This is a genomic window from Vibrio sp. SCSIO 43132, assembly GCF_019904195.1.
In the GTDB taxonomy this organism is placed as follows: Bacteria; Pseudomonadota; Gammaproteobacteria; order Enterobacterales; family Vibrionaceae; genus Vibrio; species Vibrio nigripulchritudo.
Window position 1 is genome coordinate 980,416 of the sequence record NZ_CP063200.1, and the last position, 57,671, is coordinate 1,038,086.

A 57,671-nucleotide genomic window follows, 5' to 3' on the forward strand; every position below is an offset into this window, starting at 1 on the left:
CAATCACGGTTCCCTTAGAAGCCCCACTGCGACACTCCAATGGTGCCCACTGGGGGCGATTTGTCCGAACTGTGGTTCAGGTCGAAACCGACGTAGGCATCACCGGGTTGGGAGAAATGGGTGGTGGTGGTGAATCGGCAGAAGCCATGATTGAAGGTTTGAAACAGTACCTCGTCGGGCACGATCCATTTGAACTGGAAGCGTTGCGAATGAAGATCTGTAACCCGACAGCCAGCCTTTACAACAACCGGACTCAATACCACGCGGCTATTGAATTTGCCTGCCTGGATATTTGTGGCAAGTTTCTAGGCGTACCAGTGTGCGACCTTTTAGGGGGCAAAGTCCGGGACGAAGTGGAGTTCGCCAGTTATCTGTTTTTCCGATTCAACAATGACAACGGAGAAGGCGAAGTTCGCACCAAAGAACAGCTTATAGCCCATGCAAAAGCCCTTAAGGAGCAACACGGCTTTCGCGTTCATAAGCTAAAAAGTGGGGTATTCCCCCCTGAATATGAATTGGAGCTTTTTAGGGCGATGGCGCAATCTCTGCCGGGTGACAAAGTTCGCTACGATCCGAATGCCGCGTTCTCGGTAGAAGAAGCCATTTGGTTTGGTCGCAATATCGAAGACTTAAATAACGATTACTACGAAGACCCGACATGGGGATTGAACGGCATGCGCACGGTGCGCAACCGCGTCCAGATCCCTAATGCTACGAATACCGTCATTATCAACTTTGAGCAGTTAGCGACCAACGTTCGCGATCCTGCCGTAGATGTCATCCTGCTGGATACCACGTTCTGGGGCGGGATTCGAAACTGCATTAAAGCGGCGAACGTGTGCGAAACCTTCCAGACCAGTGTATCTGTTCACTCTTCTGGAGAGCTGGGTATTCAGCTGGCAACCATGCTCCATTTGGGAGCCGTTCTTCCGACGTTAACCTACGCGGCTGATGCCCACTACCACCACCTGATGGATGATGTGATTCAGGGCGGTAAATTCAAATACAAAGACGGAAAAATCCGCGTTCCGACCACACCGGGGCTAGGCGTGGAGCTCGACAAAGACAAGTTAGAACAGTATTCAGAGCTCTACAAAAAACTGGGTGGCTACCCGTACGACAGAGACCCATCGAGACCTGGCTGGTTTGCGTACACACCTAACACAAACTGGGCAGACCCAGATTTAACCGACCCCAACTAGGAGGTAGGCATGGACAAGTTTAACGCGGTGTCGTCGGAACGGTTTAGCGTAGGAGAAAGCCCGCTGTGGGACGCGAAAAACCAGCGCGTGGTGTTTGTCGATATCATCGGCAAACTCCTTGTCAGCGTGTCACTGGACGGAACATGCGAAACCATTAAAACCGAAGATTTTCCAACGGCTTGTGCTCGGGTTGCTCAGTCAGACAAACACTGGATTGTCGCATTTGCCAACGGGGTTGCACTGCTGGATAAAACCGGCGGAAAGACCATTCCCGTTTGCCAGCCAGACTCCATGGTGGGCAATCGCCTGAACGAAGGGAAATGCGATCCTCAGGGGCGTTTCTGGGTGTCATCAATGCAGACCAACCTGCATGCTGATGGAAGCGGAAAGGCGATGACTCGTGAATCTGGGGCGCTTTTTAGCGTGGATGATTTGGGAAACTCCAGTCAGTGGACGGATTACAACATTGGTTTGACCAACACCATGGCATGGTCGCCAGATCGAGCCACTTTCTATTTTGGTGATTCGATGAACAACGTGATCTGGGCGTTTGATTACGATGAGCAGTCTGGAGAAGTGAGTAACCAAAGCGTGTTTTTTGAAGGATACCCACACGGTGACCCAGATGGTTCCTGTATCGACAATGAAGGCTATTTGTGGAACTGCCGATTTGGTGGTTCTGAAATCATTCGTATTGCGCCGGATGGCTCTCTAGACAAGGTAGTGAAGTTACCCGTGACCAATCCCACAAGCTGCACCTTTGGCGGGGCAGAAGGGAAAACCTTGTTTATTACTTCTGCGCAGTTTTCGTTGTCGGATGAGCAACTGGCTAACAATCCGTTGGAGGGGGCTTTGCTGAGTGCCGAGATGGAGGTGGGCGGAAAAGCCGAAAATGCCTATCAGATGAGTGATCAACTACGTAAACGAATCGGAATATAAGAAAAGGAGCAAAGGAATGACGATGATCCCCAAGGATGATTCTGCGCTGTGGATAGGCAGGGTCTGGTCGAACAACGAAGGCGGTCCGCGAGTAGTATTGGTTAGACAACATCAGGTGTATGACCTGACTCCCCAATACCCGACCGTAAGCGATTTATTCGATTCAGACTCATTAGAAACCGTGTTGCGAGATTGGGATGCCAACCCCATTGGTAGCTGGGAACATCTGATTGCAGAGGACAATCAGGATTACAGCTTGCTTTCTCCTTTGGATCTGCAAGCCATCAAAGCGGCTGGCGTTACCTTTGCAGTGAGTATGCTGGAAAGAGTCATCGAGGAAAACGCAGGTGGTGACCCTCAAAAAGCAGAAAGTTTACGTCAGGAACTGAATCAGGCTATCGGCAATGATCTTCGTCAGGTGGAACCGGGGAGTGAGTCGGCTCAGAAGCTAAAAGCGTTTCTTCAGGAAAAAGGGCTATGGAGTCAGTATCTGGAAGTTGGGATAGGTCCGGATGCTGAAATCTTTACCAAAGGGCAGCCAATGTCGAGTGTCGGAGCTGGGGCGTCTGTGGGTGTTTTGTCCACCTCTCACTGGAACAACCCAGAGCCAGAGGTAGTTCTGGCGATCAATCACCAGGGGAAAATCGTCGGGGCAACCTTAGGAAACGACGTTAATTTGCGGGACTATGAAGGTCGTAGCGCTTTATTGCTAGGCAAAGCAAAAGACAACAACGCTTCATGCGCGATAGGACCTTTGATTCGAATTTTTACCGCGCAATTTACGCTCAGTGATATTGAATTTGAGGTAGTGAATCTGGACATCAAAGGGAGAGATGGCTTCTCACTCAGTGAGTCTTCAGATATGAAAAACATCAGCCGCACGCCTCAGAAACTGGTCAATCAGCTTATTGGTGATCACCACCAATATCCGGACGGTGTTGCCCTGTTTCTGGGAACCATGTTTGCCCCAATTCAGGACAGGGACGAACCGGGCAGTGGTTTTACCCACCATGTCGGGGATGTGGTAACCATTCATTCTAAGCATTTGGGCGTTCTTACAAACACCGTTGAACACAGTGAGAAACTGCCTCCGTGGGAATATGGGGTACGTGAACTGTACAAATATCTTTTCGCCAAGAACTTGTTAGGGAGCTGATGCGCTATGGAGAATCTGGGAAAGCTGGTGATAGCCGGACAATGGGTAAAAGGTGAGGGAAATCAAACCCACGCAGTTAACCCTTCAACCAACCAAACATTACCGAATACATTTGATACCGCATCGTCCGAACAGGTGGTAACGGCATGCGAGCAAGCAGAACGGGCGTGGCGCACCTATTCGGAATTTCCTCGCGCAAAAAGAGGTGAGTTTTTGCAAGCCATAGGGAACGAGCTGTTAGCACGCGAAGCCGACATTGTGCATTTTGGCGCTCTGGAAACGGGGCTGCCAGAGCTCAGGTTGAAAGGGGAGTTGCAGCGCACTGTCGGCCAGCTTAACCTCTTCGCCAATGCGCTTATTGATCAAGATGAACCAGTCTTATATGACGAAGCTCTGCCAGAAAGAGCGCCGCTGCCCAGACCATCTCTGACGTTAGTAAAACGTTCTATCGGACCGGTCGCTGTGTTTGGTGCCAGTAACTTTCCATTGGCGTTTTCTGTAGCTGGTGGCGATACCGCATCTGCCTTGGCGGCGGGGTGCTCGGTTATTGTGAAAGCGCACTCTTCACACCCACATTTGTCATACCTTGCAGCGAGTGCGATTGTTGCCGCGATTGAAAAATCGGGGGTGCCAAAAGGTGTGTTCAGTTTGTTGTCTGGGAGTGGCAGTACTATCGGAGGGCAGCTGGTTTCTCATCCTGCAATCAAGGGAGTGGGGTTCACAGGTTCTAAAAAAGGGGGATTAGCACTTACCCGACTTGCCCAGCAACGAAATGTCCCGATTCCTGTGTTTGCAGAAATGAGCTCCATTAATCCGGTTTTCGTTACCGAAACGGCGTTAAAAGAATCAGCGGATGATATTGCTGCAGGTCTGACTGGTTCTATCTGCTTAGGTGCAGGGCAGTTTTGTACCAATCCCGGTCTGATTCTGCTTGAGAATAACAGCGAGTCTGAAGGATTTCTCAGGACACTGAGCGAGAATGTGGCGGCACAAAGTGCGCAAACCATGCTTAACCGTCATATACGGCTGTCCTATCAGCAAGGTGTCGAACGGTTGGAAAACCTGGGAGCGAAAAAGCTCGCCGAAGCTAATGCCGCAAAGGGAGAAGGTGAAAACCTTTGTTATCCGGCTTTGTTCAAAATATCAGATGCCGAATTTCTCGCCGATCCAGCAGCCTGGCAGGAAGAGGTTTTTGGCTCGGCGTCGCTGGTCGTGGCGGCTGAAGACATTTCCTCAATCAGACAGATCATCGAAACCTTGGAAGGGCAACTGACTTTCACATTCTGGCTGAGTGAACAGGGAGAAAGTGAAGAAGTCACTTCGCTGGTTTTGTTGGCTCAGCATAAAGCGGGGCGAATTATTTTTAATGGCTTCCCAACCGGAGTCGAAGTTTGCCAGTCTATGGTGCATGGCGGTCCTTTCCCTGCAACGTCCAATACTCAGTACACCTCAGTAGGAAGTACATCGATTGATCGCTGGCTTCGCCCTGTGTGTTTTCAAAACGTACCTGACTGGCTAAGTGGCACATAACGGTAACAGCTTGAACGTCAACCTTGTGGGCTTAACTTATTAAATCGACTAGAAATCTGGCTATTTAGTCATTCAAAAGTTTATTTTGAGTGTCACCTCTAAACATCAACAGACAGTTGTTTAATGGAGTAGTAAACCCCTGCTATACAATATGTCAGAATACTGACGTCAAATTTTGGAGGTTTTATGTTTAATTTTCTGGTTTGCCTAGCGACTGGCGTGGTGTTTGGTATGTCATGGAGCGCAGCATATTACGGAAATGACATGGTCTTCCAGTCGGTGAGAGTGGAAAACGCCATTCTTGCCAGTCTGACACTCATGATTGTTTGTATTGTTCTGGAAATAAGAAAAGCACTAAATGGCAAAGCGAAGCAAACTGCCAGACCCTATTAAAAACCTGACGTTAGAAGACTTGATTAAGCATAACGGTGGCGATTTATTGGTCGCGTCCCTAAGAGACAGAAAAAAGGATCTGTCTGACGAAGAATTTAAGGAATACATTAAAAAGTTTCGCGGTAGTCGAAAACGAAATTAACCAAGCCCGCTCAATGCGGGCTTTGTTTTGTCTGTCGGAAATTTCTTAATATAGCTAAAACGGGTACCAGAACAGGGTTGATTCGTTGTATCGCTTCACAATCGCGAGTATGGCGATGATCAGGACTGCAAAAATAACCAACCTGTCCGTTTTGGTTAGTGGTCTGGCGCTGTACCAGGTTCGGGTTTTGTGCCTGCCAAAGCCGCGCAAGGTCATGGCATTGGAGATAGTGTCTGCCCGTTCAAGGCTTGCGAAAATCAGTGGTCCCAAAATATGGGCAACGCTGCGAAGCCTCTGAAAAAACGAGACGTTTTTCGACATATCCAGCCCTCTGGCTTGCTGGGCATGCAATATGTTCACAAAATCCCTTTTTACTTCAGGCAGGTAACGCAAGGTTAAACTCACGGCATAAGCGATCTTGTAGGGCACTCCGATGCGGTTGAGGCTTGCAGCAAACTCTGTCGCATGAGTTGTAAAAACAAAAACAAGCGCAATGGGGAACATGCTGAAGTATTTGATGGTCACTGTCACAAGGTAGAATAGAGTTTCCTGAGACAGAGAATAACTTCCCCATAAAGGCAAAAGAATGTGCTCGCTGCCTATCAGCTCTGGTCCCTGTTTTGGGGCGAGCAGAAACATAAACAGCGCATTCAAAGAAAGCACAGCAATTGCTCCGAAAAGCAGTGGGCGATAAATTCGAAGGGGTACTTTACTCCAGCGCAGTAAGCCCATTCCCAAGAGTACAACAGGGAGCAAGATGCGAAGATCAAACGTCGTCAGAACCACAGTGACCCACGCTGCAAACAGCACTAATTTGGTGAGTCCGTTCAGTCGGTGCAAAGGCGACTGAGTATCCACATAGTTGATTCCGAAGTTTATTTTTGACGCGGGGTTCATAATGCAATCTCGCCTTTCACTTCTTCAGAAATGAACTTTTGCATAAAACCGCTGGCGTCTTCGATACCCACTTTATTTGCCAGAACATACAGACTGGTTGGTGCTAGATTGGTTGACTGGAGCAGGTCTGATTGGCTGAAAACTTCTGTTACCGGCGCATCAGCAATGACTTTTCCATCGGATATCAGAATGGCTCGGGTTGTGTATTCCAAAACCAAATGCATGTCGTGAGAAACGATGGCGACAGTGATTCCTAGCTTCCTGTTAAGCTCCCTGATGAACTCAAGCATTGAGGTGTAGTTGCGATAATCCTGACCCGCTGTAGGTTCATCAAGAATCAAAAGTTCTGGCTCAGAGACCAGAATAGAGGCGATGGTGACCCGCTTGCGCTGACCGTAACTCAAGGCTTCAATGGGCCAGTGTCTGAAAGGTTTCAAACCGCACAGCTCTAAAACGTCCAGAACCTTAGACTCGATTTGCGATTCTGATATCCCTTGATTTCTCAGGCTGAACGCCACTTCGTCAAAAATCATATGCTGTGAGATCATATGATTTGGGTTCTGCTGCACCACGCCCACCTTCTTGCTTCGTTCGAATATCGACAGTTCAGCAAGATCCTGATTCTCCCAAATCAGTTGCCCTGAATCGGGTTTTAAGACACCCATAATGAGTTTTATCAGTGTGGATTTTCCAGAACCATTTTTACCAAGAATGGAAACGAACTCTCCTCGTTTAAACTCGAAAGAAACGTTATCGAGAACCTTGTTCTGTCCGTCATAGGAGTACGAGAGATTACTTACAGACAGTAAAGTGTCTGCACAAGATATTGGGTTGGGAAGAGGGCTCTCTTTCATCCACTGGTTTAACTGAGGCGCTATATCATCTAGCGGGAGTTCACTCAGCTGCGACAAATGGTCAATGTGTTCAATGGAGCATTGCGCCTTTTTCAATGCAGACAGGTACAAAGGTTCGCGAATGCCATATTGAGTGAGTAACCCTGATTTGAGTAACTCGTCGGGAGTGGATTGGTGAACAATCTGACCTTTATTCATCAATACTACGCGATCCACATGTTGGTGCAGAACATCTTCAAGACGGTGCTCTATGATGACAACGGTTTTCTGTGTTTCCTTATGAATTTTGTCGATGATGTCGATGGTCTTTTTACTGGTTACGGGGTCAAGACTGGCAAGAGGTTCATCAAAAAGCAGAATGTCCACTTCATCCACTAAAACACCCGCCAGAGAGACACGTTGCTTTTGCCCACCAGACAAATCGTGAGGGGAGTCAGCCAACATGCTTTCAAGATCGACCATTTTTGCCGTCTGTTCGACGGTAGTCAGCATCTGCTTGTTTGTGACTCTTTGGTTTTCCAGTGCGAAAGCAATATCCTCGGCAACACTCAATCCGACAAACTGGCTGTCGGTGTCTTGCAATACGGTTCCTACCTGTTCGGTAAACTGATGCAGTTTCATCGTATCGGAGGGAACGCCTTTGAAATTCAATGAGCCCTGTGTTTCGCCTTTAAACGAAGCGGGTATAAGTCCGTTCAGACAGTGCCCGAGCGTCGATTTGCCGCTGCCACTAGGACCAATGATAAGAATTTTTTCGCCCGGATTGATTTGAAGATTGAGGTTTTTCAGAGTCGCGTTTGACTGCGACTCATATCGAAAAGAAAAGTTTGAAAACTCAATGGTCATGAGTGAATTACGCCTCAGACAGATTGCGGCTTTGCTTTTTTCTCTTGGCAACGGCTTTCAGGATAAAGAAGCCGACAACGGCAATCAGAACCGTATTTGCAGATGCAATGATGGTTAGCTGAGTAAATACCTTAGTGAAAGGTTCTGCGTACAGAATGGTGTCCAGGAATGCTGAGCAGCCGTAACCGAGAACGTTACCAATCAGAGCTAATAAGACAAACAGGGAAAAGTCTTTCGCAGGTAGCTCACCGTTATTCAAACGCTCACGAGTCAATACTGGGAACAGCCCCATGATCAGCCCAACAATTCCAGACCCGAGAACCCAGGTAATCCACACGCCCCAGCCCGCGAATAAGTCAGTGATCCAGTGACCAATAAAACCAACTAAGAAACCAACAACAGGACCAAACATAACAGAAAACAGAGCCAGAACAGCCATTGCAGGTTTTAAAGTGGTATTGGCAAATACAGGAATACCGAACATTGGTAGTCCACCTATTCCATACAATGCGGCCCCAATAGCAATAACAACTACCATCTTCGCTGAGAAGTTCATAACGTTTCCTTGTGATGAATAATATCTTAAGTAGAAAAATATCCGCGCTGTTACATACGGGACACAACACAAGAACCCAGAATGAGATTGCTTAGCAGACAGACAGTAACATATTGATTATATAAAATTTAGTCAACAAATTGATTTGCAATAAAGCTCATATTCGTTAAATAAATCGCATTGATTTTTTGTAAGAGGGATTTAGGACGACATTTGAAATAAACAGTATGAGTGGCTATTCAGAATATTATTAAAACTCACCCAAAAGGGTTAATTGTCTAATTAAATGCAGAATTTTTGACAATTAAGCTTGCGCTTAAGTAAGGATGTTCTAAATTTTAACTAAGCTCACTAAGAAAGCTTATTTCCAATTGAAAAGAAGTAGAATTTATCCTCGGGGTGGAGGAGAAGCGCCTTTGGCAGAGCTTGACTGTCAAAGGCGTTTTTTTATTTGGTCACTGCTCTAAATCTTATTCAACAGGGGAAAGAGTAATGATCTTAATTTCTTCGGCAAGCAGGTCACCCACGTTTTCAATTAGGTTCAAAAAGTGTGGAGTGGCTTGATGCTCTTCAAATGCTTTTTGGTCAATAAAGCTTTCATTAAAAATAAAATGACCTTCCTGACCATTATCTTCAAACAATTCGTAACGAACGCAGCCAAGCTCAGCACGAGTTGGTTCAATCATTTCGCGAAGCATAGACTTCAGTTGTTCTTCCTGACCAGATTTAGCCGTAAAGCAAGCAAGTAAGTGAATCATAAGATTTCCTTTGGTAGAAAATAGAGAAAAAAGTGGCGGTTTAATTTTCCTCAGTGTCTGAGGGTTGTTGGAGGACGCCGAGGGGGTCTGAAAATTAAACTGCCAATGACAAGGATGAGAGATGAGCCCAACTTGAGGGAGTCAGGCACTCTATTCGCACTTTAGATTAAACATAAGTGTCATTATTATAATTATTCGAATCGACCGTCTCGCTCGATAAACTCAATCTTGTAGCCGTCTGGGTCTTGCAAGAAAAAGAACTTAGCGAGGCGTTCGTTATTATGGAAGAACTCTTTTACCGGGGTAGGTTCAAGACCTGCTTCAGATGCCATTTTATGGCTTTCATCGGCGTTGTCTACAGATACAGCCAGATGACCGTAACCAGTTCCATGAGTATAAGGTTCTTTTTGATCGTGGTTGTACGTTAATTCAAGCTCGAAAGCGGTTTCTTTGTTTCTTAGATAAATCAGAGAAAAACCGTCAAAGTCGTAGCGGTCTGCGACAGATAAGCCTAGTGCTTTATCGTAGAATTCCAAAGACTTATCCAAATCAAACACACGAACCATGGAATGAATTGCTTTGGTCATGTATTACTCCTGATTGTTGTTAGGCGCATATTATTCATGGGTTTTTAGGTAAGTAGGTGGTATTGGAATACTACATTTCAAAAATATTGAATATTTCTGCCTAAATGACGCGGGTAAAGTGACATAATAACGACCATACCCGAGGGTTTTAATCTAAACCGTATGTTGTGGGTATATTTTGAAGGAGAACTCTATGAAGTACAGTTGGATATTATTTGATGCGGATGAAACCTTATTCAGTTTCGACGCTTTTAAAGGTCTGCAAACGATGTTTTCTCGTTTAGATGTGAATTTTACTCAGGCAGACTTTGAAGAATACCAACTTGTAAATAAGCCTCTTTGGGTGAAATACCAAGACGGTGAAATAAATGCGAAACAGCTACAAGAAGATCGTTTCGTAATCTGGGGACAGAAGCTTAGCTTGCATCCGTCTGAATTAAATGAAAAATTCCTTGATGCGATGGCAGATATTTGCCAACCACTGCCTCATGTTCCTGAAGTTTTAGAGTTGATAAGCAAGAAAGCCAAATTGGGAATCATCACAAATGGCTTTACTCAACTTCAAAGTATCCGTCTGGAAAAAACAGGTTTGAGCCAATATTTTGAACATGTGATTATCTCGGAAGAAGTCGGGATTGCTAAGCCAGACGTGGCTATTTTTGATGCCGCTTTTGAAAAGATGGGGCATCCAAATAAAGACAAAATTCTAATGGTAGGGGATAACCCTCACTCAGATGTGTTGGGTGGTTTGAATGCAGGCATCGAAACATGCTGGCTCAATACTGAAGGAGCAAACAGACCTGAAGGTATTGACCCACATCACGAAGTAAAATGCTGGAAAGAACTGCAGCAATTGCTGCTTCCATAAGCAATCGAAAATGCTGCAACTGGAAATAAAATACAGGACAGCATTTTATTGTTTTATATCAGGATTATCGAAAAAGCGCTGACTTACTATTACCTTGTCTATTTCAAAGAGGGTTACCGTTATGAAGCGCTTTTTTCCTTCCTCTGTTATGCTCACTCCCTTCGTCGTCCGATACTACAATCAAGACAACGCACTGTACGAATCAGAGCACATTCACTCTGATAACGATGAAATCAATGAAGCAAAACCTGAACGAGAAGAATCGGCAGAGCCGAGTTTAAGCTAGCCCGCTCTTGAGCTATCTCTGCCCTGTTCGAATTTGGGTAAGTCATCTTGATCTGAATACCAGTCGGCTTTCGATGACATAAAAATGTGAGCGTCTGGCGTCACGGGAACGTGGTCATCTAAGGCGCTCAATGCGATCTCAATGCTGCCTCTTTCTGATTTTGGAGATTTAAAAGCCAGGCTAGAGCCACATTCCTCACAAAAGGTTCTTTCTGTTCCATTTTGAGCGGTATATTTTCTTAAAAGCAAATCACCCGTTAACCAACGAATACGACCTCTCGGTACGTTAATAAAAGTGCTGAACGCAGCACCGTGAAACTTACGACACATCGAGCAGTGGCAATGTCCTACCTGAGAATCAAATTGGGTGATTTCAAATGTTACCCCGCCACACAAACAGCTTCCTCGATATTTTCTCATATCGCTTTCCTTTTATAATTGTTGTGCAGGACTTTGACATAAACGCACATCGCCTTCCTATCGCTGATTTTCTAGTATGTGATCGAGATCTACGACAGAATTGGGACAATTGTCCTATTTTAAAATTAGTGAGTTAGGTCAATTGTCCTAAAGTTGGATCTGGAGACGGAAATGGCGGGTACCAAAAGACAGGAAATTGTAGAAGCGGCAGACATGCTCTTCTATCAGAATGGCTATGAATATACCTCATTTGCCGATATTGCATCGGCAGTGAACATATCGCGCGGTAATTTCTATTATCACTTTAAATCGAAAGACGACATTCTGACGGCTGTGATTACCAGGCGTTTTGAAAATACAGAGAGCATTCTGGAGCAATGGGAATCAGCCAGCGACGCCCCTGAAGAACGGATCCGCAGTTTCATCCATATTCTGATCGCCAACAAAACCAAAATTAAACAGTTTGGCTGTCCGGTTGGCACACTCACCACGGAATTGAGCAAGCTGGAACACCCGGCTTTACCAGATGCAAACCGACTGTTTGGTCTGTTTAAGAGCTGGCTTATCGTTCAGTTTGAGGCATTGGGCTTTCAGCAGGAATCGCCAACACTTGCCATGCATTTGCTTGCCAGAAGCCAAGGGGTTGCCACTTTAATCAATGCCTTTAAGGATGATGAATTTATCGAATTTGAAGTGGCACAAATGTGCGACTGGCTGGATGAAAAAATAAAGAGTAGGGAGATACACTGATGTTTGTTGTTTCATTAAAACTGACTGGCGCGATGGAGCTGGCAAAACAACATATGCAAAGCCATAAGGCTTGGTTAGACGAAGGAATAAAAAACGGAACGTTTATTTTAGTAGGTAACCTAAAACCTGGACCGGGCGGTGCGTTATTTGTTCAGGGGGTAAATCGGGAAGAACTGGAGGCAAAGCTTTCGGAAGACCCATTTGTTCGGGAAAAGATTGTCGAAGTTTGTATCATTGAAATTGATGCTCACACCGCCAGTGATTCTCTGAGCTGTCTGATAGGAAAATAACTATGACAAATACTGTAGAAGGACCTGACGGTTTGCCGCGGTGCAGTTGGTGCGCAGCTGCTCCGGACTTTTTTGAGTATCACGATAAGGAATGGGGCTTTCCAGTTGGTGATGACCAGAGATTGTACGAGAAGATCTGTCTAGAGAGCTTTCAATCAGGTTTAAGCTGGCGAACCATTCTTTCGAAAAGAGACAATTTACGTGCGGCATTTGAACAGTTCGATTTTTACAAAGTGGCCAAATTCGATGAAAGCGATGTTGAGCGTCTTCTTCAGGACGCAGGAATCATCAGGCACCGAGGCAAAATTGAAGCCGTTATTAACAACGCAAAGCGAGCGGTGGAAATGGTTGAGCAGGAAGGTTCACTGGCGGCGTTCATGTGGCGCTATGAAGCTAAGTGTGACGAAAATTTTGTACCTCAGTCTCAGTCGACTTCCCCAGAATCGAAAGCGCTGTCAAAAGAACTCAAGAAACGAGGCTGGAAGTTTGTCGGGCCGACCACCGCTTATGCGTTTATGCAGGCAATGGGGTTGATCAACGACCATGCTAGCGAATGCTCTATGCGTCCGGCTGTGGACGCCGCCAGAGCCGCTTTCAAAGTGCCATCATGATCTTTATCTTTCGGTTTGTGCCGCGACCTGTTTCTCAATTATGAGCCTATAACAGAGGACGAATGTCGGTATAGTGAGTCCCTCAAATGTTAGAGGGACTTAACAGAATGAAAGTGTTGGTAGTACTGGTGTTGGCAGTGGTTCTTGGCTGGTTTGGAAAGGATGTGCATTCTCAACTGGCTGTGCGAAATGCACCAGAATCAGATGCGCTGTTATCACAGGTACTCAAACACGCAAACGTACCACTGAGACAAGAGCAACGCGCCTGCTATTACAACAGTGAAACCGTGGGAGATGTTGTTGCGAGCCTGGTGAGCAACAACATGCAAAATCACATAAACCGCTTAGACGCAGGCTGTTTTGAGCAAACCTGTACTATTTCCTTATCCAGTTGCCTTCCATGGGAAACCAGTGAGTGCGATCAAACATTTTTGAAGTACGAAACGGCGCAAAATGGGTCAATTAAACCTGAAACATTTCAGTGTATATCGATACCTTAATTTCACCTTAAAATCACCTTAATATGAATGTGTTACCTTTGACTCCCTCGAAGTTTAGAGACAAGGAGTCACATGAAAGTTGTACCGCTTTATTCCTATTCCCCCGGCGTTCCTGAAATCATCCAAGACATCGATCATCTCATGAATTCTCTGTATCCAGCAGAATCAAACGATTTACTTCCTCTGGATAAGTTAGACGACGATAACGTGTATTTCGCTGGTATATACGATGGTGACGTTTTGTCTGCTTGCGGCGCCGTTGTTTTTAAAAAGGACAACGACGAGTATGGTGAGTTTAAACGCATTTATGTGAAGCCAGAATTTCGTGGTAAAGATCAGGCAAAACGCGTTTTAAGGCATTTGATCGATGCTACATCCAATCGTTCTGTCTCAGTACTCAGGCTGGAAACGGGAAACAAGCAACACGCTGCCATCAAGTTATATGAGTCATTGGGCTTTCGCGAAAGGAATGAATTTGGCGACTACCAGTCTGATCCCCATTCGGTTTACATGGAACTGCTTCTGAACCGTTGATTGCTCTTATCCCGTTCTCCCTCAGGTCAATATCAAGGAAATACAAATGGCAAAACAGCAATATGGTGAAATTAACGATGGAGTTCGCTCTGTCTGGGATATAGAAAGAATATGGACACTTGCAGAGGCGTTACCAACCGAAGAAATCGCCATTGATGATATTTGTGGTCCTGACGAAGTCACCTGGTTTAGCTTAGATGGACCTCTGCCAACTTGTCGAAACATCGCCAAACATTGCGAGAGGATCATTAACGCGGATCTGTCTTATCCCGTCATTTTAACGGAAGATTTTCGGGTTTTTGATGGTATGCTCCGTATTGCGAAATGCATAATGGAAGGAAGAACCACCATTCAGGCAAAGCGATTTCCGACAAACCCAGAACCTGATCAAGTGCAAGAAATCGACTCTAAGTAAGGACACGTTATGTACACACTTTACTACTACCCAAACAATGCCAGCTTAGCCCCTCACTTTCTTCTGCATCATATGCAGTTACCTTATGAGCTGGTGTTAGTCGACAAAAAGTCGAATTCACAAAAATCTGCCGAGTATTTAAAGCTGAACCCGGCTGGTCGCATTCCGACATTGATCGACGACGGTCAACCCATTTTCGAGAGCCCGGCTATTTGCATGCATCTTGCGGAAAGCCACCCAGAACACGGGCTGATGCCACCTGTAGGTGACAAAGCCAGACCGCTGTTTCTCCAGTGGCTGGCTTACCTGAATAACACGCTACAGGCTGAGCTGATGGTGTACTACTACGCTCATCGTCATACCAATGATGAAAGTACAGTAGAGAACGTGAAAGCGGCGCAGGAAGTCCAGATCGCCAATGCGCTATCCGTTATTGATGAACAACTCGCAAAGCACAAATACCTGATAGGTGAGCAGCTTACGGCGGTTGATTACTTCCTGTTTATGCTAGCTGAGTGGTCCTTGCCAGTGGAGAAGAACCCGTTAACGTTCCCCAATCTGGCGGCGTATCTAAAATCACTCAGCCAGCACCCGACGATTCAGGCGGTGTGTAAAATCGAAGAAATGGATATTACGATTTTCGACTGAGGCTAGAAATTCAGAGTCATGTCAAACCAGGATGCACCACCATGGCATGACTCCGATTTTCCTCGAAGAACGAAGCCGTGGTGCTGATAAAACGGGATAAGGTGCTCTTTACAGGTAAGAACCATTCCTTCAAGTTCACGCTGACGGCAAATCTGAATCAAATGTTTGGTGAGTTCAGAAGCGTATCCTTTACGTTGGTGCTGTGGGTCAACCGCTAATCCGAAAACCGTTTGAAATGCACCTTCAGGGTTATGAAGATTCGCATCTTCAAATAATTCGTCTGGCAGTTCAGGAAGGTGATAGCGACATCCGTTAATATGCCCAACGACCTGATTATCGACTTCTAAGACAAAAAAGCACTCCGGAAAAACATCAAATCTTTTAGTGAATGATTCTAATGATGCCGCTTCACTTTCGGGAAAGCAGAGAGATTCAATGTCAGAGATTCTTTTGATGTCAGAATGTAGAGCAGGTCTGATTGTTAGCATGAGTACTCCTTTTGCAGTTCAACCTTCGTTCAGAATATAAGATTGGGTTACGTTTCAGAAAAACAATGATTACTTGCTGAGTGAGTGATACTTTAAAGCGAAATCGAAAAAGGAATCAGATTGGAAACTGCGAAGATATGGAAGAGCGAACACTTTTCTGGGATTGAACTGTTGTCCGCCAATTACAACAAGTTCGAGTTTGCCAAGCATTGGCATGATGAACTGGCTATCGGGTTAATTGAGGATGGCGCCGAAGGGCTTCTCTACCGAGGTCAGAATATTGTTGTTCCCAAAAATCATATCGTTACCATTAACCCTTCTGAAATCCACACGGGTTATGCGAGCTGCAACGATGGCTGGCGGTATCGCATGTTTTACTTCGATCTCGATACCATTCATCAACTCTTCGAGCATGCTGGGCGGTCGGTCGATCCAATACTAGACAAACCTGTCATTGATGATCTTGAGTTGTTTTCTGAATTACAACAGCTTCACCTCTCCTTAGAACATTCCAGTTTCAACCTAACCAAAGATTCTTTACTGGCAGTTGTGCTTGAAAAGCTCTTTACCCGTTATGGGTCGATGTCTGTCAATGCCTCGGCGAAGCTGAAAAGTGACAAGAGTGCGTTAAAGGTACGTGAATACCTGCTGGATAACTGGCAGCTGAATGTGTCGCTAGACGAGCTGGAAGATGAAACACAGAAGTCCAGGTTTCAACTGATCCGCGCTTTCAAAGCGTGTTATGGCATTACCCCTCATCAGTTTCTGCTTTTGGTGAAAGCCCATAAAGCCAAACAGCTTTTAGCGCAGGGTAATAGTTGTGTTGAAACCTCCTTAGCTTGCGGCTTTTACGATCAAAGCCATTTCAACCGAAACTTCAAACGCGCTTTTGGTGTTACGCCCAAAAACTATGTCATTCGTTAGGGCAACAGACCCTAGTTACAGCTAAGTGCAATTTTGTACAAGAGGCAGAATACTCGTTGAATTATCCTTCTTTCAAGATGCAAAAGGAGGTAAAGCATGAGCTTATTTGTCATTTGGTTAGGTGTGATGTTTCCATTGGTGTTTAGTCCGGGACCTGCGAACATCATCTTTGCGGCTTCAGGTGCAAGAGTTGGTTTAAGAAAGTCGTTGCCACTCGTCGCCGGTGTAGATCTTGTTTTTCTGGTGAAGTCTTTAATCATTGGGTTTGGTCTCGGACAGGCGGTTCAGAGCTACCCGACCGTGATGAATATTGTGCAGCTACTGGGAGCTGGCTATTTGATCTATCTGGCAGTGATGTTTGTAAAAAGCGCCAAGCAGACTTCTGATGGAGAGCAGAAAGTATTTGGATTTGTGGATGGCTTGGTGGTTCAGTTACTGAACAGTAAAGGCTGGCTGATGGTGTTTCTGATGTTTTCACTGTTTAGTGAGCAGGCACAAAGCGCTTTTGGCGAACAGGGAGTTTTGGTGCTGGTGGTGTGGCTTGCGATATTGAATGTATCAATGCATCTAGTATGGGTAAAAATGGGCTATTGGTTATCCAAGGTCAGCAGTAGTGAGCGATATGCCAAAGGGCTAAACCTGTTTTATGCTGCCTGCTTGCAGGGGGTATCTCTTGGTCTGATTATTCAAAACCCACTCTGGTCATAGTTAGGGTGAACAAAGCTAATTGCTAAGAGCTAATAAAGGCGCAGATTCTATCTGCGCCTTTATATTTAAGCCAATTTCTTGGCCAGTGATTCGTCCAGTGCCAGTTTTCCTGAGCCGGAAATAGCCAGAGACACAGAAGCCGCAAGCAAAGCCAGCCCGAACTCGTAACCATTGTTCGAAAGGAATAAGCCGTTTTCAAAGTGCACGGAAAAAATGGCAACAATCATGGTAAATGCCGTCACTATTGCCGCAGGGCGAGTCAATAGACCGAGAATTAGGAACAGACCACCAAAGAACTCTGCGCTACCCGCTAGAAACGCCATCAGTACGCCCGGTGCCAGACCGATAGATGCCATCCACTGCCCGGTTCCTTCAAGACCGTATCCGCCAAACCAGCCGAATAATTTTTGTGCACCATGCGCCATTAGTATGATGCCAACAGGAATTCGCAATGCCAAAGTGCTGAAACCTGCGGTGCTTAGAGTGATCTGTTTTAGGAAACTTTTCATATTAACCTCAATAAATTCGAATAAGACTATTTTTGCTAAACCCTTTGATTAGCTGTTGAAAGTCATCTTATAGAGTTCTTTTCTAGCGGTTAATGGGAGTTTGTTGACGGGTTTGTTCGAAAATTTAGAATGAAATATATTGCTCGTTGAGTTACTTGACATTAACAAAGTGTCGTTGCTTCATTGAGCTTGTTATCATTTTCAAAAGGATTTGAGTTGATATGGAAATCAGATACATAGAATCGCAAGACATTGAGGCGATCACGAACATTTATAATTACTTTATTGCCAACAGCACTGCGACTTTTGAGGAGCGGTCCATTTCCCCTGATGAAATGAACAGCAGAGTCGGAAAAGTTCAGGGGCAGGGTCTTCCATGGATTGTCATCCTCGATAGCGAAAGAGTGGTTGGCTATGCCTACGCAGGACTATGGCACGCACGAAGTGCCTATCGGTTTACGACTGAATCGACGATTTATGTATCTCCTAATGCTTCAGGTCGAGGTGTGGGAAAAAAGCTGTACTCTCACTTGATTTCCATCTTAAAAGCCCGAGGAATGCAAAGTGTTATTGGCGTGGTGAGTTTGCCTAATGCTTCCAGTGTCGCCCTGCACAAGTCTCTGGGTTTTACTCAAGTCGGCGAGTTCAAAAAAGTAGGCACTAAGTTTGGAGACTGGATTGATGTCAGTTACTGGCAGCTTGATTTGAAAAAATAATGAATATTAATAAAACATTGATTGAGAATAGAAAAGCCAAAGCATGCCCTTTGGTATTAAGACAAGGTTCGAAAGGGTTTGAGATACTTGTATTTCGGCATCCACTCGCAGGGGTTCAGCTCGTTAAAGGGACAATTGAACCAACGGATGCTTCCATAGAGCAAGCCGCATTAAGAGAACTGGCTGAGGAATCAGGAATTGAAGATGTTTCTCGTGTCTCTTATCTGAATGAGTGGAGCTCTGGTTACGAGGGACAAGTCTGGTATTTCGTTCTATGCGACTGTAATGCGTTACCTGAGCAATGGACGTTTTATACGCAGGATGATGGTGGGCATGAGTTTGAATTTTATTGGCACAGTTTAAGTGACTCACTTTCCAGTCAGAGTCATCCGGTGTTTGAGCGCGCTATTTGTCATGTGAGAGAGGCGTTAGCAGTCAACAAATAAGGTTTTTGTTCTGCTAGTCAATGTTGTTAATCAGAACCAGAGGATGAGATGGAAAGGTTGTTTGTTTACGGGACACTGGCACCTGGTCGACCCAATGCGCATATTCTTGAGGATGTGCAAGGTGTCTGGCAAGAAGGGTTTGTGCTGGGCACATTAAAACAGGAAGGGTGGGGCGCAGATTTAGGCTACCCAGGTATTGATTTGTCTCCCCATGGAGAGAAAGTGCAGGGCTTCGTTTTTGAATCCGATGATCTTACCCAACACTGGCAGCAACTAGACGAATTTGAAGGACCCGGTTACGAGCGAGTTCTAACGTCTGTAGAGCTTAAAACGGGCGAAAGAGTCAGTGCCTACATCTACCAGCTTAAGAAACCCTAAACATCGTAACTTTATCGCCTATTTGAGACTGGCAGACCTCTTAAATTCGCATAGTCTTAACAGGAATGTGTCGATAAGGAAATTACGATGAGTTATGTAGATGGATTTGCGGCAGCGGTGCCGCAAGAAAACAAGCAAAAGTACATTGACCACGCCTTAATGGCGGCAGGGTTATTCAAAGAGCTTGGTGCGTTGTCTGTGGTTGAGTGTTGGGGAGACGACATACCAGAAGGGGAGCACACCGATTTTTTCAAAGCCGTAGATTGTCATGAAGGAGAGGTAGTCTGTATTTCATGGGTAATCTGGCCATCTAAACAGGTGAGAGACGCTGCCTACCCGAAAATGATGGAAGACCCAAGGTTTGACCAAGAGAAACACCCCATGCCTTTTGATGGTAAACGGATGATTTATGGCGGCTTTGATATGATTGTGAGCGAGTAAGATTAGTTGCCACAACACCTTGCGTTGTAGGTTGTTAATCCTAGCAACCTATGGCGTTTGTTTTTTCTAAGGGAATTTTATGATAACCGGGATCTATCTATCGATACTGACATTTGTCTATATCACATTGTCTGCCAGGACAATCACAGCCAGAAAACAAACCAAAATCGCCGTTGGTGCAGGAGAAAGTAAAAAACTGTTAAGAGCCTCGCGAGCTCATGCTAACTTTGCCGAATACGTGCCCTTAACGATTATATTGCTGTTCGCAATTGAATATCTGGGTGGTAATGGGTATTTCCTTCACATTGCGGGTGCCCTTCTGGTGCTAGGACGGGTAGTTCACGCTTATGGAATTTCTCAGTTGAAAGAACAGCTCAACTTTCGAGTATTTGGCATGTTATGTACTTTTATTTGTATGGCGCTAAGTTCTTGTTATTTATTGTATCTTTCACTGGTAAATTAATGTGAATTTAATATCCAATTCATAGAATTCCATCCTCTAAATATAAAAAGTATCAGAGCTAGGTAAACAACAATGGATTGGCTAATTGATCCGAGTCTGCAGGAATACTGTGAAATGGCTCAGGAATTTGAACCCTGCGTAAGGCAAGCGTTGAGTAAGGTTCTTGCGTGGGTGTTTTTCGTATACAGCATGGTGGGCACTTTAGTCTCGATATATGTCATTGGCTTTTTTATGGTCACGGGCATTACCGTATTCGATGGTGGGAAGAGGCGATACATGCCAATGAGGCTGAAAGTCAGCTATGTCTTGGTGATGTTTTATGTGTTCCCGATTTTTTATGCTGCATTTATCAAAGATATTTTAACGATGAGCAACAGGCGAAAGAAAAGGGAACCCGAGTACACGGTTGTTATTGAATCGTAGTGGTATATACGAATGTAATAGTAAACAGGCTGCCAATGGCAGCCTGTTTTGATTCGATTGTCAGGAATGATGAACTTAGAATCTCAGCTGGAACTCTGCGTACATTGAGGACACCTGACTTTTCGCATTGAAGATCTTGTATCCGGTATTTACCTGAATATGTTGAGTTAAACGTAGCCCCAACTCCGCACCATAGGAAATACCAAATTTGTTGTCTTTGTCTTTCTCACTTTCCTGAAAGAAATAGTTAGTACCAAACACGCCTGCGACATGCATAGTATCGCTCAGTGGAAGCGTTGGTTTCAGGTTCCAGGCGATGCTGGAAATATCGTAACCACCGTGCTTGCCTAAATCGGTATAAAGCCATTCTGATGATGCAGCAAAAGTACTGCCCAAAGGAAAGGTATGCCCGAAACTCGCACTTAATCCCGTTTTATCGCCGCTGTTTTCCGAAGCGGAAATATTGTAGCCCGCACCAAAGTAGTAACCTTCTTCAGCTTGAGCAAAAAACGAAAGGGATAGCAGAGCCAGAGGCAATAAGGATTTTTTCATGGATATTGATAACGTGGATGAACAGGAGGGGCGTATTTTGGCGGCGAATAATAAAAAATGCGAGAGATTTTGTTAAACCTCTCACATTTTTTTATTAGATCGAAGTGTGATTATTTGCCTAGCTTGACTAAAAGATCCGAAGAAATGTCAGAAATGCTCTTCGCACCTGTCAGAGTCATCGCCACTCGCATCTCTTTTTCATAGAGATCCAGAAGGTTCTCAACCCCTTTTCCACCCTGAGCTGCCAGTGCATAAACAAACGAACGTCCTAACAGAGTGAAGTCTGCTCCTAGAGCTAACATGCGAACCACATCCAAACCAGTGCGGATACCTGAATCCACCATGATCTTCAAGTCACCTTTCACCGCATCGGCGATGTTTGGTAAAGCGCGAACCGTCGACAATACGCCGTCTAGCTGACGTCCACCATGGTTCGATACTACGATGCCGTCTGCACCAAATCGAACTGCGTCTTTGGCGTCTTCTTCATCCAGAATACCTTTGATGACCATAGGACCATCCCAGAAATCACGGATCCACTCCAAATCTTTCCAGCTAATCGACGGATCGAAGTTCGCACCAAGCCAGCCAATGTAATCTTCTAACTTAGTTGGTTCTCCGCGATAGGCGGAGATGTTCCCTAAATCGTGTGGTTTGCCCAATACGCCCACATCCAGCGCCCAGCTTGGATGAAGCATGGATTGGAAAACGCGTCGAGCCGCGGCGTTCGGCCCACTCATGCCAGAGTGCATGTCACGGTAACGAGCGCCCGGAACTGGCATATCTACGGTGAACACCAGTGTAGTGACACCAGCTGCTTTCGCACGTTCCAGCACGTTTTTCATGAATCCACGGTCTTTCAAGACATAAAGCTGAAACCACATAGGGCGCTCAATAGCCGGTGCGACTTCTTCAATCGGGCAGACAGACACGGTAGACATAGTGAATGGAATGCCTTTCTTGTCAGCCGCTTTTGCTGCCTGCACTTCACCTCGTCTTGCGTACATTCCTGTCAGACCGACAGGAGCAAGACCGATTGGCAGTGACATTTTCTCGCCAAAAAGTTCGGTATCCAAACTCAGTTCAGACATGTCACGTAACACGCGTTGACGCAGGGCGACATCAGACAGATCGTCTGTATTGTGCTTTAACGTGTGTTCGTTGTATGAGCCACCGTCGATGTAATGAAACAAGAACGGAGGCAGTTTAGCTTTTGCTGCAGCGCGATAATCAGTAGATGCGGAAATGATCATATTTTCAGTCCTGAATAGTAAAAGTTAACTCTTGTTTTTCTGGGCGTTGAGCAAGATAAGAGCTAAAAAAAGCAGTAATACTTGTTTTTATGGCGGGCTTTAAAGCCCGCTCTGTTTATTTACATTAATGCGTCGGTCATATTGAACCCATAGATAACGACCATGCCAATCACACCCGTTACTACAAGGTAATAGAAAGTTGGAATGACCGTTTTGCGCAATGTCGCACCTTCACGACCAAGCAGACCAACCGTTGCAGATGCTGCAACCACATTGTGAATGGCAATCATGTTACCGGCAGCCGCGCCAACAGCCTGAAGGGCAACGACAACCGCACTCGAAATGGACAGCGTTTGTGCCACTTCAAACTGGAACTGGCTAAACATCATGTTAGAAACGGTATTCGAACCCGCGATAAACGCACCCAAAGCGCCGACAGTTGCACTCAGAGCAGGGAAAGCTTCGCCTACCAGACCCGCCGCAAAGTTTGCTGTGGTGACTGGCATACTCGCCAGATCGGCTCCGTTAATGCCTGAGTTAATGAAGATTCGAACCATAGGAATGGTGAATACCAATACAAACCCGGCACCGATCAGTGTTTTACTTGATTCGCCAAACGCTTTTACTAACGGTGTGGCGCTACGCGACTGGATAAGCACAGCAAGGAAAGCCACGAATACCAGAATGCCACCAGGCAAATAAAGAGGCTGAATTGCAGTGCTAATGCCTGTTTCGCCAAGGATGTTACCAAAGGAAAGGCTGACACTCTGAAGCAGCGATTTGAGCTCAGCGCTTACGCGGCTGGCTACAAGAATAACGGCAAGCAATACGTACGGAAGCCACGCAACAACAAGGCTCATCGGTTTGCCTTTGTTGTCGTCCAGTTCAATTTTTAGCGTACCAAGCCATTCTGCCTGCCATTTGTCCTCGCTTTCGAAATCCCATTTGGATTTAGGTACAAGGAAGCCATTCTTTGCCGCTGTTACCACGATTGCCAGACCAACCAGTCCACCAATCAGAGACGGGAATTCAGCGCCAAGGAAAATACCTGTCAGGGCATAAGGAACGGTGAAAGCAATACCTGCAAACAGCGCAAATGGAAGAATATCCAACCCTTCAGTCCAGCTACGGTTTTTACCAAAGAAACGAGTCAGCATCATCGCCATCAGAACGGGCATCAAAGTACCTACAGTGGCATGAGTCAGAGCGACACTAGAAGTAATCTGCTGTAAGTAAGCTTCCCAGGTAGATCCATTGGCAATCAGCGCTTCACTGATGTTGTGGGTATCCAGACCTTTATTTACACCAACGATGATGGGCGTACCAACTGCGCCGAAAGATACGGGAGTAGACTGAATCATCATGCCCATTAGAACGGCAGCTAGTGCAGGGAAGCCGATAGCCACCATTAATGGTGCTGCAATCGCAGCTGGCGTACCAAACCCTGAAGCACCCTCAATAAAGGAGCCGAAACACCAGGCAATGATAATGGCCTGAACTCGGCGGTCTGGAGAGATATTGGTGAAGCCATTACGTATGGTCGCAATCGCACCGGTGTGTTTTAAAGTGTTAAGTAAGAAGATGGCACCGAATACGATCCAAAGGACAGACACCGTAATGCCTAAACCCTGGAATACAGAGGCGATGACACGGTTTGCCGACATGTCCCAAAAGACAAGCGCAATCGCAACGGTTAAAGCAAAAGCCACTGGCATGGCTTTTTTGGCTGGCCAGTTAAGACCAACTAAGAGGATTGCCGCCACCACAATAGGTGAAAAGGCAATTAGGGCTAAAAGTGTTTCACTCATGGATACAACCTCTTAAAGGCATCAGACAGTCATTTCTACTGAAATGTACAGATCTGAGTAATTTTTATACTTGTGTTATTTATGTTAATTCGGCGTGAATGTAGCGCTTTCGTTTTTATTGATATAGGGAATAAATGAAAATGATTAGTTCCAAAAGTGACATAATACTAATGAGTATTGGCAGCGGTATCCCGACTTGTTGAAAGGTTTTTTGGGCTGTCGAAACTGATGGAATTAAAGTAAATCTATTTTAAATCATTTAGATAGGTATGTATCGCTGCCTTGTGTTGGACTGCTTTATAAAGTTCTTATTGTTTCGAGAACGGCGCAAATCCAAGTTGTAGCCTGAGCGTTACAAAGGTTATCTCAATATTGATAATGTGAAGTTGGTCGTCGGGGAAGTTCCATTAAAACATAGGTACCACCGAATTTTTTCCTGAGCTATCAGCTTTTTGTCTTCTTTTTATTTGTTAAATCGTTTCCTCTGGTATTGAGTTAGTCATTTGTTTACATTGGATTTTTCACTAACAACGGAATGAAACCTATGAAGTACCCTTTACCTCTAGTGGCAGGAAGCACGATTGCCATCACTGCTCCGTCTTCTGGTATTCAGCCAGAGCATGAACCGCGGATCCAGTATGTTAAGTGCTATCTCGAAAATCTTGGTTTTCAAGTAGTAGAGGGGAAATGTCTCAGAGGTAACCACAAAAGTGCCAGTGCGCCAGCCGATGAGCGAGCTGACGAATTGATGGCATTTCTTCTGGACGACGATATTGATGCCATTGCTCCTCCTTGGGGAGGGGAGTTAGCAATGGAGCTATTGCCACTGCTGGATTTTGAAAAACTAAAAGATGTTAAGCCGAAATGGGTAATGGGCTTCTCAGACATCAGCACTTTAACCGCAGTATTGACAAGCCAATTGGGCTGGGCAACCGCCCACAGCCCGAACCTGATGGATTTAACAGAAAACGCCACGGAGCGTTTAACGGCGCAAACTTTTCAACATTTCAGCACTGAGCGCGGCGGCGATTTTGAACAGGTTTCTTCCCTCGCACATACAAGAAGCTGGCCGCCAATTTCGGAAAACCCACAAGCCGTCTTAAACCCTGATACCCCAACTCAGTGGAAATGGCTTACTGAACCGACACACTCCACCACTATGGAGGGGAGGTTGATCGGTGGCTGTTGGGATACGCTGATTCATCTTTTTGGTACCAAGTATCTGGATTTGCAAAGTATGAAAAGTCAGTCGGATGAAGGCGTACTGCTTTATCTGGAAAATGCCGAAATGTCGCCATTGGATCTGACGCGAGCCATACTCAGCATGAAGTTCAAAGGGGTATTTGAATGTATCGATGGGCTACTGCTAGGCAGAAACGCCGTGGTCGATTCTGATGCCGATTCAGCACTGATCTATGAAGACGTTTTAAACAGACACTTAAGCCTGCTTGGTATTCCGGTTATGTATGACCTCGATATTGGTCATGTTCCACCGAATCTGACTTTGATTAATGGTGCTGTCGCTTCTGTTTCGCTGGAGGATGGTGTCGGAAAAATCATTCAGAAACTGATCTGAGTAACTTATTGAATCTAAAACATCCCGTCAGAAGCCGCGAACTTTTTCAGTAATGAAATCTACTGCGGCTTTTATTTTGGGAATGGAGTATTCCAGTTTCTGGTAGAGAAGAAATATAGCCAGATCCCGACCCACGCTCACCTGAACGGGATCATCAAACGCCAGTTCTACCAAATCCCCACTATCAAATACTGGCTGTAAAACCCATCGAGGCAGCATCAATATGCCTTGCCCCTGAATCGCCTTTTGTAGTAACCACTCTCCGTTATTTGTAACCAATTTCGGATTGCCAGAGACATCCAGCCATTCTCCGTTTATTTCAGTCAGCCAAGGCGTTGCTCCCACTGGCGTTTTGAAAAACAAACCCTGGTGATGTTTCAATTCCTGTGATGAACATGGAGAGCCGTGAGTCGCCAAATAAGCTGGTGAGGCAGCCACAACAAAATCATTATCCATTAACCTGACGGCGACAACACGTTCATCCGGTGCATAACCACCTCTAATTGCGATATCCACATCGTCTTTATCAAGCTTTGATAGCTGATCACTAAGCACAACATCCAGTGTTATCTCCGGATATAGGGCAGAAAATTCATCCAGAATAGGAAGCAGAATACTCTCACCAAATCCCACCATGGCACTGATTTTAAGTACACCAGTTGGTTCTGACTGATAACTCTTCACCATCTGATCTGATTGGCTGACCTGTTCAAGAATTCCTTTAACCTGCTTGAGATACTGCTCTCCAACTTCAGTCAGAGCAACAGAACGGGTGCTTCGCGTGAGTAGCTGCGCACCAAGATCGGATTCCAGATCTGAAATACGTCGTGAAATAGAAGAGGCAGGAACCTTAAAACGTTTAGCCGCTGCCGAGAAGCTGCCGTTCTCGGCGGTTTCCACAAAGTAAGAGAGAGCTCGGAACTTATCCATATTATTGTCTTTTTAACAAAAGTGATTCGCTATATGTAGGCTATTTGCAATGAATCAAATGTGCAATACTGCCTGCGAAAATTAAGGAGATAAGCATGACTCTGTATAAAGAAATTCTTTTGACTCAACGTCCTGATGGCAGCCCAATTGGTCCCCAACTTTTTGAAGTCGTTGAGAATGAAATCCCGACACCCGCAGAAGGGGAGTTTCTGATTAAGCAAACTCACATGTCGATGGATCCAGCAATGATTGGCTGGATGATGCCAGATGAAGAGAGCTACATTCCTCCAGTGGCGTTAAACACTCGTATGCGCTCCAGCGGTTTCGGTGAAGTTGTCGCTTCTAATCATCCTGACTTTGCGATTGGTGACAAAGTTATGGGCATGATGGGCTGGACAGAATACACCCTAAGCAGCGGTCAAGGTGTCAACAAAGTACAAAGTAATATCGACCCTGAAACCGCGCTCGCTGTGTTCGCATTACCCGGGCTAACTGCCACTCAGGGTCTGTTTAATGTAGGCAAACCAAAATCCGGTGAAACACTGGTTGTAACGGGGGCCGCGGGTTCTGTGGGCTCTATTGTTGGTCAATTGGCTAAAGCAGAAGGCTTACGCGTAATCGGCGTGGTTGGCAGCGACGAAAAAGCGGACTGGATCGTTAACGAATTGGGTTTTGATGGCGCAATTAACTACAAGACAGACGATTTGAAATCCAGACTTGCTAAGCTGACACCGGACGGTGTCGATGTGTTCTTCGAAAATACGGGCGGTCCGATTCAGCATCATATTTTCGATAGCATGAATGCCCATGGCCGAATCGTAGTGTGCGGTATGATAGCCGATTACACGGCAGCGGAACCTTCTGCCGGACCAAACTGGATTCCTCTGATTAAGAAGCGCATAACCGTTCAGGGATTTGCTATGCCAGACCACTATGGCGACATTCCTGACCTACTGCAAAAGCTGACGCCTTATGTTCTGCAAGGGAAAATTAAATACCGGACTCATGTTTTAGAAGGATTGGAAACGGCGATGTCGGCGATGAATCTTTTCTTCACTGGTGAGAACAAAGGGAAGCTGCTTATTAAGCTGTAAAACGAGTCAAAAAGACCACCAAGCGGTAGCAAATTGCTGCCGCTTTTCAGTTCCGATCAAACAAAATTTATGCCTAATTTTGTTGGCTATTTGCCTATTGAAATAGTCATAAAGAGGGGCAATCTCAAATATGTAACACTTCTTTACCTATTGATAAGTCTACGTATAATCGCGCCAATTTTCTGACAATGATAATCATTACCATTTGCGATTATGAAAAACGTGTTCTCGGTTTCTGCAGCTTGTCTATCTCTGGGTTTGGTCACTTCTGGTGTTATTTCTGCGGAGCCTAAAGGTGAGCAGATCTATTCGGTAGAAGATGCGCCGAATCGGATTCAATTAGAAGTGAAAACTCGTGAGACTTCTCGCATTTTTCTGACGACTCAGTCAGAGAAGTATTTAAGAGGAGGGATTGAAAGTCAGTCAGCGTTATCCAAAGTCAAGGTGAGGGATGAATCCGGTTCTTTTGAGCGAACCTTGCTGACCAACGATTCTGAAGCTCCGATATTTCTCCATCTTCAAAAAGCAGGGAAATACACCATTCAGGTTGAAGCGGGAAATGAGAATGCCAACGTTACTGTCAGTCTTGCTACTGTGCCTCTTAAGCCCGATCAAATTGTCAATCCGAAAGCACCTCCAGTCAGCCCAGACCTCGTCGCCTTACAAAAAGATCTCCTGAAAGGGAAATCGTCGGCTGAAAAATTATTTTGGGAAAAGGTCAGTCAAAAAGGGACGCCATACATTGAGCCCCATGATACTGAAAATGTGTCAGTCACGTTTCTCTGGAAAGGGAAAGCGAATAATGTCCGATTGTTAGGCGCACCATACGATGGTCATGCCTACCTTTCAAAATTGGAAGGTGCAGACCTGTGGCATAAGACTTATGTAGTGCCAAAGGACTTCAGGCTTTCTTACCGAATGTCTCCAAATATGCCTCAGCTTGAAAATCCGAAAGGAAGAGAGCAGCGGATGGCGGTGCTGGCGAACTTACAACTCGACCCGAACAACCATCACCCTTGGGACATTTCCGAGGAAGGGATTGCTTTGTCGACCGTAACTCACGGCCACCCGCCGAGTGGAGATTGGTTGGATGAAAACACCGAAAATGCAGGAACTGTCAGCGAACACGAATTTGCCAGTGAGCAACTGGGTAACACAAGAAGCGTTGCCATTTATCGACCATACAATGACAAGGCGCTTGAAGCTGACGCTCCTTTACTGATTTTGTTTGACGGGGATTCCTATCTGCATCGGGCGAAAACACCGAAATTGCTCGATTATCTTATCGAGACTCAGCAGATACCACCTATGCGAGCGGTCTTTCTAAATAACCCCTCTCAGAAATTAAGAGGCGTTGAGCTTACCCCAAACCCTGATTTCGCCAGGATGCTCGCAACAGAATTCATGCCCTGGTTAAGTCAGCAGTATCACATTGCACCGAAAGCCGAGAACACTGCGCTTTCTGGTTCAAGCTACGGTGGGTTGGCGTCTCTTTATATAGCATTTCAGCACCCTGATGAATTTGGCAAAGTGCTCAGTCAGTCAGGATCTTTCTGGTGGTCACCAAAAGGAGAGTCTGGCATGTGGTTGAACCGGGAAATCGAAGAAAACACCAGAAAGCCAATTCAGGTTTACCACAATGCTGGTGCATTCGAACTTCTTCCGGATTTCGCCAACATCTTAGAGACCAACCGACATATGCATGACGTGCTCAAAAGAAAGGGCTACGACGTGACGTTTAAGGAATTTGCCAGCGGACACGATTATTTCAGTTGGCGCATCACATTGGCAGACGGGCTGACAAGCTTGTTTCCAATGTCAGTAAAGTAGCAAGCATAAAGGAAAAATAATGAAATTGTTGAAGTTGAGCTGCGCAGTGGCAGCCGCTCTTTCGGTAGCTCCAGCCTTGGCTCAGGAAAATGATGAAGTGATGGTAGTAACGGGAACATCCAGTCAGGTTTCTGTTCATCAGGCTCCGGCATCTGTCACCGTGGTTACCAGTGAAGAGATCAATAAAATTCCTGCAACAGATATTACCGATGCTCTAGGTAAACTAGCGGGTCTTCAAGTAGAAAACTTTGGTGGCTCAGAACCATCAATCAAAATCCGTGGTTTGGATTCCGCCTATACTCTGCTGTTAGTTAATGGCAGAAAAATCAGCTCGAAAGATGCGATTGTCCGTGGATCTTTCGACATGTCGAGTATCCCTCTAAGCGCCATTGACCGTGTTGAAGTAGTTCGTGGTCCTATGTCTACCCTTTATGGTAGTGAAGCGATTGGTGGTGTGGTAAACGTGATCCTCAAAGAGCCAGCCGAAGAAACCTTCGTGGCGGGTTCTGTTGGTTACAAACACCCGCAAAATGGTGGTGGTGCTTTAAAAAATGGCAGCATCTTTGTTAGTGGTTCACTGGTGCCAGATGCAATTTTGTATCACGCCAATGTGGATGTCAGCGACAGAGACGCATGGGAGATTGATGATAAGGACGTAAAATACTCCAATCTTCAGGAGTCCCAGAAGCGTTTAAGTGTTGATACGACGGTGACCTGGCTAGCGTCTGACCGCGATAAAGTTTTGTTCGACCTTGGCTTTATGAAGGATGACCGTGTAGCACCTTTAGACGATCGCGAAGCTAATAAATACAAGAGTGAGCGAGTCAATGTCGGTGTCGGTTACGAACGCGACTGGGATTGGGGTATCAACAGTTTCAACTATTACTACGAAGACACCAAAATTCTGGAAGACAACTCCCATCCAGATTTAAAAGGTGAAATGACGGGTACTCAACGTAACCACAACCTGGATGGGAAAGTGGTATTTGCTCTTGATAATCACTCAATCACAACCGGATTCGATTTCAGCCGCACGGAAATTTCTCATACCAAATTCTACACAGATAATGAGACGAACCAGCAAGGTGCCATTTACGTTCAGGATGAAATTGCTATCGCCGACCCACTAACCTTAACCGTGAGTGGTCGTTACACCAAGCATAATGAATTCGGCACACACTTTAGTCCTCGTGCTTACCTTGTCTTCCAGGCGACAGACAATCTGACGCTTAAAGGGGGATATGGTGAAGGCTTTAAAGCACCGAATATCTGGCATTCCTCAGATAAACTTCTGATGATCAGCTGTGGAGGACGTTGTTACCTTCAGGGTAACCCGGACCTTAAACCTGAAACATCAAAATCTTTCGAGCTAACTGCTGTGTACAACCAGCCAACATGGTTTGTTCAAGGCACAGCATTCCACAATCAGTTGAAAGATATGATCAGCAGGGATAGGCATTCCACTGTTGGCATCGCACCTGATGGTAAGAAGATCATTTCAATGATCAATATTAACGAAGTGGAAACCAAAGGTATCGAGATTGATGGTGAAGTCGATCTGTCTGATTCTGTATACCTGACAGCGAACCTGACGTACACAGACGCTAAGGATAAGAAAACCGACGAGAAACTGGCTTACACTCCAGAGGTCATGGCGAATGCAGGTCTGAACTGGCTTGCCACCGATGAGTTGACCTTGTTTACAGACGTAAAATACACCGGTGATCAGGTGTATGCGCATTTCGACAGTGCGACCAGAACTTCCGAAGTTCGTGATTTGAAGCCATATACGACTATCGACTTGGGTGGTAGCTACCAGGTCAATAACGACTTCAAGATTAAGGCGGGTGTCACTAACATCACTGACCATCGTTTGTACGAGCAGGAGAACGACTACAACAATGTAGATGTGGGCCGCGCATTCTACGCCGCTGTAGATTTTGAGTTTTAACTCTTAAACTCGAAATGGATATAAGTGCTCAAGCCTCTCAGAATTCTGGGAGGCTTTTTTAATATCAAATTTCACTTTAACAGTGGATAATCACTCATCAGGTTCATGGAAAAACCACTCTTTCAGATACAAGGAAGGCTTCATGAGTGAATTAGATGAAAAGCAAAAGAAGTACATGAAATTTGTGCTTATTTACCCGTTTGTTGTCTTAATCATTGGCGTTGCAGTAAACCTGCTCATTACCAACATTCCTCCTTTAGTTCCCTCAATTCCTTCCACTCCTGTACTGAGCTCCTTAGCCATATCGGGCGTATTACTTGCCATTAATCATGCTTGGTTAATGACAGCGACAGAAACAACTCGGGTGAGGTACAAACTCTATGCGACGCCGGAAGAATGGGAAGCCAGCGATTACAACAAACAGGACGCGACTCAAGTCGCGTGGCAGGAATTGGAAAGGGCGCATAATGCTCACCGAAACGCAACGGAAAATACGGTGTGTTTCTTAGCGGTTACATTACCCTTTCTGTTTGTTTCTCCCCCTAGCATTATTGCTTATGTCTGGGTGGTGGGATTTGCACTGGCGAGGTTGGGATACACCTATGGCTATCTGAGTGGAAACGACAACTTTCGCTCTATTTTCATGACTCTGAGCCTTTTGGCGTCATTTGGAATTGGAAGTTATTTGTTTATTGCTTTGATTCAATAAGCCGAGTTCATGTACATATTCTCCCTAGCTGGATTGAGTAAACAGGGCGAATACTTCTTCCGAAGTCAGGGTTTCTGATTCGTCTTCAAATGAGTAATAGCTTGGTTTTCTGTCGATAAAGTATTGCGTCTCCATTGTCATTTGGGCAAAGGAAGCAAAATGCCCAGCAGGAATGTTAAACGTTCCGGTATTCACAAACCGACTGTACATATGGCTGCCACATTCTTTACAAAAAGCGCGACGTGCCCATTCAGAAGAGCGAAACTCCTTCACGTGCTCTTTGCCCAGAACCACCACATTTTCACCACACGGCGCCATCATTGTTGGTCCTCCATTCCATGTCTGACAGGAAGAGCAGTGGCACACAGAAAAACGTTCCGGTAAATGAGTCAGTTGGAGCGTAACAAGACCGCATAAGCATTTGATATTGATGGGTGAGTGCATGGCTTGATTTCCATAGTTTGATGAGATGGAAATTCCAACATAGCACTCCTTGCTGACAACTGGTGTCAGGGGGTGATTTTTAGAGGGCTGAATACAAAAAAAGCGAGCCAATTGGCTCGCCTGTGGTTTTCAGAGTTTAGGGTCAACTGATCCTAGCTATTTTGGCTGAATCTGCTTAAGAGCCGTCGCAATTGCGGCGTCAAGCTGGCTATCGATTCCGTTCTCTACTTCTGAAGGCAGATTGAATGCCTGAACATCCGGTATCAGCTCCAGATTTTCATAGTAGCGACCATCCGGTGTTTTGAGTGGCAGGAATGGGTATACGTAACTGATGTCTGGGTAAACAGCCGACCCCGCCGTGTTCACCGCGGTTCCGGTGCCCGGTACTGGCTCACCCACGATAGGACCCACTTTCAGATCTTGGTAGTACTGGCTGAATGCAGAACCTTCGGAATAAGACGAGGCATTAGCAAGAACGACCGACTGTTTCAGCCAGCTACGGCGACCTGCATCAGAAGCTGGCTTGCCTTTTCTCGGCACCAGATCAGCAACTTTCTGAGCCGTCAGAAACTCAATAAGCGTATCGGCAAGGAAGCCACCGCCATTGAATCTAACATCAATGATTAAGGTTTCAGTATTACGTAATCGCCCTAACGCTTCTGCTCTAAGATGCTCAAAGCTGGCGGAGTTCATTTCAGGCAGATAAACATACCCGACTTTACCGTCGCTTTTCTCAAGAACGTATTTACGGCGTTCTAGCTCCCAGCGTTTCGCAATGATCGAATATTGCTCGTAGCTGTCGATAGGTGTGATTTCCTGATGCCAGTGGCGTCCTTCAACTCGTTGCAAGGTGACAGAAACCGGCACCTGTGCCTTATTATTTAACTGCTTTGCAAGGCTCGCTAAATTAGAGACAGGGTTGCCATTGATCGCGATGACTCGGTCTCCGGGTTTAAGTACGATGTCCTCCACATCCGCGGGGCCTCCGGGCAAGATCTCACTGATAACAAGCCCCTGAGAGCTGGAATCTTCATTCGTAGGTTCGTTACCTGAAATGTTTTCTGCAAAGATCAACCCAAGGGAAGCGGTATCGTCGTAGCGCATGGATTCCGGCGCATACCCATAAGCGCCAGTGTGAGACGCATTGAGTTCACCACTCATCTCGCTTAATACTTCAGCGAAGTCCAGATCATTGTTGATGTGTGGCAAAAACTTACGGTAGTTCTTGCTATAGAAATCCCAGTCTACGTTGCCCATGTCCGGGCGATAGTACTGCTCTTTGGTTTGACGTACGATCTGGTCAAACGCGGCAATACGTCTTGGCTCCGCCTCAAATTCAACTGGCAGGTCGATCGGGTAACGTATACGTTTCCCAGAGTCTACGTCCACTTCGATAATGTCGTATTCGGTAAGCAGATAAGCGAACTCCTGATTTTCAGTCACGTAAACAGCGTAAGCTTCTGGCTGGTTAGAAAATACCGAGTAGGTCTCCTGAGTTCGGATATTGTAAATGAGTCCGTTGGTTTTATAGTCGCCTGATAGGTCGGGTTCTACGTCCACCACCAGCAAGTTATCACCCAGAAGGTGAGCGCCCAGCACCATCTTTGAAAACGGCAGGTGGAAAGCTTCTCGGTATTCAATGTTGTTTTCGTTGAATGCATAGCTTGGAACCTGTTCGCCTTCTTCCGGCAATTCGAGATCGTCTTTGAAGTCTTTCTTCGCCCGGCTGTTAACAAACACACCGCTTATCGTGAGGTCGAGATCATCTCCCGATACAGACTTCACTCCGTATTTGGTGGTTGCCCAATACAAAACGCGTCCGTCGGCACTCCAGCTAGGCATCGCGTTAATAAACCCGCTTTGGGAAACATTCACCGATGGGCTGCTGCCATCGGCTTTAACCACATGAATTTGGTTAGAGTACGGAGTAGGAGATAGGTGCACCGCCAGCTGGGAAGAATCTGGTGACCAGGCGTAATCGATGCCGTTGAAATTACTTATCAGGTCGGGAGCAATCAGTTCTACGCCAAGATCGACCGACTTGTCCTCAGTCACCATCGCGTCTTTGACTTTCTCGACAACGGACTCTTCTTCGCTCTCGCTTAAATCCAGAACGTGCAGGGCTCGACCATTAACCACAAAAGCAAGTTTGTTTCCATCTGGGGAATATTTAGGGTGCGTGATGTTGTGATCGTCAGACACCAGTAGCGGGGCTTCTTCGCGGGTTATGGCATCAGACAGCAGCTCTTCTTCCGTGTCAGAAAACGTGGTGTAAAGCCCCCATTTCCCATCACGCAGGGCGCTATAAACCGCGCCATAACCATCTGGGGTGAAATTAACGTGCTTTTCTTCTTCAATGGTTTTGGTTAATGCTTTCACTTCAGACGTTTCTGCGTTGTAAGCATAAACGTCACCATACGAGTTCAGAAGAAACTCGCCCGGATCGTATTCCGAAGGTGCGAACCTCGTGGTTTTGTTGGTGTAAATGAATTGGCTTGGTTCTGGCGTAAAGTGGTGAATGTTGATGCTCACTTTACGAGCGTCAGATTCCCCATTCTTAAGCGTGTATATTTCCCCATTGTAAGAAAACGCGAGGTTATCGCTGTCGTCCATCGTCAGGTGACGAACTGGATGGGTATCGAAATGCGTAATCTGGGTTTTCTCAGCGGTGGCTAAGTCATATAACCAGACGTTGAAATTGCCATCAGCCTCACTCAGATAGTAGAAACCGGTCTGGTCACTGTTCCAGACAGGGCGTTGCGCCGCCACTCGGTTTTCTGTGAGCTGTTTGTGTTCTCCGCTCGATTTGTCATAAAGCCAAATGTTCGGCACAGCGAAAGAGCGTTGATGTTTACGAAACGGCTGATCTTTGTGAGGAGAGTTATACAGCAGCTTGCTCTCATCTCGATTCCAAACCGCATGTTTAGCAGGCATTGCGAGCGTAGCAGAGGCGTTTTGGGAATCCAGCTCAACGCGGTACAAATGGTTACCCAACGGACTCAACGACCATTCAGGCAAGCTGTAAAAATCCTGTTCCTTGCTGGAAATTCGCGTTGTACTGAAAAGCAGTGCGTCGCCGTTTTCAGTAAACGAAGTAGGAACGTCCGACCCAGAATGGTAAGTGTGACGAATCATCTTTCCGCTTTTAAGAGACACGGTAAACACGTCGTCGTTGCCATATGGGTTAGCGGCGAATGCCAGCGTCTGATTATCTGGTCCCCACATCAAACTGTGAGGGTAGAAATCGCCGCTGGTAATGGCGCGGGCTTCGCCCCCTTCGCTGGATACAAGATAAATTTTGCTTTTGTAGGTAAAAGCCAGCTGTTTGCCGTCTGGCGAGAGTGCCGTGTGTCTTAACCACAGTGGAGCATCTGATTGAGAAGAGTCTGCTGACGCTGTTTGCGTCGCGTGGGCAGATGAAAAAGCGCCAGAAATCAACGCAGCAAGCAGCGTGAAGCGCATAGATTGACCCATGTCTGTTTCCTTCTATTTATAGGATTTATAGTTATTAAGTTTTTGATAGTTATTATCTATTCTGGACGATTGGTCAACCTTATCAGCGCATTTATTGACGGTAAAAAATGAAAAAGGCAAATACGTGCCTTGCCTTATCTAACGCCTCACAGCCCCAATTTAACAGTACTTCGATAACTGCCCGACATTTCTCATTTTCGTCAACGCAGATCTCTAGAACCCAACTTTCGATATCTGGTCATTAAGCAGGAAACACTGCGTTGGCATTCTATATTGATGAATCTATCAGTTTTAATGACAAAAACCACAATAAGAGAGTGGGTATGATGTGGATCAAAATGAAACTACCACTTTAGGAGTAAACCTAAAGTGAATCGTGTGATTGTGTGAATAAGTGTTTCAAATTATGAAAAACAGAAAACGTTATATCACGGTATTAATCGCAATGGGTGTCCTGATCGGTTGGGCTCTTTTAGGAGGCTCAGCAGCTGTCATGCACTACACCTCCAGCACTTCATTTTGTTTGTCTTGCCACTCGATGCAAATTCCCTATGAGGAATATCAAGGGTCGGTGCATTTCACCAATGGAAAGGGCATACGCGCGGAATGTTCCGATTGCCATATCCCGAATCAACCCATCGATTACATCATTACCAAAATTCGGGCAACGAAAGACATTTACCACGAGTTTGTGACCGGGAAAATTGGCGATGAAGAGCTGTATGAAACCCACCGCGTTGCCATGGCTGAAACCGTATGGGAACAAATGCGAGCCAATGACTCAGCCACTTGCCGATCTTGCCATGAGTTCGGTGCAATGGATCTTTACGAGCAGACCGAAGACGCCGCCAAAATGCATCAATACGGAATAGAAAATTCACAAACCTGTATTGATTGTCACAAAGGTGTCGCTCACTTTGCCCCGGAGCCAGAAATGGACAGCGAAGCGTTTGAACGTTTAATGGCATTGACTGATCAGACACCAGATTCTGCAAAATATGTGTACACCGTTTCTGATGCAGAAATCGGAGAGTACGGTTCAATCCGACCCACCACCAAACTCGAAGTTATTGCCCAGACCCCAACCTCCCGAGAGGTTCGTCTGGAGGCTTATCAGATGAAAGGGGCAGAACAGGTGCTTTACCTGGGAAGAGGGCAGCGAGCGATAGTCGCCATGCTTTCCGAACAAGGACAGGCAGCGGTCAAACATGGCGATTATGAAGCCGATGAGTACGGAAACGAGTGGCGAACCGCGACGCTCACCGCGACCACGAGTGCACCAGTGCTGGATTCTCCAGAGCCTATATGGGCGTACGCCACGGAGCTCGACAACGTTTACTGCGCGACATGCCATTCCAAGATCCCGGCTAATCATTTTACGGTCAATGCATGGGGACCAGTAGCCAAGAGCATGGGCGAACGAACCGACATTTCAGAACCTGATTTGGAAATACTTACCAAGTTCTTCCAGCACCACGCCAAAGACGTGGCTGGGCACTAAATAGAGAAGGATAGCATTATGACTGAATTAACACGTCGAGGTTTCCTTAAAGGAACCAGTATGACCGCAGGCGCGCTGGCGTTCACTTCGTTTACCCCTTTGTCGGCACTGGCGAAGACGAAGCGAGGCTCTGGTGTGCTGACCGCCGGTCGCATGGGACCTATCTTGTGTGAAGTAAAAGATGGAAAACTGATTTCGACTAAGAATGCACTTGCTCAAACCGTTGCAAACAGCTTGCAAGTGACGGGACCGGATCAGGTGCACACCAAAGCCCGCGTCAAGTATCCGATGGTTCGCAAAGGGTATCTTGCCAATCCGTCGGCACCAGCCGGAGAGCGAGGAAAGGACGAGTTTGTCCGCGTATCCTGGGATGACGCTTACGCTTTGATCCATGAACAGCACATGCGAATCCGGCAGGCTCATGGCGCTGAATCGGTCTTTGCGGGTTCTTACGGCTGGCGTTCCAGTGGTGTATTGCACAAAGCTCAGACACTTTTGCAGCGCTACATGAGTATGGCTGGTGGTTACTCAGGGCACCTTGGCGATTATTCGACAGGGGCGGCACAAGTTATCATGCCGCACGTTATGGGCTCTATCGAAGTGTACGAGCAACAAACCACTTACCCTGTCGTACTCGAACATAGTGATGTGGTGGTGCTTTGGGGAATGAACCCTTTAAACACGCTCAAGATTGCCTGGACTTCAACAGACTGTCAGGGGCTAGAATTCTTCCACCAGTTGAAGAAATCGGGCAAAACTCTGATCGCCATCGATCCAATGCGCTCCGAGACCATTGATTTCTTAGGCGACAGCGTTCAATGGATTGCGCCTCATCCAATGACTGATGTTGCAATGATGATGGGGATTGCCCATACACTGGTCAAAAATAACAAACACGACAAGGCATTTCTTAACAAGTACACCACTGGATACGACCGTTTTGAAAGCTATCTTCTCGGTAAAGAAGACGGCGTTGAAAAATCCTCAGCGTGGGCATCGAATATCTGTGGTGTACCCGCGAAGCAGTTAGAAGTGTTGGCAGATATTTTCAGTAAACACCGCACATTGTTAATGTCTGGATGGGGAATCCAGCGCCAGCAATACGGAGAACAGCGCCACTGGATGCTGGTAACGCTAGCTTCGATGCTGGGGCAGATTGGTTTGCCGGGCGGTGGATTTGGGCTGTCTTATCACTATTCCAATGGAGGAAACCCAACACGTGATGCTGCGGTGCTTCCTGCCATATCCGCGTCTGTTGGCGGAGGTTCTTCAGCAGGGAACGACTGGGCAGTCTCTGGCGCGGTGAATGCGTTCCCAGTAGCGCGAATTGTTGAAGCTCTGGAAAATCCGGGTAAATCTTTTAAACACAACGGTCACGATCTCACGTTCCCAGATATCAAAATGATCTGGTGGGCAGGTGGCGCGAACTTTACGCATCATCAAGACAGCAATCGACTGATTAAAGCGTGGCAAAAACCAGAGCTGATCGTCATATCCGAGCCGTACTGGACTGCCGCAGCAAAACATGCAGATATTGTGCTGCCCATTACAACCTCGTTCGAACGAAACGATATGACGATGACAGGGGACTACAGTAACCAGCATCTCGTACCGATGAAGCAGGTGGTGGAACCTCAGGGAGAAGCCCGAAACGACTTTGATGTATTTGCCGATATGGCTGAAAAACTGAAATCCGGCGGGAAAGATGTTTTCACTGAAGGCAAAGACGAAATGGGCTGGCTAAAATCGTTTTACGAAACAGCCCAAAAAGCCGGGCGCACAGCGCGTATCCGTATGCCAAAATTTGGACAATTCTGGAGCAAGAATGAGCTGATTGAAATGAAGTTCAACAAGAAAGCTGCGAAGTTTGTCCGTCATGCTGATTTTCGTAAAGACCCTGTGCTCAACCCATTGGGTACGCCCAGTGGAAAGATCGAGATATTTTCAAAAACCATCGAAAGCTATGCCTTGGAAGATTGCCCGGCACACCCAACATGGCTAGAACCAACGGAGTACACTGGGAATGCGAAAAGTGGCGAGTTGCAACTCGTTACCGCCCATGCCGCTCATCGCTTACATAGCCAGTTTAACTACGCGGCGATTCGTGAAGATTACGCCATCGCCAATCGCGAGCCGATCTCCATCCATACTGAGGATGCCAAGGCAAGAGGCATCAAGCAGGGAGATTTGGTACGTGCATTCAATGACCGCGGACAGGTGCTGGTGGGCGCATTAGTCACTGACGGGATCAAGCAAGGTTCCGTATGTATTCACGAAGGAGGGTGGCTAGACCTCGACCACAAATCGGGTTTGTGCAAAAACGGTTGTGCCAACGCACTGACTTTAGACATTCCAACCTCTCGCCTAGCCAACGGCTGCGCCGCCAATTCATCCTTAGTGAGAATTGAAAAATACGAAGGTCCAGCGCTCGAACTGACGGCATTCACACCACCAAAGAATGCCTGACGTTGAAACCTAAAAAAACAGAAGCCTGCCTCTGCTGGCTTCTGTTTTTATGCATAGCTCAGCCTTGCTGAGCGTGTTTTTAGAAAACACCATTGGAATTACGAACTGCGCCGCCAGCGACTAGGGTATAAAAGCGCATAAAGGTATCGAGCGGCTGAATCGCATCCCAGTGTTCTTCGATGTCTGAGCCATTGATTCTCCATGTATCGACGATGTTCATGCCTTTTTTATCATTGCCTCTGTGGGATTTCTTGATTGTCGCGTGAGAGTGCAGGGTAACGTAATCACCATCGACATAAACGCTTTTCACATCGTAAGAGAACTCCGGGAAACGACCAGCAAACTTCTTAACGTACTCAATCACACCCATCATTTTGTCTGGAATTCCGCGGTTATGCTGAACATAGTTGGAGTTGTCGTATTTGCTTTTTACGTACTCGAAGTCGTGGTTATTCATAATATTTTGGACAAAATCCATGATCAGTTCGGCGTTGCTGTTTTCTTTTTCTGTCCAGGAGTCGCGTTTAAATTTGTTTTTATCAATGATTACTGTATCCATTCTTCTCTCCAACTGTTTAACTTGTTTTTCTTTCAATCAATTCTGATAACCAGGACTCCATTCGCTCCGCCTGCTCAGAAACAATGGACTCATCTTCAAATGTTTGTGCGAGCAACGCTGCACCTTGACTCTGCGTTATAAGATGCACGGCATACTGGTCTGCCTGGCTTTGAAAACCGAGCTCTTCAAACTGCTTTGATAACCAGTTTCGAAACAAGGCGAAGAACCTTTTCATTTCATTCTGAGAAGGGTGAGTCAGCTTATTGAGTTCTGCCGTTAATGAACCAATAGGGCAACCAAATTTCTGGGTTTGAGATTGGGTAGCCACTGCCGACTGAATAAAGCTGCGAATCCTAAGTTCCGGCTGTTTGTACTCCGTTTCCCATGACACCAACGCTTGTTCAACCATGACCAAACGCTGGTTCAATACCGCTTCAAGAATGTCGTCTTTGGTTTTGTAGTGGTGGTAAAAGTTACCTTTTGAGATCCCCACTTCATTAGCGATCTGAGACAGAGCGGTGTGCTCGTATCCCTGCTGGTAAAACAGCGTGTTTGCCGCTTCAATGATCTTCAGTTTTGTCTTACCCAATCGCATATATGGTCTCTCTAAAATAACTAGGTCGTTCGTCCTATTTTTAATTTAGGACGTGCGACCTAGTTTGTCAACGAGTAAATCTTAAAAGAATTTGCTTCTACAGTTTTAAACGTTCCAGATAGGTGCGAGGATGGGGGGCTTTGGTGTACTCACTGTTTTGGCAGGCTTCACGTTTTTTTAATGTGAGAGTGCTTCTACTTTCTATATGAGAGCTTACTAACACGCCATATGTGGCACTTAATGTATTCTAAGCCCAAGCGATTAAGAGGATTCAATTAATGTCAAAAAGCTCTAAGCTTCATAATGAAGATAAACTGGTTAAAAAAGCGCTTGAGATTGCTGGGAAGATGGCAAAGATGCAAGGCTTTGACCTTCCTCAGTCACCACAACCCGTAAAAGTAAAAGCGATTTACCTATTCTTGGTCGACGCCAAGCAAATCACACCACTACCCGAGAGCAAGCTCGACGGCGCAAACATCAAACACAGGCTGGCACTCTGGATTCATAACGCGTTGCCAGACAACGATCCGCTAAAATAGAAGTCATATTGAAATAACAAAAAGGCGAACCGACTGGTTCGCCTTTTTGATCTTGGCTTTACATTGCGATCTAGATTGAAGTTCGTGGGTAAGAAATGAGTAGGACATTGGCTAACACATTTTTGCCCCAAAACGTGCTGGACGAAGCGCTAGCGGCCATAAAATTAATTTGGGTAACAAGCTGTTACCTCATTCCTAGCTAGCACGGGCTTCACCTACCCTCAACCAGAGTGGACATGGACTAATCGTGTCTGCTGCACTTCTACTTAGTTTTCGTTGGACCGCATTCAATCCTCATTTATTCAGAGGTCTGCATTAAGTGCGTAGTATCATAAAATGTAAAATCAGTGCTGGTGATCTTATTATCTAGCAGATGCCAGGCGTATACTGGTGTAAGTTTGTTACTTTAATACGCAGAGAATTATTCATGTCAGTTATACGCCATATAGAAATACAAAACTTTAGAACAATCAAAAAAACTATCATGGCACCCAAAGCCAGGGTTAAATTGCCTAATTGGCCCCGGTGATTCAGGTAAATCTACACTATTAGATGCTATCGATCTTACGCTCGGTGCTCGACGTTCTTATTCATTCAACGATGCTGATTTTTACCAACTTAATATCCAATCTCCACTATCGATAACAATCACCCTGGGTGATCTGCGTGATGATCTGAAGAATATCGAAAGCTATGGATTCTTCTTAAGGGGATATAATGCTACTACTCAAGAAATCCTTGATGAGCCTCAGCATGGTACTGAAACTGTTCTAACCATAAAATTAACTGTAGATTGTGACTTAGACCCAGATTGGCGACTGTATTCGGAAAGGGCTGAAGCGGATGGATTAGAACGTAGATTACCATGGAAACATAGAGAGCTTTTATCTCCTGCTCGCTTAGGCACAACTGCGCACCAGAACCTTGCTTGGGGTAGCCGTTCAATCCTTAACAAACTTTCTGAAGAGACATTGGATGTCTCAAGCACTCTTGCGCAGTTAGGAAGACAAACCCGTGAAGCCTTCGCACAACAACAAGTTGAAGGGGTTGCTGGCGTTTTGCAAAAAGTCCAGAATATATCCAATGACTTAGGTGTTCCCGTTGGCGAACTGAAAGCATTATTAGATGTAAATGGAATCTCCTTATCCAATGGGGCTATAAGTCTTCACAACAGTGATAATTCTCCTCTTAGACAATTAGGCACAGGTTCGTCCAGACTTCTAATTAGCGGCCTGCAGAAAGCGGCCAGTCACTCTAAAGTAATCATTGTTGATGAAGCTGAATATGGACTAGAGCCATATCGAATTACTCGTTTACTCAACGAGCTAGGCTCTAAAGATGTTGAGCCAACGCAGCAAGTATTCATCACCACTCACTCGCCTTATGTGCTTCGTGAATTGCAGGCTCAACAACTCCACGTAATGCGCAGACCTACACCGGCTCAGGTAGCTTTTGACCCTAAACATATTCAACATACTATATACAGTCTAAACGGAGAAGGTCTACAACAAGCAACGTTACGCGCTTGCGCTGAATCCTTCTTCAGCAAAAGTGTTATCGTATGTGAAGGAAAAACGGAAATTGGGATAATAAGAGGAATAGATCTTCATTTCGATCAGACGATTACATCCAAAGGCGTCCATTGTGCGGACGGCGGTGGTGATGCCATGTTTGCAAGAGCGCAAATTTTTTCGTCATTAGGTTACCCTACAGCAATTTTTAAGGATTCAGATAAAGCTGAACAGCATCGAGAGCACAGAGAAAATGCTATAGCAGCCGGTATTTCTGTATTTGAATGGGATCATAATAGAGCAACAGAGGATGTTATCTTTACTGCTTGTCCCACGACCATTATCCCAGAACTATTGAATATGGCCGTTGAAAGGAAAGGAGCCGACTCAATAAACGCTCATATTCAAGCTTATTCAAATCAGTCGGTAACTCTAGAAGATTGCCTTGACCGATTTACAGATGACCAAAGAGTAATCCTCGCAAAAGCTGCCAATAAAAAGAGCTGGTTTAAAGATATAGAACCTGCAGAAAATGTAGGCAGATATATTATTGGCCCTAATTACGGTTCTTTCACAGAAGATTTAACTACGCCTGTACATAATCTATTTAGTTGGGCGATTAATTTATGAACATTGAAGCTGTGCTCGATAGCGATTTAGGTTCAATTGTTGCGCCTGCAGGTTGTGGTAAGACACACCTGATTACGGAAGCTTTGTCGATTAGGGTGCAAAAACCGATATTGGTTCTAACACATACAACCGCAGGTGTATCGGCTCTTAAGAAGCGCTTACGCCGATTATCAGTTCCTACTTCTCATTATGTAGTGACAACTATTGATGGCTGGGCGCTTCGAATAGCTAACAGTTTTCCGACATCTTGCCCAATCAGCGCATCACCCGATAATCCTCGACAGTTTTATCCGGAACTCAGGCGTTCGGTGCTTAGTTCTCTTAATTCAGGGGGGCTTCACGAAATCATAAAGGCTTCATATTCAAGACTGCTAGTAGATGAATACCAAGATTGTGACAACAACCAACATAATATCATCGCCTCCCTTTCACAAGTGCTGCCAACGGTGGTTTTTGGTGACCCGATGCAATGCATATTCAGTTTTGCAGGCCCAATGCCTGACTGGCAGCAAGAAGTGCAACAAAGGTTTCCATTGCTTGGAACCTTAGGAACGCCATGGCGTTGGAACAATGCGGGAGCTCCTGACCTTGGTGAATGGATACTTGAAGCCAGAGAAACACTACTACGAAGAGGGATCTTAGATCTTACCGATTGCCCGAACCACGTGATGTGGCATCCACTAACAGGTAACGCTCAGACTGACCTTATTAATCAGCAGAATGTTCAGCAAAGGATAATTAAACAAAATCAGACTGATTCTTTCCTAGTCATTGGTAGTTCAATGAACGAAAGGTCTCGACATAGATACGCGCAAAGTAGCCATACGACTCAAGTCGTTGAGCAAGTGCAATTAGCTCAGGTTATTACTGCAGCTAGCGAGTTTGATCGTTTAAACGGTATAAATCTGGTAGAAAGTATTCTTATCACAGCGAGTACAATGGTTACTAATGTTGAAATGACACGAACATTAACTCGTGTTCAAAGTATTCTTGGTGGAAGAAACAGGCAACCACCTACCACCTTTGAACATGCTCTATCTAACGTTGCCATTAGTAATGAACGCTCTGACATTTTGACGGCTCTCCAAGAAGTTGAGAGTAAAAATGGTACTAGGATATACCGTAGAAACGCATATACCGCATTGAAGGACTCAGTATCATTGTCGGTTAGTTCACCGGATAAAACTATGTCAGAGTCAGCAATGATTATAAGGGAGCAGATAAGACAAAAAGGTGATACCCGAATCCCTAAACGAGCAATTGGTTCAACATTGCTACTTAAAGGCCTGGAAGCCGATCATTGCTTAATTCTCGATGCTAATGATAGAGGAATGGACAATAAACACCTTTACGTTGCACTTTCTCGTGGAGCAAAAACAGTCACCGTTTTCTCTCGAAATAATCAAATAAGCTAATTGCTACGCAAAATGTAGTGTTGTCACCTGTGGTAGAGCTCATTCTATACCGAGCATTAAAGTATCAAAACTAACATGGCAGTGATCGTATAGGCGATTCTGCCATTTCCAAATCAGAAATGCCCCGAAACAGTTTAACTCTAAAACTTTAACTCAATACTGCTTTTATAGGCTGACCTAATTTTACTAATACTTTATTATGCGCTCAGTTTTGTGTGTTAGGTTTTGCATATTATACCTGCATTGTCATAAAGTTAGTGAATAACGAGGTAAACCTTGGAAATAGAACTGTGGGAAGGAGGGCTTCAAGCCCAAGAAATTAAAGCTATTGATAAAATTAAAGCTGCATTTTCCAAGCCAAAGTTAAAGAAAAACAAACCAACAAGAGGTGGTTCTCTACAAGACCAACTGCGCGGTATTGGTGGCTCATCAATGTTCCCATGGAAAGGATACGCTGGATTTAGGTTTGTGGATTCAGATCGTGGTTACGAGGGTGAGTTTGACCTTGTCATTGTGACTCACTGCAATGTTCTCATCATTGAACTGAAAGATTGGAACTACGGAGAGATCACTTGCAGTAAGGATAAGTGGTACAAAAATAACCAATTAATGGGGCGATCTCCGGTTAGCGTAACACGCAACAAGAAGTTTCTTTTAGATAATAAACTCAAACGCGAAAGGCATAAATTCACCAATAAGGTTTTTTTACCTCAAGTTCATTTTTTTGTAGTGATGTCCGGTAATGCTGATTTTAGTAAACTTCCAGATACAGAATTGCATCACACGATTAGCCTAGACGAATTCTTAACTTATGCTGACCAAAAAACATTCAATGGAAAATTCAGGCCTCACCCAGACTCGCAAGTCCTGAATCAAGATTTTCATGTTTTTGATTCACTGTTTTTAGGTAACTCAACAGCTCCGAAACAGATCAGTGTGAATGGCTATAAAGCTGAATCACTGATATTTGATGAACACCCAACCAAGTTGTACAAAGAATTTTTAGCGAAATCAGAATCATCTAAACAGGATGAAGCGTTACTGCGTGTCTGGAATTTTAAAAATTTTGATGGCGTGAAAGGCGGGACACCTGAAGGTCGATATAGCATCGTTTCTAGGGAGCGTGAGGTGCTCAGCTATATCAAGCATCAGAACTTAGACCTATATAAACACTGTTTACGTTCTTTAACCAATGTACAGCCTGATGATGTAACGACCGAATTTAACGAAGTATTTGAACTTCCACCAAACCACAGTCGCTTTAACGAATTCATCGGTAAGTTTGGTAAAAACTTCTCTGATGTTGACCGTGCAAACTTGGTTAAGTTGCTAGTAGCGAAGTTTGCAGACTTGCATAAGATGAAAGTTGCTCACCGTGATTTAGGAGACCATAGTCTTTGGATTTCTCCTGGTAAAGAGATTGCATTATCTAACTTCATCTCTGCCTACCATCAACCCATTGGCACTGTTGGTGATTATCGCTCGCAGTTATCTATATCGGGTAAAAAAGCGGACGACGGGCTTTCTCCATTTCAAAGTGATGTAAAAACACTTGGCATTTTGTGTTGGCATATTTTTAATGACGAACGAATTTCGCCGGTTAGTTTAGAAAAACTAAATGAGAGGCTAGCTTCTTGCTCAGAATGGTACAGTTTGGTCTTAGAAAACGCTATTGCTAGGGGGCGCTATCATAATGCTGAAGAGCTGTTTGATGCTTTAAAAGAAGCTGAGCCGAGCGATGCATGTACATTTGAATTTGATGATAGTGAACTTGAGCCATATAGAAGAAACATTAGCCACTCCCGCCAATATCGTGAAGATGATGATCTTATCGTGGAAACTGACGAGAAGGAAGTTTATGTATCAGGTGGGTTAATGGTAAAAGCATGGCTTAATGTTAATCCATCAATTGACGACCCAGCACTGAGCTATAAAGTACTGCATTTTTTACAACGCCTTGAGAAGATCAGATCGATAAACCCACCATGTCTGCCATGTGTTAGAGAGTTTGGCATTGCCACTAAGTCTTCAAGCCTATTTATGGTAACAGATAAGGTTGAAGGGTTAACTTGGGATAAGGCATCAATTGGCAGCAAGCAACGCTTGGCAGTGATTGATAAGTTGGTTGAGTCTGTAGAGCATTTACACGGGCTTGGCCTTTATCATGGTGACTTACACCCAGAAAACATTATTCTAGCTAAAACAGTTGACGGTTTTGACCTAACGTTAATCGACGCTCCTGATTTCTCTACTGATGGTGATGAACCGAGAAATCATCGTTATAGTCCCGAAAATATAGATAACTGTACACCTTTTGAGCGAGATAATTTTGCAGTCATGAGATTGTCGTTCGAGCTATTAGGTGGTGAGTGGGGAGTCGATTTAAGTGAATTCCCGGAGCTCAGTGATGCCCTAAAGGTTGAGGTGACCGATTCTAGTGCAGGATTCAAAGATCTTGTTCGATTTAAAGCCGCTTTAAAACCTAAAAAAACTGTAAATATTGCCCCAGTTACTATTAGCAGCAATAAAGATTTTGAAACGATTACAATTTATCCCGATAACGGAAAGTTGTATGTCCATGTCGAGAAAAGTAACCAAAACAGCACTGATGTAGTGGTTACTTTTTATGGGCTTGGCGGTAGTGCTCGTGTTATTTATACAACGAATGAAAGAGGCTTTATTGTTTCTTTACCTCCTCGTGCAAGAGACTCTATTCATCCGAAAGATATAGAAAGGTGCCAACTGGTTTTAGACTTTGCTATCACGATTAAGTCTGGTTCTGTTATGGAATTAAGCCAATTAACTAAAAAGCTAATGGGCAATGAGTCATTTAATAGAACGGTAGAAACGGTACTCAAACCGATTGAAGAAGAGGAGAAAGTTGATGGGCTTACTAGCCAACTAGCTCAAGTATTTAAAAACATTGAAGCTAAAAATACGTCTCCAGATCATCTTGTAATATCAACTGATAAATTATGGAAAGCAGTTCTGGAGACTGAAACCCAAGCCTATCCATATATTGAGGTAATTGGGGGAGCAAACGAAGTAAAAGATTCTGATGACGAACTCATTCTCCCATACGCTTCTGACGTTGATGTACTAGGGCAATTCAATAAAAATGATGTTATTGAAGCTTTAAGAATTGTAGGCGATGACGAAATTCGCCTTGGCGAAGTTAAGCTTAAACAAAGTGCACTCAATGAGATTAGATTACATCGCGTCGGTTTCAAAGCAAGGAATCTAGAGGATGGAGACCAAGTTTTCTTCCGTACAAAGCAAGATAAAGCTTCTTACGTTAAACGTAAGGCAGCCTTAGAGCGCATCTTGGAACATGAAAGTGTTGTTAGCAACCTGGCTCAGTATTTTGATCCTGATTGCAGCTCTCCGACGGTACAATATGATAAACCAGTGACGTCTGACGATTTTGCTCGTTACGATCGTACCGATGAGCATAACAATCAAATTAGCCTGAATCAGCAACAGAGGAGAGCATTCCAGCAACTTTTAAGTAACGGGCCTCTTTCGATGTTACAAGGTCCCCCTGGGACAGGTAAGACGGAGTTCATTGCGGCCTTTGTGCACCACTTGATAGAAAAGCAGAATGTAAAGAATATTCTTCTAGTTAGTCAATCGCATGAAGCCGTTAATACGGCAGCAGAAAGGATTCGTAAGCACTGTTCTCGTCTTGATACGGAATTGGATGTTGTTCGATTTAGTAACCGAGAAGGTGCAGTTTCAACGGGTCTAAAAGATGTTTACTCCAATGCGATAGTCGCGGAAAAAAGAGAGTTATTTAGAGCTGAAGCGAAGTATCGAGTTGCATCATTGTCTCAAGCTCTTGGCTTACAGGCTGAGTTTTTGACTGATTTGGTGGAAGCTGAGCTCACTTTGTTTAAGCAGATTGATACTTTGCATAAATCATTGGAGTCGATGAAGGATGGGGGGCTTGAAAAAGATGAGCTTCACATCATTAAGAAAAATGTAGTTGATTTAGATGCGACTATCCGCGAAGCATTAAGTAGCAAATATGGCATTAGTTACGATGAAAATTTAGATGTTCGGGATGCACAAACCAAGGTGATTCAGTACTTATGTTCGAGATATTCAGTTAGGCCTGACGAAGCAGACAAAGCTATCGCATTAGCCAATATCTCAGGCGATATGTTAGACGTACTTGAAACCGAGCGTGTTAATTATGATGAGTTTTTTGCCCGTTCTAGACAATTAGTGACTGGTACTTGTGTTGGCATTGGACAACGTCATTTAGGTATCGCTGATAATCAATACGACTGGGTTATTATCGATGAAGCAGCTCGTTCAATAGCGAGTGAGCTTGCTATAGCTATGCAATCGGGTAAAAGAATTTTACTCGTCGGTGACCATAAACAATTACCGCCTTTGTATTCTGATGCTCATAAAAAAGCATTGGCTCTTAAACTTGGTTTGGCCGACAAAGAGATTGACCTCGATGCTGTCTTGCAAAGTGATTTTGCGAGAGCGTTCGAATCACCATACGGCAAGCAAGCAGGCGCATCCTTATTGACTCAGTACCGTATGGCACCACCTATTGGAAATATTGTTTCGGATACTTTCTATAAAGGTGAACTACAAAATGGTGAGCGTAAAGTTCCTGACATCTATGGTGCTGCGCCAGAAATGCTGCAAAGTGTGGTTTCTTGGATTGATACATCGCATTTGGGTGACAAGGCTTACCATCGAGGGGATCGTGGTGTCAGTATATATAACCGAACAGAAGCAGATATCATTATCAACTTATTAAAAGATATCGCTAATAAACCCGAGTTTGTCGCAAAACTAAAAGGTGTGGTGAAAAAAGGTGAAGCAGCCATTGGTGTTATTTGCATGTATGGCGAACAAAAAAGACTAATTCGCCAAAAATTCAAAGAAATAGAGTGGACCGATGACTTTAAGGACCTTATTAAGATTGATACTGTCGATAGCTATCAAGGTAAAGAAAATAGAGTCATTATCCTCTCAGTAACTCGCTCAAGTCGCGATAAGAAACCAAAGTTTTTGAGAACCCCGAATCGCATTAATGTTGCTATTTCTAGGGCAATGGATCGGTTGATGATTGTTGGTTCAACCCATATGTGGCAGGGAAACAACAGTACACTGCCGTTAGGCAAAGTACTAAGTTACATATCTGGACAAGCTAAAGATTCGTCTGACTATCGTATCCACAAAATCAATAGCGACCTTAATGGAGTTAAATAATGACTGAAGAAATTAGATTAAACTATCATGAGGTAGATTTCATAGTACCTGCTCAGCGTTTTAACTTTCGCTTTTCATACGTGACCAAGCAGGGACTTTCGTTCATAAGAGAGTTTGTGCTGAGGTTAGTGCAACTAGCACCTATGAAACCATCTCAGATTGCAACTTATTTGGGTTTAAATAAGCTTGAAGTTAATGAAGCCATTGGTGATTTGATGGATAAAGGGGACCTTGTTTTTAATGAGCAGGGCCTAGTTCAACTCACCCAGCAATCAGCAGGCTACTTCGAAGGTATTGGTAAACTGCCTAAAACCAACTCAATCCAAGAAACCGGTGCTGCGCTTTCATTTGAACTTTGCGGCTTTAACTGCATTGGAAATAAACGCAGTTCTGGTGGGTGGCATGCTGGCATCAAGTTATCCGTTGATAACAAAAAACTTTCCGAAACAGAACGGTTAGCAAAGTCAAACTTTCAAAGGAATTTCTATCAATTATTGGATAATGATTACTTAAAAGGTGTTCGTACAGAAGGAAGTGAACGGCCTAGCATTTATACTATTGATTCTGTTAGTAAACTAACACAAGATCCAATGCGTTTAACGACTTACTTTGCAATTGATCAAGAAGGTAAAGCTATTGAACGAGAAGACTTTGATAATTTAGATGACTCCTCTGAAGTGCATGAAGCAATAACTATTGCGTTAAATCAATCCCAAAAGGGCCAGAACATCCAAGAGATTGGTTTGGCTATGAAATCTTTTGGTGATACTTGGACAAAAGATATATTCAATAGCAACTCGATAGATATTGCAGCATTAGGACATCGTTATGCAGAAGCTTTGCTTGATGATAAAAAAGAAATCCCATTTGTAGGTCCTATTTATGCTGGAAATAACTGGGAGCATATTCGAAAGATTTTGAAGGGTCTTCCAACATCTTTCATGAAGTCAAAGGAGAAAGCTGCAAAGCAACTAACGTGGATTGCTCCTTCTGACGCCTTTTGGGGAAAAAGTAAAAAGCTTGAGTTTTGTTTCAATGAAATAGAACAAGCGCAGCTTACACAAGAAAAGAACCCTCAACGTATATATACCCCTTCCATTTTTCTTCCGTTGACAGATATAACGGATAGGCGAACGATTGGAGCTTGGAAAAATGAATTTAGGAAGGGTTCAAATAACCTCCATGGACTAATTGAGGGTTTTCTTGGGGGAAGTGTAGAGGTCATTGTACTAGAGGGAACTTTCGCCGTTGTATGCTACCACGTGTCAAGGCCAGAAACGCACCCGGTCAGTATTCCAGTAGGTTTTATAACAACGGATTTAAAATTGATAAATACTATTTCTAATATTGCGCAAGACTACATTGGTGGCGCATCTTCGTTCAATAAGAAGCATAATTTAGGGTTGTTAGAGAAATTATGATGTAGGTTTTTAGTATGCAAGGCAACTGTGCTAGTGTGCTCTCGCTCCATCACTGATGGTGGAGCTTGTCCCAATTTTCCATACCTGTACTAATCCATTAACCTCTAACATTCAAATTTTCGAAACACGTTAATGTCCATAAGCTTCACAGTTGGCAGTTCGTAACGCAGAAGTGTCCCATAACAAGTTAGAAGCTCTAACCATCACAAAACAAAAAGGCGAACCAATCGGTTCGCCTTTAAAATTTTACAGAAACTAATATTTAGTCTTCGTAGTTCTCAATGCTTGGGCAAGAGCAAATTAGGTTACGGTCGCCGTAAACGTTGTCTACGCGGTTAACCGTTGGCCAGTATTTCGATGCTTTTGCTTGTACTGAAGGGAAGCACGCTAGCTCGCGAGAGTAAGGGCGGTTCCATTCTGCTTCAGACAGGTCAGCTTGAGTGTGAGGTGCGTTAACCAGTGGGTTGTTGTCCAGTGGCCATTCGCCTTCTTTCACTTTTGCCATTTCTTCGCGGATTGCGATCATTGCGTCACAGAAACGGTCTAGCTCAGCCAAATCTTCAGATTCAGTTGGTTCAACCATTAGTGTGCCAGCAACTGGGAACGACATGGTTGGTGCGTGGAAACCGTAGTCCATCAAACGCTTGGCGATGTCTTCTTCGCTGATGCCTGTGTCTTCTTTTAGCGGGCGAATGTCGATAATGCATTCGTGCGCTACGCGACCATTGGTGCCACGGTAAAGAACAGGGTAATGAGGGCGCAGGCGCTCCATTACGTAGTTGGCGTTCAGAATTGCAACTTTGGTTGCGTCTGTCAGACCTTCTGTGCCCATCATCGCGATGTAAGCCCACGAGATTGGCAGGATAGAAGCACTACCTAAGTCAGCGGCAGATACTGCGTAATCTTTACCTTCTACACCGTTTTCAACGTGACCCGGCAGGAAAGGTGCAAGGTGCGATTTAACACCGATTGGACCCATGCCCGGACCGCCACCACCGTGTGGAATACAGAACGTTTTGTGCAGGTTAAGGTGAGATACGTCTGAACCGATGAAGCCAGGTGAAGTAAGACCAACCTGAGCATTCATGTTGGCACCATCAAGGTAAACCTGACCGCCAGCCGTGTGAACCATTTCACACACTTCTTTCACTTGTTCTTCGTAAACACCGTGAGTAGAAGGGTAGGTGATCATGATGCTGGACAGGTTGTCTTTGTGCTTCTCGATTTTCGCTGCCAAATCTTCAACATCGATGTTGCCGTCGTCATCACATTTAACGATGACAACTTTCATCGACATCATAGAAGCAGTCGCTGGGTTCGTACCGTGTGCTGAACTTGGGATCAGACATACGTTACGGTGACCTTCGCCACGGCTCGCATGGTATCGTTGAATCGCGATAAGACCTGCGTATTCGCCCGATGCACCAGAGTTTGGTTGCAGTGAAAATTCGTCGTAGCCAGTGATTTCACATAGCTTCTGTTTTAGGTCTTGAGCAAGGGCTGTGTAACCTGCTGCCTGATCTAGTGGTGCGAATGGGTGGATCGCGCCAAATTCTGGCCAGGTGACCGGAATCATTTCAGCCGCAGCGTTCAGCTTCATTGTGCAGCTGCCCAGCGGGATCATGCCGTGAGTTAGTGAGAAGTCTTTGTTCTCAAGCTGCTTCAGGTAACGCATCATCTGCGTTTCGCTGTGGTGGGTATTGAACACTGGGTGAGTCAGGTACTCAGACTCACGACGGCACGCTTCTGGAATCGCTGCAAACTCGTTGCCTTCAATTTCAGCAGACAGAGCTTCCACTTTCTCTTCCACACCGAATACGCCAAATAGCGCTTCAACGTCTTGAGTAGTGGTGGTTTCATCGAAGCTAATGCCGATTTGACCGTCCAGCTTGCGAAGGTTGATGTTTGCCTGCAGTGCTTTTTCAAGCAAGGCTTCAGTTTTATCGCCCGTGTTCAGCGTGATGGTATCGAAGAAGCTGTTATGAGCAAGCTCGTAACCGGCTTTCGTCAGACCAGCCGCCAGAATGGCAGTCATGTGGTGTGTACGGCGCGCGATGGTACGTAGACCTTCTGCACCGTGGAATACTGCGAAGAACGACGCCATGTTCGCTAGCAGTGCCTGCGCAGTACAGATGTTCGATGTGGCTTTTTCGCGGCGAATGTGTTGCTCACGAGTCTGCATTGCCATACGCAGAGCTTGGTTGCCTTTTGAATCGATAGAAACACCGATTACACGACCTGGCATAGTACGCTTATGTTTGTCACGGGTTGCCATGAATGCAGCGTGTGGACCGCCGTATCCCATTGGAACACCGAAACGCTGGGCGCTACCGATAACGACGTCTGCACCCATTTCACCTGCTGGCTTCAACAAAGCACAGGCTAGAAGATCGGTTGCTACAGTCACTAGCGTTTTCTTTGCTTGTGCAGCAGCGATAACCTCGGTAAGGTCGCGAACCTCACCAGTGGTGCCCGGGTATTGAACCAACGCACCGAATACGTCGTGATCAGATAGAGATTCAACAGAACCTGTCACCACCTCAAAACCGATAAACTCTGCACGTGTTTGGATCACGGCAAGGGTTTGAGGGTGCACATCATCGGCAACGAAAAACACGTTGCTCTTGCTTTTACCTGCGCGCTTACACAGAGTCATCGCTTCTGCCGCTGCCGTTGCTTCATCCAGCAGTGAGGCGTTCGCGATTTCCATACCCGTTAAGTCCATCACCATTTGTTGGTAATTCAACAAGGCTTCAAGACGGCCCTGAGAAATCTCAGGCTGATAAGGGGTGTAAGCTGTGTACCAACCTGGGTTTTCTAGCACGTTACGTAGAATCACGTTTGGTGTGAAGGTGTTGTAGTAACCCTGACCAATGAAAGTACGCTTGATTTGGTTTTGGTTGGCAAATTGTTTCATCGCCTCAAGCATGTTTGCTTCGCTCATAGGAGCAGCTTTGCTCATTGGCGATTCAAGGCGAATTTGAGCAGGAACGGTTTCTTCAATCAGAGCGTCCAGGCTGGATGACTTGATGGCATCCAGCATGTGTTGTTGCTCTGCATTGTTCGGGCCGTTATGGCGTGCAATGAACTCGTTGTCCGTGCTTAGGTGGTGAAGTAACTCTGTCATAATCTCTATCTACCGCGACTCGTCGATTACTTATTCGTCTTCAATACTGTTAAGGTATTCTTCTGAATCTTTCAGGTTGTCCAGTTCAGAAGCATCTTGCAGCTTCACTTTAACGATCCAACCGCCTTCATACGGTTCTTCGTTAATTAGCTCTGGGCTGTCTTCCAGCTCTTCGTTGATTTCAAGGATTTCACCCGTAATTGGTGCGTAGATGTCTGACGCAGCTTTTACAGATTCAACCAAAGAAAAGCTGTCGCCAGCTTCAATGTCGTCGCCTGCGTCTGGCAGGTCTACGAATACGACGTCGCCAAGCATTTGCTGAGCGTGCTCTGAGATACCGATAGTTACGGTGCCGTCACCATTGTCTTTAACCCACTCGTGGCTATCAGCAAACTTCAGTGTATTATCCATTGAATTATCTCCAAAAAATTCCTAGGGATGTTTAATATTATTGGTAGAGTGGGAAGCGATTGCAGAGCTCTTTCACTTGTTTCTTAACGCGTTGCTCGATTTCTGCGTTGCCTTCAGGGCTTTCAACTAAGCCGTCAAGTACATCACCGATCCACTCTCCGATCTGTTTAAATTCTTCATTACCGAAACCGCGGCTTGTTCCGGCAGGCGTACCTAAGCGAATGCCTGATGTAATCATAGGCTTCTCTGAATCAAATGGTATGCCGTTTTTGTTACATGTGATGCCAGCGCGCTCCAACGCTTCTTCTGTCTGATTGCCTTTCAGTCCTTTCGGGCGAAGGTCAACCAGCATCAGATGAGTGTCGGTGCCACCAGTCACTATGTCACAGCCACGATTTTGCAACACTTCGGCTAAAACTTTTGCGTTACTAACCACAGTATCAATGTAAGTTTTGAATTCTGGTCCCAAAGCTTCACCAAACGCGACGGCTTTTGCCGCGATCACGTGCATGAGAGGGCCGCCCTGCAAGCCAGGGAATACTGCGGAGTTGATTTTTTTGATGATGTCTTCGTGATTGGTCAGGATCATGCCACCGCGAGGACCGCGAAGTGTTTTGTGAGTTGTTGTGGTAACAACATGAGCGTGCGGCAGTGGGCTTGGGTGTGCGCCAGTTGCGATAAGACCCGCAATGTGCGCCATATCGACCATTAGAATAGCGCCCACTTCGTCCGCGATTTCACGGAATTTAGCAAAATCAATCACGCGAGGAATGGCGCTGCCACCAGCAATGATCATTTTTGGTTGGTGTTCTTTTGCCAGAGCACGAACATCTTCGTAATTGATTTCTAGTGTTTCTTTGTCCACGCCATATTGAACGGCGTTGAACCATTTGCCTGAAAGGGCAGGGCGAGCACCGTGAGTCAGGTGACCGCCAGCGTCCAGTGACATGCCTAAAATGGTGTCGCCTGGCTGAAGAAGTGCCAGCTTAACTGCGCCATTAGCTTGTGCGCCGGAGTGAGGTTGTACGTTTGCAAATTCACAGTTGAACAGTTTTTTCGCTCGCTCGATGGCAATTGCTTCAACGGTATCAACGTGTTCACAACCGCCGTAGTAGCGACGACCCGGATAACCTTCTGCGTATTTGTTGGTCAGGCATGTGCCTTGTGCCTGCATTACCGCTTTAGAGACGATGTTTTCAGAAGCAATAAGCTCAATCTGATCGTTCTGGCGAGCATTTTCTGCCTGAATTCCGGCAAAGACAGCGTCATCGGTTGCAGAGAGGTTAGTAGAGAAGAAGTTCTCCAGGCTGTGGTTTTGGTAAGACTTGTTGTTCATGGCAGATAACCTTCCATTTGTCTGACTTAATGTGACTCTAAGCGGTCAACTTTCGTTAGATAAGCCAGGCTTCCTTTGTTTCTCTGTTTCTATCTTTCGTGTTGAAGCAGAAACAGCGCGAATCTGTGAACTTTCGATTTCTGCCGTTTACTACGTGACCAATCTGGCTGAGGTGGCAATCTGAATTGCGATTTAGCCAAACGTTTGCTTTTTCGGTGCGGATTGTAGGGTAAGTTGCACTCGAATGGCAGAATAATTTTTGTTTGTAAATGGTCTATTACGTAATACGTCAGAAATGTGCGAGAAAGTTCTCCATCTAACAAGGCTGTAACATAGCGTTAGTTGAGAAGACAATCAATCAAAAATTTCCTATTGGAAACATGTTTTCCGAAATTGCTACATGGCGCACTGTTTAATTTCTTCCGGCTACTTTCATGTTCAGGCGTCTCTGTGCACAATAAAAGAACAACATTAGGAAGTATGAAAATAAGAGGGACGCATGTCTGAAGACATCTACGATGAGTACCCATCTGTTACGCTTGCAAAAGAGAGTCAGGACGAAAATATAGAGCCTCTAAAACTGGGCAAGCGGCTAAAAGAAATTCGCATGAAACTTGGGTTAACCCT

Annotated in this window: 54 protein-coding genes (2 of these 54 only partly in view); 35 read left to right on the forward strand and 19 right to left on the reverse strand. The window is 45.3% G+C overall.

The annotated features are described in order from the left end of the window. From INR79_RS22570 to INR79_RS22590, 5 genes are all read left to right on the forward strand, one after another. On the forward strand, nt 1–1,202 hold the 3' portion of the coding sequence (locus tag INR79_RS22570; protein WP_223100091.1) for an enolase C-terminal domain-like protein. Its footprint begins 37 nt before the window's first position; 1,202 of the gene's 1,239 nt are visible here — the last part of the coding sequence; its start codon lies off the left edge, out of view; it ends in the stop codon at nt 1,200–1,202. Nucleotides 1,203–1,211: 9 nt separating this feature from the next. Beyond that, entirely contained in the window at nt 1,212–2,141 is a 930-nt protein-coding gene (locus tag INR79_RS22575; RefSeq protein WP_223100093.1) for an SMP-30/gluconolactonase/LRE family protein, read from the forward strand. Between the two features lie 16 nt (nt 2,142–2,157). Beyond that, nucleotides 2,158–3,297 (forward strand): fumarylacetoacetate hydrolase family protein, encoded by a 1,140-nt coding sequence (locus INR79_RS22580; protein ID WP_223100095.1) that lies wholly within the window; start codon nt 2,158–2,160, stop codon nt 3,295–3,297. A 6-nt stretch (nt 3,298–3,303) separates the two neighbouring features. Continuing rightward, entirely contained in the window at nt 3,304–4,827 is a 1,524-nt protein-coding gene (locus tag INR79_RS22585) for an aldehyde dehydrogenase (NADP(+)) (RefSeq protein WP_223100097.1), read from the forward strand. A 186-nt stretch (nt 4,828–5,013) separates the two neighbouring features. After that, entirely contained in the window at nt 5,014–5,220 is a 207-nt protein-coding gene (locus INR79_RS22590) for a hypothetical protein (protein ID WP_022614355.1), read from the forward strand. Between the two features lie 196 nt (nt 5,221–5,416). Here INR79_RS22590 and INR79_RS22595 read toward each other — a convergent pair whose 3' ends face one another. The 5 genes from INR79_RS22595 to INR79_RS22615 form a co-directional block, all read right to left on the reverse strand. Continuing rightward, complete coding sequence (locus INR79_RS22595) at nt 5,417–6,259, reverse strand: energy-coupling factor transporter transmembrane component T family protein (RefSeq protein WP_223100099.1); 843 nt, start codon at nt 6,257–6,259, stop codon at nt 5,417–5,419. Continuing rightward, the gene (locus INR79_RS22600; protein WP_223100101.1) at nt 6,256–7,959 is read right to left on the reverse strand and encodes an ABC transporter ATP-binding protein; all 1,704 of its coding nucleotides are present in this window, start codon (nt 7,957–7,959) and stop codon (nt 6,256–6,258) included. The genes INR79_RS22595 and INR79_RS22600 overlap by 4 nt, the downstream gene beginning before the upstream one ends. A gap of 7 nt (nt 7,960–7,966) precedes the next feature. Continuing rightward, complete coding sequence (locus tag INR79_RS22605; protein WP_022561160.1) at nt 7,967–8,515, reverse strand: ECF-type riboflavin transporter substrate-binding protein; 549 nt, start codon at nt 8,513–8,515, stop codon at nt 7,967–7,969. Between the two features lie 470 nt (nt 8,516–8,985). After that, nucleotides 8,986–9,273 carry a putative quinol monooxygenase gene (locus INR79_RS22610; RefSeq protein ID WP_223100103.1) on the reverse strand — a complete coding sequence of 96 codons (288 nt, stop codon included), beginning with the start codon at nt 9,271–9,273 and terminating at the stop codon, nt 8,986–8,988. 191 nt (nt 9,274–9,464) lie between these two features. Continuing rightward, nucleotides 9,465–9,860, reverse strand: coding sequence for a glyoxalase superfamily protein (locus INR79_RS22615; protein WP_004400130.1), 396 nt, complete (start codon nt 9,858–9,860; stop codon nt 9,465–9,467). Nucleotides 9,861–10,053: 193 nt separating this feature from the next. Between INR79_RS22615 and yjjG the strand changes: the two genes are divergently transcribed. Both yjjG and INR79_RS22625 read left to right on the forward strand, forming a co-directional pair. After that, nucleotides 10,054–10,728, forward strand: a complete 675-nt coding sequence (yjjG, locus tag INR79_RS22620; protein ID WP_022589343.1) for a pyrimidine 5'-nucleotidase — start codon at nt 10,054–10,056, stop codon at nt 10,726–10,728. A 121-nt stretch (nt 10,729–10,849) separates the two neighbouring features. Further along, complete coding sequence (locus INR79_RS22625; RefSeq protein ID WP_004408602.1) at nt 10,850–11,014, forward strand: hypothetical protein; 165 nt, start codon at nt 10,850–10,852, stop codon at nt 11,012–11,014. On the opposite strand, the gene INR79_RS22630 is transcribed toward INR79_RS22625, so the two are convergent. Next, a complete protein-coding gene (locus INR79_RS22630) occupies nt 11,011–11,433 on the reverse strand; it encodes a GFA family protein (protein ID WP_262415469.1) in 423 nt (140 codons plus the stop codon). The two genes, INR79_RS22625 and INR79_RS22630, sit on opposite strands and share 4 nt — an antisense overlap. Nucleotides 11,434–11,604: 171 nt before the next feature. Between INR79_RS22630 and INR79_RS22635 the strand changes: the two genes are divergently transcribed. The 7 genes from INR79_RS22635 to INR79_RS22665 all read left to right on the forward strand — a co-directional run bounded on the left by INR79_RS22635 (nt 11,605) and on the right by INR79_RS22665 (nt 15,181). After that, nucleotides 11,605–12,183 carry a TetR/AcrR family transcriptional regulator gene (locus tag INR79_RS22635; protein ID WP_223100105.1) on the forward strand — a complete coding sequence of 193 codons (579 nt, stop codon included), beginning with the start codon at nt 11,605–11,607 and terminating at the stop codon, nt 12,181–12,183. Continuing rightward, nucleotides 12,183–12,473, forward strand: coding sequence for a YciI family protein (locus INR79_RS22640; RefSeq protein WP_223100107.1), 291 nt, complete (start codon nt 12,183–12,185; stop codon nt 12,471–12,473). The genes INR79_RS22635 and INR79_RS22640 overlap by 1 nt, the downstream gene beginning before the upstream one ends. A gap of 2 nt (nt 12,474–12,475) precedes the next feature. Beyond that, a complete protein-coding gene (locus INR79_RS22645) occupies nt 12,476–13,084 on the forward strand; it encodes a DNA-3-methyladenine glycosylase I (RefSeq protein WP_022589348.1) in 609 nt (202 codons plus the stop codon). A gap of 107 nt (nt 13,085–13,191) precedes the next feature. Continuing rightward, complete coding sequence (locus INR79_RS22650) at nt 13,192–13,584, forward strand: hypothetical protein (protein ID WP_223100109.1); 393 nt, start codon at nt 13,192–13,194, stop codon at nt 13,582–13,584. Between the two features lie 72 nt (nt 13,585–13,656). After that, entirely contained in the window at nt 13,657–14,118 is a 462-nt protein-coding gene (locus INR79_RS22655) for a GNAT family N-acetyltransferase (RefSeq protein WP_223100111.1), read from the forward strand. Between the two features lie 46 nt (nt 14,119–14,164). Then, nucleotides 14,165–14,533 carry a chromosome partitioning protein ParB gene (locus INR79_RS22660; RefSeq protein WP_223100113.1) on the forward strand — a complete coding sequence of 123 codons (369 nt, stop codon included), beginning with the start codon at nt 14,165–14,167 and terminating at the stop codon, nt 14,531–14,533. A 9-nt stretch (nt 14,534–14,542) separates the two neighbouring features. After that, entirely contained in the window at nt 14,543–15,181 is a 639-nt protein-coding gene (locus INR79_RS22665; protein WP_223100115.1) for a glutathione S-transferase family protein, read from the forward strand. Nucleotides 15,182–15,183: 2 nt separating this feature from the next. Here INR79_RS22665 and INR79_RS22670 read toward each other — a convergent pair whose 3' ends face one another. Next, entirely contained in the window at nt 15,184–15,669 is a 486-nt protein-coding gene (locus tag INR79_RS22670) for a GNAT family N-acetyltransferase (protein ID WP_223100117.1), read from the reverse strand. A gap of 120 nt (nt 15,670–15,789) precedes the next feature. Here INR79_RS22670 and INR79_RS22675 point away from each other — a divergent pair, with 120 nt between their 5' ends. Beyond that, the gene (locus tag INR79_RS22675) at nt 15,790–16,593 is read left to right on the forward strand and encodes an AraC family transcriptional regulator (protein ID WP_223100120.1); all 804 of its coding nucleotides are present in this window, start codon (nt 15,790–15,792) and stop codon (nt 16,591–16,593) included. 96 nt (nt 16,594–16,689) lie between these two features. Beyond that, nucleotides 16,690–17,301, forward strand: coding sequence for a LysE family translocator (locus INR79_RS22680; protein ID WP_004408577.1), 612 nt, complete (start codon nt 16,690–16,692; stop codon nt 17,299–17,301). A gap of 65 nt (nt 17,302–17,366) precedes the next feature. Here INR79_RS22680 and INR79_RS22685 read toward each other — a convergent pair whose 3' ends face one another. Next, a complete protein-coding gene (locus INR79_RS22685) occupies nt 17,367–17,810 on the reverse strand; it encodes a DoxX family protein (RefSeq protein ID WP_022589356.1) in 444 nt (147 codons plus the stop codon). A 221-nt stretch (nt 17,811–18,031) separates the two neighbouring features. Between INR79_RS22685 and INR79_RS22690 the strand changes: the two genes are divergently transcribed. The 6 genes from INR79_RS22690 (at nt 18,032) to INR79_RS22715 (ending at nt 20,677) form a co-directional block, all read left to right on the forward strand. Beyond that, nucleotides 18,032–18,526 (forward strand): GNAT family N-acetyltransferase, encoded by a 495-nt coding sequence (locus tag INR79_RS22690; protein ID WP_022561173.1) that lies wholly within the window; start codon nt 18,032–18,034, stop codon nt 18,524–18,526. Continuing rightward, nucleotides 18,526–18,972 (forward strand): NUDIX hydrolase, encoded by a 447-nt coding sequence (locus INR79_RS22695; RefSeq protein WP_223100122.1) that lies wholly within the window; start codon nt 18,526–18,528, stop codon nt 18,970–18,972. Before INR79_RS22690 ends, INR79_RS22695 begins: the two co-directional genes overlap by 1 nt. 48 nt (nt 18,973–19,020) lie before the next feature. Then, nucleotides 19,021–19,350: a gamma-glutamylcyclotransferase gene (locus INR79_RS22700; protein ID WP_223100125.1), complete on the forward strand. Its 330-nt coding sequence runs from the start codon at nt 19,021–19,023 to the stop codon at nt 19,348–19,350. An 87-nt stretch (nt 19,351–19,437) separates the two neighbouring features. Beyond that, complete coding sequence (locus INR79_RS22705; RefSeq protein WP_022561175.1) at nt 19,438–19,791, forward strand: DUF1428 domain-containing protein; 354 nt, start codon at nt 19,438–19,440, stop codon at nt 19,789–19,791. Nucleotides 19,792–19,870: 79 nt separating this feature from the next. Then, nucleotides 19,871–20,254, forward strand: coding sequence for an MAPEG family protein (locus tag INR79_RS22710; protein ID WP_022610967.1), 384 nt, complete (start codon nt 19,871–19,873; stop codon nt 20,252–20,254). A 72-nt stretch (nt 20,255–20,326) separates the two neighbouring features. Beyond that, nucleotides 20,327–20,677, forward strand: a complete 351-nt coding sequence (locus INR79_RS22715; protein ID WP_223100127.1) for a hypothetical protein — start codon at nt 20,327–20,329, stop codon at nt 20,675–20,677. A gap of 75 nt (nt 20,678–20,752) precedes the next feature. Here INR79_RS22715 and INR79_RS22720 read toward each other — a convergent pair whose 3' ends face one another. The 3 genes from INR79_RS22720 to INR79_RS22730 form a co-directional block, all read right to left on the reverse strand. Then, nucleotides 20,753–21,229, reverse strand: a complete 477-nt coding sequence (locus INR79_RS22720; protein WP_022561178.1) for an outer membrane beta-barrel protein — start codon at nt 21,227–21,229, stop codon at nt 20,753–20,755. A gap of 110 nt (nt 21,230–21,339) precedes the next feature. Continuing rightward, complete coding sequence (gene lldD, locus INR79_RS22725) at nt 21,340–22,482, reverse strand: FMN-dependent L-lactate dehydrogenase LldD (RefSeq protein WP_223100129.1); 1,143 nt, start codon at nt 22,480–22,482, stop codon at nt 21,340–21,342. A gap of 119 nt (nt 22,483–22,601) precedes the next feature. Then, a complete protein-coding gene (locus tag INR79_RS22730) occupies nt 22,602–24,290 on the reverse strand; it encodes an L-lactate permease (RefSeq protein WP_223100131.1) in 1,689 nt (562 codons plus the stop codon). Between the two features lie 544 nt (nt 24,291–24,834). Here INR79_RS22730 and INR79_RS22735 point away from each other — a divergent pair. Beyond that, nucleotides 24,835–25,866: a S66 peptidase family protein gene (locus INR79_RS22735; RefSeq protein ID WP_223100133.1), complete on the forward strand. Its 1,032-nt coding sequence runs from the start codon at nt 24,835–24,837 to the stop codon at nt 25,864–25,866. A gap of 27 nt (nt 25,867–25,893) precedes the next feature. Here INR79_RS22735 and INR79_RS22740 read toward each other — a convergent pair whose 3' ends face one another. Next, nucleotides 25,894–26,796: a LysR family transcriptional regulator gene (locus INR79_RS22740; protein ID WP_223100135.1), complete on the reverse strand. Its 903-nt coding sequence runs from the start codon at nt 26,794–26,796 to the stop codon at nt 25,894–25,896. A 95-nt stretch (nt 26,797–26,891) separates the two neighbouring features. Between INR79_RS22740 and INR79_RS22745 the strand changes: the two genes are divergently transcribed. The 4 genes from INR79_RS22745 (at nt 26,892) to INR79_RS22760 (ending at nt 32,380) form a co-directional block, all read left to right on the forward strand. Further along, entirely contained in the window at nt 26,892–27,890 is a 999-nt protein-coding gene (locus INR79_RS22745) for an NADP-dependent oxidoreductase (RefSeq protein WP_223100137.1), read from the forward strand. A 213-nt stretch (nt 27,891–28,103) separates the two neighbouring features. Then, entirely contained in the window at nt 28,104–29,720 is a 1,617-nt protein-coding gene (locus INR79_RS22750; protein ID WP_223100139.1) for an alpha/beta hydrolase-fold protein, read from the forward strand. A gap of 19 nt (nt 29,721–29,739) precedes the next feature. Continuing rightward, nucleotides 29,740–31,671: a TonB-dependent receptor domain-containing protein gene (locus INR79_RS22755; protein ID WP_223100141.1), complete on the forward strand. Its 1,932-nt coding sequence runs from the start codon at nt 29,740–29,742 to the stop codon at nt 31,669–31,671. 142 nt (nt 31,672–31,813) lie between these two features. Then, on the forward strand, nt 31,814–32,380 hold the full coding sequence (locus INR79_RS22760; protein WP_223100143.1) for an MAPEG family protein: 567 nt from the start codon (nt 31,814–31,816) through the stop codon (nt 32,378–32,380). Between the two features lie 24 nt (nt 32,381–32,404). Here the strand turns inward: INR79_RS22760 and INR79_RS22765 are convergent, their stop codons facing one another. Then, nucleotides 32,405–32,824: a GFA family protein gene (locus tag INR79_RS22765; RefSeq protein ID WP_262415470.1), complete on the reverse strand. Its 420-nt coding sequence runs from the start codon at nt 32,822–32,824 to the stop codon at nt 32,405–32,407. A gap of 156 nt (nt 32,825–32,980) precedes the next feature. Then, entirely contained in the window at nt 32,981–36,298 is a 3,318-nt protein-coding gene (locus tag INR79_RS22770; RefSeq protein ID WP_223100146.1) for a S41 family peptidase, read from the reverse strand. Nucleotides 36,299–36,704: 406 nt separating this feature from the next. Between INR79_RS22770 and INR79_RS22775 the strand changes: the two genes are divergently transcribed. Both INR79_RS22775 and INR79_RS22780 read left to right on the forward strand, forming a co-directional pair. Continuing rightward, complete coding sequence (locus tag INR79_RS22775) at nt 36,705–37,799, forward strand: NapC/NirT family cytochrome c (RefSeq protein ID WP_223100148.1); 1,095 nt, start codon at nt 36,705–36,707, stop codon at nt 37,797–37,799. A gap of 18 nt (nt 37,800–37,817) precedes the next feature. Beyond that, nucleotides 37,818–40,265 carry a molybdopterin guanine dinucleotide-containing S/N-oxide reductase gene (locus tag INR79_RS22780; RefSeq protein WP_223100150.1) on the forward strand — a complete coding sequence of 816 codons (2,448 nt, stop codon included), beginning with the start codon at nt 37,818–37,820 and terminating at the stop codon, nt 40,263–40,265. Between the two features lie 79 nt (nt 40,266–40,344). On the opposite strand, the gene INR79_RS22785 is transcribed toward INR79_RS22780, so the two are convergent. Both INR79_RS22785 and INR79_RS22790 read right to left on the reverse strand, forming a co-directional pair. Continuing rightward, the gene (locus tag INR79_RS22785) at nt 40,345–40,824 is read right to left on the reverse strand and encodes an ester cyclase (protein ID WP_022589370.1); all 480 of its coding nucleotides are present in this window, start codon (nt 40,822–40,824) and stop codon (nt 40,345–40,347) included. Nucleotides 40,825–40,840: 16 nt separating this feature from the next. Next, the gene (locus INR79_RS22790; RefSeq protein WP_223100152.1) at nt 40,841–41,419 is read right to left on the reverse strand and encodes a TetR/AcrR family transcriptional regulator; all 579 of its coding nucleotides are present in this window, start codon (nt 41,417–41,419) and stop codon (nt 40,841–40,843) included. 278 nt (nt 41,420–41,697) lie between these two features. Here INR79_RS22790 and INR79_RS22795 point away from each other — a divergent pair, with 278 nt between their 5' ends. The 5 genes from INR79_RS22795 to INR79_RS22815 all read left to right on the forward strand — a co-directional run bounded on the left by INR79_RS22795 (nt 41,698) and on the right by INR79_RS22815 (nt 52,170). Further along, nucleotides 41,698–41,958 carry a DUF5062 family protein gene (locus INR79_RS22795; RefSeq protein WP_004408908.1) on the forward strand — a complete coding sequence of 87 codons (261 nt, stop codon included), beginning with the start codon at nt 41,698–41,700 and terminating at the stop codon, nt 41,956–41,958. 515 nt (nt 41,959–42,473) lie between these two features. After that, a complete protein-coding gene (locus INR79_RS22800; RefSeq protein ID WP_410482918.1) occupies nt 42,474–44,099 on the forward strand; it encodes an ATP-dependent nuclease in 1,626 nt (541 codons plus the stop codon). Next, nucleotides 44,096–45,514: a UvrD-helicase domain-containing protein gene (locus INR79_RS22805; RefSeq protein ID WP_223100157.1), complete on the forward strand. Its 1,419-nt coding sequence runs from the start codon at nt 44,096–44,098 to the stop codon at nt 45,512–45,514. Before INR79_RS22800 ends, INR79_RS22805 begins: the two co-directional genes overlap by 4 nt. Before the next feature lie 276 nt (nt 45,515–45,790). After that, nucleotides 45,791–50,749, forward strand: a complete 4,959-nt coding sequence (locus tag INR79_RS22810; RefSeq protein ID WP_223100159.1) for an AAA domain-containing protein — start codon at nt 45,791–45,793, stop codon at nt 50,747–50,749. Next, complete coding sequence (locus INR79_RS22815; RefSeq protein ID WP_223100161.1) at nt 50,749–52,170, forward strand: hypothetical protein; 1,422 nt, start codon at nt 50,749–50,751, stop codon at nt 52,168–52,170. Before INR79_RS22810 ends, INR79_RS22815 begins: the two co-directional genes overlap by 1 nt. Nucleotides 52,171–52,432: 262 nt before the next feature. Here INR79_RS22815 and gcvP read toward each other — a convergent pair whose 3' ends face one another. Genes gcvP through INR79_RS22830 form a run of 3 tightly spaced genes read right to left on the reverse strand, consistent with a single transcriptional unit; the run spans nt 52,433 to nt 57,044 of the window. Further along, nucleotides 52,433–55,297 (reverse strand): aminomethyl-transferring glycine dehydrogenase, encoded by a 2,865-nt coding sequence (gene gcvP / locus INR79_RS22820; RefSeq protein ID WP_223100163.1) that lies wholly within the window; start codon nt 55,295–55,297, stop codon nt 52,433–52,435. Between the two features lie 30 nt (nt 55,298–55,327). Then, the gene (gene gcvH / locus INR79_RS22825; protein WP_004408901.1) at nt 55,328–55,708 is read right to left on the reverse strand and encodes a glycine cleavage system protein GcvH; all 381 of its coding nucleotides are present in this window, start codon (nt 55,706–55,708) and stop codon (nt 55,328–55,330) included. Between the two features lie 37 nt (nt 55,709–55,745). Next, on the reverse strand, nt 55,746–57,044 hold the full coding sequence (locus INR79_RS22830) for a serine hydroxymethyltransferase (RefSeq protein ID WP_004408900.1): 1,299 nt from the start codon (nt 57,042–57,044) through the stop codon (nt 55,746–55,748). A 499-nt stretch (nt 57,045–57,543) separates the two neighbouring features. On the opposite strand from INR79_RS22830, the gene INR79_RS22835 reads away from it, so the two are divergent. Next, a protein-coding gene (locus tag INR79_RS22835) for a helix-turn-helix domain-containing protein (protein ID WP_223100166.1) crosses the window boundary here: on the forward strand, nt 57,544–57,671 show its 5' portion. The gene runs 496 nt beyond the window's last position; the window shows 128 of its 624 coding nt (coding positions 1–128); its start codon is at nt 57,544–57,546; the stop codon falls past the right edge of the window.

What these genes read in the sequence shown, in the direction of transcription:
- INR79_RS22575 (WP_223100093.1), top strand. Translation starts at nt 1,212, where the DNA reads ATGGACAAGTTTAACGCGGTGTCGTCGGAACGGTTTAGCGTAGGAGAA.
- INR79_RS22580 (WP_223100095.1), top strand. Translation starts at nt 2,158, where the DNA reads ATGACGATGATCCCCAAGGATGATTCTGCGCTGTGGATAGGCAGGGTC.
- INR79_RS22585 (WP_223100097.1), top strand. Translation starts at nt 3,304, where the DNA reads ATGGAGAATCTGGGAAAGCTGGTGATAGCCGGACAATGGGTAAAAGGT.
- INR79_RS22590 (WP_022614355.1), top strand. Translation starts at nt 5,014, where the DNA reads ATGTTTAATTTTCTGGTTTGCCTAGCGACTGGCGTGGTGTTTGGTATG.
- INR79_RS22595 (WP_223100099.1), bottom strand. Translation starts at nt 6,259, where the DNA reads ATGAACCCCGCGTCAAAAATAAACTTCGGAATCAACTATGTGGATACT.
- INR79_RS22600 (WP_223100101.1), bottom strand. Translation starts at nt 7,959, where the DNA reads ATGACCATTGAGTTTTCAAACTTTTCTTTTCGATATGAGTCGCAGTCA.
- INR79_RS22605 (WP_022561160.1), bottom strand. Translation starts at nt 8,515, where the DNA reads ATGAACTTCTCAGCGAAGATGGTAGTTGTTATTGCTATTGGGGCCGCA.
- INR79_RS22610 (WP_223100103.1), bottom strand. Translation starts at nt 9,273, where the DNA reads ATGATTCACTTACTTGCTTGCTTTACGGCTAAATCTGGTCAGGAAGAA.
- INR79_RS22615 (WP_004400130.1), bottom strand. Translation starts at nt 9,860, where the DNA reads ATGACCAAAGCAATTCATTCCATGGTTCGTGTGTTTGATTTGGATAAG.
- yjjG (WP_022589343.1), top strand. Translation starts at nt 10,054, where the DNA reads ATGAAGTACAGTTGGATATTATTTGATGCGGATGAAACCTTATTCAGT.
- INR79_RS22625 (WP_004408602.1), top strand. Translation starts at nt 10,850, where the DNA reads ATGAAGCGCTTTTTTCCTTCCTCTGTTATGCTCACTCCCTTCGTCGTC.
- INR79_RS22630 (WP_262415469.1), bottom strand. Translation starts at nt 11,433, where the DNA reads ATGAGAAAATATCGAGGAAGCTGTTTGTGTGGCGGGGTAACATTTGAA.
- INR79_RS22635 (WP_223100105.1), top strand. Translation starts at nt 11,605, where the DNA reads ATGGCGGGTACCAAAAGACAGGAAATTGTAGAAGCGGCAGACATGCTC.
- INR79_RS22640 (WP_223100107.1), top strand. Translation starts at nt 12,183, where the DNA reads ATGTTTGTTGTTTCATTAAAACTGACTGGCGCGATGGAGCTGGCAAAA.
- INR79_RS22645 (WP_022589348.1), top strand. Translation starts at nt 12,476, where the DNA reads ATGACAAATACTGTAGAAGGACCTGACGGTTTGCCGCGGTGCAGTTGG.
- INR79_RS22650 (WP_223100109.1), top strand. Translation starts at nt 13,192, where the DNA reads ATGAAAGTGTTGGTAGTACTGGTGTTGGCAGTGGTTCTTGGCTGGTTT.
- INR79_RS22655 (WP_223100111.1), top strand. Translation starts at nt 13,657, where the DNA reads ATGAAAGTTGTACCGCTTTATTCCTATTCCCCCGGCGTTCCTGAAATC.
- INR79_RS22660 (WP_223100113.1), top strand. Translation starts at nt 14,165, where the DNA reads ATGGCAAAACAGCAATATGGTGAAATTAACGATGGAGTTCGCTCTGTC.
- INR79_RS22665 (WP_223100115.1), top strand. Translation starts at nt 14,543, where the DNA reads ATGTACACACTTTACTACTACCCAAACAATGCCAGCTTAGCCCCTCAC.
- INR79_RS22670 (WP_223100117.1), bottom strand. Translation starts at nt 15,669, where the DNA reads ATGCTAACAATCAGACCTGCTCTACATTCTGACATCAAAAGAATCTCT.
- INR79_RS22680 (WP_004408577.1), top strand. Translation starts at nt 16,690, where the DNA reads ATGAGCTTATTTGTCATTTGGTTAGGTGTGATGTTTCCATTGGTGTTT.
- INR79_RS22685 (WP_022589356.1), bottom strand. Translation starts at nt 17,810, where the DNA reads ATGAAAAGTTTCCTAAAACAGATCACTCTAAGCACCGCAGGTTTCAGC.
- INR79_RS22690 (WP_022561173.1), top strand. Translation starts at nt 18,032, where the DNA reads ATGGAAATCAGATACATAGAATCGCAAGACATTGAGGCGATCACGAAC.
- INR79_RS22695 (WP_223100122.1), top strand. Translation starts at nt 18,526, where the DNA reads ATGAATATTAATAAAACATTGATTGAGAATAGAAAAGCCAAAGCATGC.
- INR79_RS22700 (WP_223100125.1), top strand. Translation starts at nt 19,021, where the DNA reads ATGGAAAGGTTGTTTGTTTACGGGACACTGGCACCTGGTCGACCCAAT.
- INR79_RS22705 (WP_022561175.1), top strand. Translation starts at nt 19,438, where the DNA reads ATGAGTTATGTAGATGGATTTGCGGCAGCGGTGCCGCAAGAAAACAAG.
- INR79_RS22710 (WP_022610967.1), top strand. Translation starts at nt 19,871, where the DNA reads ATGATAACCGGGATCTATCTATCGATACTGACATTTGTCTATATCACA.
- INR79_RS22715 (WP_223100127.1), top strand. Translation starts at nt 20,327, where the DNA reads ATGGATTGGCTAATTGATCCGAGTCTGCAGGAATACTGTGAAATGGCT.
- INR79_RS22720 (WP_022561178.1), bottom strand. Translation starts at nt 21,229, where the DNA reads ATGAAAAAATCCTTATTGCCTCTGGCTCTGCTATCCCTTTCGTTTTTT.
- lldD (WP_223100129.1), bottom strand. Translation starts at nt 22,482, where the DNA reads ATGATCATTTCCGCATCTACTGATTATCGCGCTGCAGCAAAAGCTAAA.
- INR79_RS22730 (WP_223100131.1), bottom strand. Translation starts at nt 24,290, where the DNA reads ATGAGTGAAACACTTTTAGCCCTAATTGCCTTTTCACCTATTGTGGTG.
- INR79_RS22735 (WP_223100133.1), top strand. Translation starts at nt 24,835, where the DNA reads ATGAAGTACCCTTTACCTCTAGTGGCAGGAAGCACGATTGCCATCACT.
- INR79_RS22740 (WP_223100135.1), bottom strand. Translation starts at nt 26,796, where the DNA reads ATGGATAAGTTCCGAGCTCTCTCTTACTTTGTGGAAACCGCCGAGAAC.
- INR79_RS22745 (WP_223100137.1), top strand. Translation starts at nt 26,892, where the DNA reads ATGACTCTGTATAAAGAAATTCTTTTGACTCAACGTCCTGATGGCAGC.
- INR79_RS22750 (WP_223100139.1), top strand. Translation starts at nt 28,104, where the DNA reads ATGAAAAACGTGTTCTCGGTTTCTGCAGCTTGTCTATCTCTGGGTTTG.
- INR79_RS22755 (WP_223100141.1), top strand. Translation starts at nt 29,740, where the DNA reads ATGAAATTGTTGAAGTTGAGCTGCGCAGTGGCAGCCGCTCTTTCGGTA.
- INR79_RS22760 (WP_223100143.1), top strand. Translation starts at nt 31,814, where the DNA reads ATGAGTGAATTAGATGAAAAGCAAAAGAAGTACATGAAATTTGTGCTT.
- INR79_RS22765 (WP_262415470.1), bottom strand. Translation starts at nt 32,824, where the DNA reads ATGCACTCACCCATCAATATCAAATGCTTATGCGGTCTTGTTACGCTC.
- INR79_RS22770 (WP_223100146.1), bottom strand. Translation starts at nt 36,298, where the DNA reads ATGGGTCAATCTATGCGCTTCACGCTGCTTGCTGCGTTGATTTCTGGC.
- INR79_RS22775 (WP_223100148.1), top strand. Translation starts at nt 36,705, where the DNA reads ATGAAAAACAGAAAACGTTATATCACGGTATTAATCGCAATGGGTGTC.
- INR79_RS22780 (WP_223100150.1), top strand. Translation starts at nt 37,818, where the DNA reads ATGACTGAATTAACACGTCGAGGTTTCCTTAAAGGAACCAGTATGACC.
- INR79_RS22785 (WP_022589370.1), bottom strand. Translation starts at nt 40,824, where the DNA reads ATGGATACAGTAATCATTGATAAAAACAAATTTAAACGCGACTCCTGG.
- INR79_RS22790 (WP_223100152.1), bottom strand. Translation starts at nt 41,419, where the DNA reads ATGCGATTGGGTAAGACAAAACTGAAGATCATTGAAGCGGCAAACACG.
- INR79_RS22795 (WP_004408908.1), top strand. Translation starts at nt 41,698, where the DNA reads ATGTCAAAAAGCTCTAAGCTTCATAATGAAGATAAACTGGTTAAAAAA.
- INR79_RS22805 (WP_223100157.1), top strand. Translation starts at nt 44,096, where the DNA reads ATGAACATTGAAGCTGTGCTCGATAGCGATTTAGGTTCAATTGTTGCG.
- INR79_RS22815 (WP_223100161.1), top strand. Translation starts at nt 50,749, where the DNA reads ATGACTGAAGAAATTAGATTAAACTATCATGAGGTAGATTTCATAGTA.
- gcvP (WP_223100163.1), bottom strand. Translation starts at nt 55,297, where the DNA reads ATGACAGAGTTACTTCACCACCTAAGCACGGACAACGAGTTCATTGCA.
- gcvH (WP_004408901.1), bottom strand. Translation starts at nt 55,708, where the DNA reads ATGGATAATACACTGAAGTTTGCTGATAGCCACGAGTGGGTTAAAGAC.
- INR79_RS22830 (WP_004408900.1), bottom strand. Translation starts at nt 57,044, where the DNA reads ATGAACAACAAGTCTTACCAAAACCACAGCCTGGAGAACTTCTTCTCT.